The 57,671-nt window shown below is 64.0% G+C and carries 50 protein-coding genes (1 of these 50 running past the window's edge); 11 read left to right on the top strand and 39 right to left on the bottom strand.

What is annotated here, in order from left to right:
- Positions 1-1,029, top strand: partial view of an acyltransferase family protein gene (locus F6X42_RS16755; protein WP_187635289.1) — the 3' portion only. It extends 219 nt beyond the left edge of the window; the window shows 1,029 of its 1,248 coding nt (coding positions 220-1,248); its start codon lies beyond the left edge, outside the window; its stop codon occupies positions 1,027-1,029.
- 123 nt (positions 1,030-1,152) lie between these two features.
- Here F6X42_RS16755 and F6X42_RS16750 read toward each other — a convergent pair whose 3' ends face one another.
- The 8 genes from F6X42_RS16750 to F6X42_RS16715 all read right to left on the bottom strand — a co-directional run bounded on the left by F6X42_RS16750 (position 1,153) and on the right by F6X42_RS16715 (position 11,476).
- A complete protein-coding gene (locus F6X42_RS16750; protein WP_246530109.1) occupies positions 1,153-1,947 on the bottom strand; it encodes a hypothetical protein in 795 nt (264 codons plus the stop codon).
- Positions 1,948-2,412: 465 nt separating this feature from the next.
- Positions 2,413-3,144 (bottom strand): hypothetical protein, encoded by a 732-nt coding sequence (locus F6X42_RS16745; RefSeq protein WP_187635288.1) that lies wholly within the window; start codon positions 3,142-3,144, stop codon positions 2,413-2,415.
- Positions 3,145-3,162: 18 nt separating this feature from the next.
- On the bottom strand, positions 3,163-3,657 hold the full coding sequence (locus tag F6X42_RS16740) for an OmpA family protein (RefSeq protein ID WP_187635287.1): 495 nt from the start codon (positions 3,655-3,657) through the stop codon (positions 3,163-3,165).
- A gap of 132 nt (positions 3,658-3,789) precedes the next feature.
- Positions 3,790-4,302: a M35 family metalloendopeptidase gene (locus tag F6X42_RS16735; protein WP_246530108.1), complete on the bottom strand. Its 513-nt coding sequence runs from the start codon at positions 4,300-4,302 to the stop codon at positions 3,790-3,792.
- Positions 4,303-4,341: 39 nt separating this feature from the next.
- Positions 4,342-4,752 (bottom strand): hypothetical protein, encoded by a 411-nt coding sequence (locus tag F6X42_RS16730; protein ID WP_187635286.1) that lies wholly within the window; start codon positions 4,750-4,752, stop codon positions 4,342-4,344.
- Between the two features lie 543 nt (positions 4,753-5,295).
- The gene (locus F6X42_RS16725; protein WP_187635285.1) at positions 5,296-7,749 is read right to left on the bottom strand and encodes a glycosyltransferase family 4 protein; all 2,454 of its coding nucleotides are present in this window, start codon (positions 7,747-7,749) and stop codon (positions 5,296-5,298) included.
- Positions 7,746-9,212, bottom strand: coding sequence for a flippase (locus tag F6X42_RS16720; protein WP_187635284.1), 1,467 nt, complete (start codon positions 9,210-9,212; stop codon positions 7,746-7,748). Before F6X42_RS16720 ends, F6X42_RS16725 begins: the two co-directional genes overlap by 4 nt.
- 62 nt (positions 9,213-9,274) lie before the next feature.
- A complete protein-coding gene (locus tag F6X42_RS16715) occupies positions 9,275-11,476 on the bottom strand; it encodes an NHL repeat-containing protein (RefSeq protein WP_187635283.1) in 2,202 nt (733 codons plus the stop codon).
- A gap of 561 nt (positions 11,477-12,037) precedes the next feature.
- Here F6X42_RS16715 and F6X42_RS16710 point away from each other — a divergent pair.
- Genes F6X42_RS16710 through gmd form a run of 3 tightly spaced genes read left to right on the top strand, consistent with a single transcriptional unit; the run spans position 12,038 to position 14,965 of the window.
- A complete protein-coding gene (locus tag F6X42_RS16710; RefSeq protein WP_187635282.1) occupies positions 12,038-13,120 on the top strand; it encodes an acyltransferase family protein in 1,083 nt (360 codons plus the stop codon).
- Entirely contained in the window at positions 13,117-13,866 is a 750-nt protein-coding gene (locus F6X42_RS16705; protein WP_187635281.1) for an SGNH/GDSL hydrolase family protein, read from the top strand. The genes F6X42_RS16710 and F6X42_RS16705 overlap by 4 nt, the downstream gene beginning before the upstream one ends.
- Before the next feature lie 55 nt (positions 13,867-13,921).
- Entirely contained in the window at positions 13,922-14,965 is a 1,044-nt protein-coding gene (gene gmd / locus F6X42_RS16700) for a GDP-mannose 4,6-dehydratase (RefSeq protein ID WP_187635280.1), read from the top strand.
- A gap of 42 nt (positions 14,966-15,007) precedes the next feature.
- On the opposite strand, the gene F6X42_RS16695 is transcribed toward gmd, so the two are convergent.
- The 14 genes from F6X42_RS16695 to F6X42_RS16630 form a co-directional block, all read right to left on the bottom strand.
- Positions 15,008-15,373, bottom strand: coding sequence for a response regulator (locus F6X42_RS16695; RefSeq protein ID WP_187635279.1), 366 nt, complete (start codon positions 15,371-15,373; stop codon positions 15,008-15,010).
- A 69-nt stretch (positions 15,374-15,442) separates the two neighbouring features.
- Positions 15,443-15,982, bottom strand: coding sequence for a hypothetical protein (locus F6X42_RS16690; RefSeq protein WP_187635278.1), 540 nt, complete (start codon positions 15,980-15,982; stop codon positions 15,443-15,445).
- Positions 15,979-16,710, bottom strand: coding sequence for a methyl-accepting chemotaxis protein (locus F6X42_RS16685; RefSeq protein WP_187635277.1), 732 nt, complete (start codon positions 16,708-16,710; stop codon positions 15,979-15,981). The genes F6X42_RS16690 and F6X42_RS16685 overlap by 4 nt, the downstream gene beginning before the upstream one ends.
- Positions 16,711-16,747: 37 nt before the next feature.
- Entirely contained in the window at positions 16,748-19,138 is a 2,391-nt protein-coding gene (locus F6X42_RS16680; RefSeq protein ID WP_187635276.1) for an ATP-binding protein, read from the bottom strand.
- Positions 19,139-19,466: 328 nt separating this feature from the next.
- Positions 19,467-20,633: a glycosyltransferase family 4 protein gene (locus F6X42_RS16675; protein ID WP_187635275.1), complete on the bottom strand. Its 1,167-nt coding sequence runs from the start codon at positions 20,631-20,633 to the stop codon at positions 19,467-19,469.
- 71 nt (positions 20,634-20,704) lie between these two features.
- Positions 20,705-21,934, bottom strand: a complete 1,230-nt coding sequence (locus F6X42_RS16670) for a glycosyltransferase family 4 protein (RefSeq protein WP_187635274.1) — start codon at positions 21,932-21,934, stop codon at positions 20,705-20,707.
- Positions 21,931-23,433, bottom strand: a complete 1,503-nt coding sequence (locus F6X42_RS16665; RefSeq protein ID WP_187635273.1) for a glucose-6-phosphate isomerase — start codon at positions 23,431-23,433, stop codon at positions 21,931-21,933. The genes F6X42_RS16670 and F6X42_RS16665 overlap by 4 nt, the downstream gene beginning before the upstream one ends.
- A gap of 3 nt (positions 23,434-23,436) precedes the next feature.
- A complete protein-coding gene (locus F6X42_RS16660; protein ID WP_187635272.1) occupies positions 23,437-24,594 on the bottom strand; it encodes a glycosyltransferase family 4 protein in 1,158 nt (385 codons plus the stop codon).
- Complete coding sequence (locus F6X42_RS16655) at positions 24,591-25,532, bottom strand: glycosyltransferase family 2 protein (RefSeq protein WP_187635271.1); 942 nt, start codon at positions 25,530-25,532, stop codon at positions 24,591-24,593. Before F6X42_RS16655 ends, F6X42_RS16660 begins: the two co-directional genes overlap by 4 nt.
- Before the next feature lie 46 nt (positions 25,533-25,578).
- Positions 25,579-27,777, bottom strand: a complete 2,199-nt coding sequence (locus tag F6X42_RS16650) for a polysaccharide biosynthesis tyrosine autokinase (protein WP_187635331.1) — start codon at positions 27,775-27,777, stop codon at positions 25,579-25,581.
- A gap of 136 nt (positions 27,778-27,913) precedes the next feature.
- Positions 27,914-29,119: a polysaccharide biosynthesis/export family protein gene (locus F6X42_RS16645; protein ID WP_187635270.1), complete on the bottom strand. Its 1,206-nt coding sequence runs from the start codon at positions 29,117-29,119 to the stop codon at positions 27,914-27,916.
- Positions 29,113-29,568 (bottom strand): arsenate reductase/protein-tyrosine-phosphatase family protein, encoded by a 456-nt coding sequence (locus F6X42_RS16640; RefSeq protein ID WP_187635269.1) that lies wholly within the window; start codon positions 29,566-29,568, stop codon positions 29,113-29,115. Before F6X42_RS16640 ends, F6X42_RS16645 begins: the two co-directional genes overlap by 7 nt.
- Positions 29,569-29,600: 32 nt before the next feature.
- Positions 29,601-31,058, bottom strand: coding sequence for a UDP-glucose dehydrogenase family protein (locus tag F6X42_RS16635; protein ID WP_187635268.1), 1,458 nt, complete (start codon positions 31,056-31,058; stop codon positions 29,601-29,603).
- Positions 31,059-31,139: 81 nt separating this feature from the next.
- Positions 31,140-32,537, bottom strand: coding sequence for an undecaprenyl-phosphate glucose phosphotransferase (locus tag F6X42_RS16630; protein WP_187635267.1), 1,398 nt, complete (start codon positions 32,535-32,537; stop codon positions 31,140-31,142).
- Positions 32,538-33,100: 563 nt separating this feature from the next.
- On the opposite strand from F6X42_RS16630, the gene F6X42_RS16625 reads away from it, so the two are divergent.
- On the top strand, positions 33,101-34,672 hold the full coding sequence (locus F6X42_RS16625) for a mannose-1-phosphate guanylyltransferase/mannose-6-phosphate isomerase (protein WP_376776373.1): 1,572 nt from the start codon (positions 33,101-33,103) through the stop codon (positions 34,670-34,672).
- A gap of 69 nt (positions 34,673-34,741) precedes the next feature.
- On the opposite strand, the gene F6X42_RS16620 is transcribed toward F6X42_RS16625, so the two are convergent.
- Both F6X42_RS16620 and F6X42_RS16615 read right to left on the bottom strand, forming a co-directional pair.
- Complete coding sequence (locus tag F6X42_RS16620) at positions 34,742-35,941, bottom strand: DUF6566 family protein (protein WP_187635266.1); 1,200 nt, start codon at positions 35,939-35,941, stop codon at positions 34,742-34,744.
- A gap of 547 nt (positions 35,942-36,488) precedes the next feature.
- A complete protein-coding gene (locus F6X42_RS16615) occupies positions 36,489-36,788 on the bottom strand; it encodes a YciI-like protein (protein ID WP_187635265.1) in 300 nt (99 codons plus the stop codon).
- A gap of 447 nt (positions 36,789-37,235) precedes the next feature.
- Between F6X42_RS16615 and F6X42_RS16610 the strand changes: the two genes are divergently transcribed.
- From F6X42_RS16610 to F6X42_RS16600, 3 genes are all read left to right on the top strand, one after another.
- Entirely contained in the window at positions 37,236-37,532 is a 297-nt protein-coding gene (locus F6X42_RS16610) for a PsiF family protein (RefSeq protein WP_187635264.1), read from the top strand.
- Between the two features lie 234 nt (positions 37,533-37,766).
- Positions 37,767-38,216, top strand: coding sequence for a hypothetical protein (locus F6X42_RS16605; protein WP_187635263.1), 450 nt, complete (start codon positions 37,767-37,769; stop codon positions 38,214-38,216).
- 385 nt (positions 38,217-38,601) lie between these two features.
- Complete coding sequence (locus tag F6X42_RS16600) at positions 38,602-39,189, top strand: BPSL1445 family SYLF domain-containing lipoprotein (protein ID WP_187635262.1); 588 nt, start codon at positions 38,602-38,604, stop codon at positions 39,187-39,189.
- Positions 39,190-39,436: 247 nt separating this feature from the next.
- Here the strand turns inward: F6X42_RS16600 and F6X42_RS16595 are convergent, their stop codons facing one another.
- The 10 genes from F6X42_RS16595 to mltG all read right to left on the bottom strand — a co-directional run bounded on the left by F6X42_RS16595 (position 39,437) and on the right by mltG (position 49,232).
- A complete protein-coding gene (locus tag F6X42_RS16595) occupies positions 39,437-40,504 on the bottom strand; it encodes a glycosyltransferase family 4 protein (protein ID WP_187635261.1) in 1,068 nt (355 codons plus the stop codon).
- Between the two features lie 235 nt (positions 40,505-40,739).
- The gene (otsA, locus tag F6X42_RS16590) at positions 40,740-42,152 is read right to left on the bottom strand and encodes an alpha,alpha-trehalose-phosphate synthase (UDP-forming) (RefSeq protein WP_187635260.1); all 1,413 of its coding nucleotides are present in this window, start codon (positions 42,150-42,152) and stop codon (positions 40,740-40,742) included.
- Positions 42,153-42,323: 171 nt separating this feature from the next.
- Entirely contained in the window at positions 42,324-43,544 is a 1,221-nt protein-coding gene (locus F6X42_RS16585) for a mechanosensitive ion channel family protein (RefSeq protein WP_187635259.1), read from the bottom strand.
- Positions 43,545-43,702: 158 nt separating this feature from the next.
- Complete coding sequence (locus tag F6X42_RS16580; protein WP_187635258.1) at positions 43,703-44,059, bottom strand: Rap1a/Tai family immunity protein; 357 nt, start codon at positions 44,057-44,059, stop codon at positions 43,703-43,705.
- 218 nt (positions 44,060-44,277) lie between these two features.
- Complete coding sequence (locus F6X42_RS16575) at positions 44,278-45,000, bottom strand: ankyrin repeat domain-containing protein (RefSeq protein ID WP_187635257.1); 723 nt, start codon at positions 44,998-45,000, stop codon at positions 44,278-44,280.
- A 53-nt stretch (positions 45,001-45,053) separates the two neighbouring features.
- Positions 45,054-45,845 carry a TatD family hydrolase gene (locus F6X42_RS16570; RefSeq protein ID WP_187635256.1) on the bottom strand — a complete coding sequence of 264 codons (792 nt, stop codon included), beginning with the start codon at positions 45,843-45,845 and terminating at the stop codon, positions 45,054-45,056.
- A gap of 30 nt (positions 45,846-45,875) precedes the next feature.
- Positions 45,876-46,403: a GNAT family N-acetyltransferase gene (locus F6X42_RS16565; RefSeq protein WP_187635255.1), complete on the bottom strand. Its 528-nt coding sequence runs from the start codon at positions 46,401-46,403 to the stop codon at positions 45,876-45,878.
- A 50-nt stretch (positions 46,404-46,453) separates the two neighbouring features.
- Positions 46,454-47,506, bottom strand: a complete 1,053-nt coding sequence (locus F6X42_RS16560) for a DNA polymerase III subunit delta' (RefSeq protein ID WP_187635254.1) — start codon at positions 47,504-47,506, stop codon at positions 46,454-46,456.
- A gap of 95 nt (positions 47,507-47,601) precedes the next feature.
- On the bottom strand, positions 47,602-48,222 hold the full coding sequence (gene tmk / locus F6X42_RS16555; protein ID WP_187635253.1) for a dTMP kinase: 621 nt from the start codon (positions 48,220-48,222) through the stop codon (positions 47,602-47,604).
- Complete coding sequence (gene mltG / locus F6X42_RS16550; protein WP_187635252.1) at positions 48,222-49,232, bottom strand: endolytic transglycosylase MltG; 1,011 nt, start codon at positions 49,230-49,232, stop codon at positions 48,222-48,224. Before mltG ends, tmk begins: the two co-directional genes overlap by 1 nt.
- 638 nt (positions 49,233-49,870) lie before the next feature.
- Between mltG and ygfZ the strand changes: the two genes are divergently transcribed.
- Together ygfZ and F6X42_RS16540 are read left to right on the top strand one after the other, a co-directional pair.
- Positions 49,871-50,923 carry a CAF17-like 4Fe-4S cluster assembly/insertion protein YgfZ gene (gene ygfZ, locus F6X42_RS16545; protein ID WP_187635251.1) on the top strand — a complete coding sequence of 351 codons (1,053 nt, stop codon included), beginning with the start codon at positions 49,871-49,873 and terminating at the stop codon, positions 50,921-50,923.
- A gap of 153 nt (positions 50,924-51,076) precedes the next feature.
- Positions 51,077-51,943, top strand: a complete 867-nt coding sequence (locus tag F6X42_RS16540) for an NRDE family protein (RefSeq protein WP_187635250.1) — start codon at positions 51,077-51,079, stop codon at positions 51,941-51,943.
- 69 nt (positions 51,944-52,012) lie between these two features.
- Here the strand turns inward: F6X42_RS16540 and F6X42_RS16535 are convergent, their stop codons facing one another.
- The 5 genes from F6X42_RS16535 to F6X42_RS16515 form a co-directional block, all read right to left on the bottom strand.
- Positions 52,013-52,972 carry an alpha/beta hydrolase gene (locus F6X42_RS16535; protein WP_187635329.1) on the bottom strand — a complete coding sequence of 320 codons (960 nt, stop codon included), beginning with the start codon at positions 52,970-52,972 and terminating at the stop codon, positions 52,013-52,015.
- A gap of 91 nt (positions 52,973-53,063) precedes the next feature.
- A complete protein-coding gene (locus F6X42_RS16530) occupies positions 53,064-53,945 on the bottom strand; it encodes an SDR family oxidoreductase (RefSeq protein ID WP_187635249.1) in 882 nt (293 codons plus the stop codon).
- A gap of 52 nt (positions 53,946-53,997) precedes the next feature.
- Positions 53,998-54,996 (bottom strand): NADP-dependent oxidoreductase, encoded by a 999-nt coding sequence (locus tag F6X42_RS16525; RefSeq protein ID WP_187635248.1) that lies wholly within the window; start codon positions 54,994-54,996, stop codon positions 53,998-54,000.
- Positions 54,997-55,024: 28 nt separating this feature from the next.
- On the bottom strand, positions 55,025-55,510 hold the full coding sequence (locus tag F6X42_RS16520) for a PaaI family thioesterase (RefSeq protein WP_187635247.1): 486 nt from the start codon (positions 55,508-55,510) through the stop codon (positions 55,025-55,027).
- 64 nt (positions 55,511-55,574) lie between these two features.
- A complete protein-coding gene (locus tag F6X42_RS16515; RefSeq protein ID WP_187635246.1) occupies positions 55,575-57,080 on the bottom strand; it encodes an aminotransferase-like domain-containing protein in 1,506 nt (501 codons plus the stop codon).
- Positions 57,081-57,258: 178 nt separating this feature from the next.
- On the opposite strand from F6X42_RS16515, the gene F6X42_RS16510 reads away from it, so the two are divergent.
- On the top strand, positions 57,259-57,651 hold the full coding sequence (locus F6X42_RS16510) for a hypothetical protein (protein WP_187635245.1): 393 nt from the start codon (positions 57,259-57,261) through the stop codon (positions 57,649-57,651).
- The last annotated feature ends 20 nt before the right edge of the window (positions 57,652-57,671 follow it).

The following is a 57,671-nucleotide window of genomic DNA, read 5'->3' as shown; positions in this document are numbered from 1 at the left end:
CAGAGCGCCGGACATACGCTGAATCCCGGTACGTTTGCCGCGTATCTGACGTTTCCGATCGCGTGGGGCTCGGCCGGTGTGCCGATGTTCTTCGTGATCAGCGGCTATTGCATCCATCGCGGCGGCGCGCTGCGGCTCGCGGACAATCCCGCTTACCGGCTCGATGCGGGTAACTTCTGGCTGCGGCGCTTCGCGCGCATCTATCCAGTGCTGCTCGCGGCGCTCGCGCTGACCTTCGCGCTCGACTCATTGAGCCTGCAATTTCCGCCCGTCAGCCACAAGATTCGCGACATCGGTCTGCACGCGTTTCTGGTCAATCTGTTTTCGCTGCAGGGCGTGGCCGGCAAAACGTATGGCTCGAACGGTGCGTTGTGGACGCTGTCGCTCGAAGTGCAGTTCTATGCGATCTATCCGCTGCTGTTCGTGCTACGCAGACGCATCGGCATGAACGCCGTGCTCGCGCTCGTCGGCGCGATCAACGTTGCGTCCGCATACGGGTTGGAGCGCCACGATTTGCAGTTCTTCACGTCGTACTGGTTTTCATGGACGCTCGGCGCGTGGATCGCCGACGCCAAAGCGCGCAGCGCGCGAGAGGCGCGTGCGCCCGCATCGCTGTACGTGCTCGCGGCGGCCTTGGTCGCGGCCGGCTGCGTCGCGTTTCATTTCGGTCAGTACGGCGCGTTCCAGATATGGGCGCTCGGCTTCGCGTGCTATCTGTACAAGGCGCTCGATGCGCGCAATGACGCGCAACGCGAAGCGAGCGGCGTGCTCGCGCTGCTTCGCGCAGCGTCGCACGCGCTGTCGCGCCTGCTGTCCCGCGTCGGTGACTTCAGCTTCTCGCTGTATCTGATCCATCTGCCGATCTTCGTGCTGCTGTCGGCGTGGCTGTTTCGTTCGTCGCTGCAGATGTCCATCTGGCCGTCGTTCGGCTATATGCTGGTCGCGGTGCCGTCCGCTTATGTGTTCTTTCGGCTGGTTGAGTTGCCTGCGATGAAGTGGTCGGCGAGTTTTAAGGCTGGAAGGCGCTAGCAGAGTCTGGACGCCGGGTCATGGCCGCCGTATTCATGGCGGCCTTTAAATGGCCCCGCCGAGGCGGGGCGTCAGTTCAAGCTATCACTTCGCGTCAAAAGAAAGACTGACCATAGTTGTCAATCAGTCATCGTCGCTCACGGGATACCGGTCCACCTCGACCTTCATTTCGATCTTCGTGCGTTCGGGACCAAGCAACTGCATACGCTCGGTACGACCCTGATCGTCAGTCACCCCAATGTACTCCTGCGCGCTGGTTGTCACGCGGTAGCAAATGTCGGCTAGAGGTTTCCGATTGCCGGAGCCGTCGTTTCCGATCAGAGTCAATTTTTTTTCCTCAGTTCGCGCGGTCCACACCTCGGTTTCGAGAATACGGACTTTCGCGGGTTCGCGATTGTCTCCACACGCAAAGCGGTTGCTTCCGGGTGCTGGACCCGGTGTATCAGCCGTTACCGCATAGCTGGCGACTCCTTGTAGCTTTGGGCTATTACACAGGTTCTGACATCCCGAAGGCGGACAAATTGGAACGAACTTGACACCAATCTGCCATTTGTTATCTGGATCGACCTTGCCCCCGCTCAGTTCGATGACTCGTTCATAGACGTGTATTTTTTCCTTGTCCAAACCTAGTTGAACCAGGAACGCCTTGACATTCTTTCCTCGTAAGGCAGCAAGCTCTTTCGGATTCCGCTCGGTTTCAAAAGCTGCCGCATCAACCTCTGCGCTCGCGCCTTCTGTTGTCCATTCCCTTGCTGTCAGGTAGTGGCGAGTCAGAGAAAGACGGTCGCTATTGCCTACATCAGCAGTGTTAAGCGGCAATTGCATGTTGTCCCGAAGAAAGACTGAGCAGGCATGCGATTGCAACGATATCGCCACGGCGATTGCGCCCAAGGCGTAACGGATAGATTTCATGTCCATGTTGTTAGTAGCGTGCCAAAACGTACCGGGCAATACTGTCTGCATTGGTTATTGCACGATCAGCGTGATCACGGGCGAGCCACGATAGGGGTGTCACCATGCGGACTGTGCCAGATCGCCCGGAATCTGTATGGTCCCATTCGCGCGCCGCCCATATGCCGCATGGTCGGACTGTCCATTCGGACTCCCCATCCGGCATCTGCAACGGAAAACGATTGCAATATAGATTCCTTGAATAGCGGGCGATCCTTCAGCATCGGCACGATGTTATCGTTGAAGCTAATCGACCCTTCTGCGTAAGCAGTCGGAACAAGCAACGTGCAGAACAACCCGGCGCCGACTCTCTGTGCTAAACGTTGTTTACTCCGCCGCCGTATTCAGGGCCGCCAACGCGCTATCTCTGCAACTCAGCTTTCTATTCATGAGAGCCCGCTCTCCGCGGCGATGACGTAGCACCGCCGATACTTAGTCCTTGTCCTGAATGGAAAATTGAAAGGGTATTTCCGGATGCGCAAATCTGAGCCGGAGTTGCTTTAAAGCTGGGACCGGGACAAAGCGCTGATTCTCAAACGTGTAGTACGACACTAGCAGGCCCAGGCGGGATGCCTGTGCATCGTCGAAAACGTAACTGTTCTTCGGAAACGCAAGCTTGCCGTCCTTCGTCGCCACTACGGCCCGACATGAAGAAAGTAGACTTGGCAGATGCAGAAACGTCGGGTTGCGCGCAAGAGGGTTTACCAGGAGTGAGATCTGCTGGTATCGACTTGCAGCTTCGCCCGAACCGCTGCCGTGCCCTTCCATGCAGAGTAGGGGCGGATGAGTATCGGTTCGCGCGGCAATGAATACATTGGCTGATTGCGGAAAGATTTCGGACACATGCTCTCCGGGAAACGTTGTAGCGTCCGCAAAGCGATAAGATTTGCCGTTGACTGCCAGGCGATTTCCCCAGAGTTCAATATTTAGCGTATTCCGTTCCAGTTTGGCTTGTAGCTTCGCAAAGATGCCTGGCTCGCCTGGGTAGGAATAGACTACGCCGGCGTTTTGCTCGGTCGGGTCACCGCTCCGTTTGATCGGGTCGCCAAACACTGCCCCCGGTTGGGCAACGTAGAAGGCTTCGTAGCTGTCGTAAGACTGAGCAGCATGTGCGTTGCTAGATAGGGCGGCCAAAGCCGCCACCAGTATCACCGCGGATTTCATCGGTGTGCCGTTGCTCGGTTACGGGTTGATAAGCTTGGTTCGTGGCGTAACTCTTGGATCGTCACACATCCACGCGCAGCTACCCTTACAGATTGGCTTGAATTCTACGAAAACCTGACGGTAACTCGGTTTGCCATCAGCGCCCTTTACTACCATCTCGTCTGTAAAAGTATGTTTCTCGATCAGAATATTTTCACTCCTGACACCAAGCTGCTCCAAATACGATTTCACGTTCCTCGCACGGCTTTCTTTCAATCGGTCCATATTGCGCTCGGCAGTATATGCGCCAGCCATTATCACCGCCTGAATCTGAACGTCTGGCCATTTTTTCGCCTCAACTGTGGCATTCTTGATTGCGAGCCTGTTTGCGTTAGTAAGCACAGTTGTATTGAATGGCAACTCTACCTCTGCTTCTTCCCCGATCGTGCATGCGCCAGCCGATCCATAAAGACAAGGCAAAATGGCAAGCGCTACGATCACAACACTGCCCCTCACTTTCACCTTCTTACTCATCTGATATTTCGCCCATCGAATGTTGCAATATAGCCGGTTATGTTGTCTGCATTCCTGATTGCGATATCACGATGATTTTTTGCAAAGTACTTCGCCCCTGACTCGGTGTCTGCATATACCTCATCGATCGAATTAAAAGTATCCGTATAATGAAAACTTCGAGTAGATAGCGATAACGCGCTTTGCGGAATCGGGTTTGCACACTGCGGCGTGATTGTCGCCGCTATCTAGCGCGACTGTGCATGCAAGGCTCCTGTTCAATTCGCTATCCCATCGAACAATCTTTTCCGGTACAAGCTCCTGCATCGCAGCGAGCAGGCGCGGCAGGCCAGCAGCCAAAGTGCTTCGGATTTCTTCATCTGCGCGAGCGAAATAAATTTCGGCACGGTCCCGCTCTTTTGCGTCCCAACGTGCCACTGCTGCAATGCGCTCCTTAATCAACAAAACGCCAGCATCGCGTGCCCGCATGACCTCTTTTCTGAATTCCTTGTTGCTCATGTTTGGACAAATAGGCGTCGTATTGATGACGACATTGGATATTGACCCCAGAGTTGTATTGGTAATGGCTGTTCCGACCTCGGTCCATTCTTCATTCTCGTCGGTCTTGAGATATTGGCTATTTTTGTTGAAAAATTCATTTGTCATCTGCTTTCTCGTAATAAAAGACTTACCTGCTCTCCGCCCCTATGACCCGGCAACATCGATAAAAACCTGCTTTGCGTCACCTGTTGAAACACGCTGGGTGCGCCCCTGGGCATCCGTGACGCCTTTCGCAACGACCCTCGAACCCGCGCGTACGCGGTAACGCACCCCTGCCTGTCGCTTGCCAGTGAAGTCTCTTAGCTCGAACTGCTCATTGAACCGTTTGGGGGCACGCCCGCGACAATCGCACGCCCATGCGTAACCGAGGGCTTCCGCCATCTCGTAACCGCTTGAATACGACTTCAGCCTATCGAACGGAAACCATTCGCCGGTTTCGGCGTTCAGCGCCATTGCGGACGGCATTGGCGGGAAATTTGAGTAGACTGAATAGGTGATACGGCAAAGCAGACACTCTTCCTTGCCCCCGGTTTCATCCTGTTTCTGTTGTTCCATTTGACCTTCGCTGATTTTCCAGAGCACACACGGGGAATTAACCATCTAAAACATGACACAGTCAACGACTTTAAATTGAGATAGAACTGTTTTGACAGATATTAACGATGTTTCGCGAAACGCATGCTCATACGCATCTTTCCGGTATCGCGGCTCAACAAAAAGACTCCATGCTGCATTTGTGTTGTCTCTAGCCGTTGAAACCATGCGCCAACAAGTGGTTACCATAACTAACGTCAATGTTTGTCAAAACCGGTGTGTTTCGTATTAACTCTATTGACTGCGATCCTTTTAGATGATCAATTGGTTTGATCCATCTTGATAGCTTAGGAAACGTCCAATCGAGCCACAAGAACGCGAAAGTATTGGGACGCCTGTGGCGAGCCGGGAGACCTGGCTGCTTACGGGATCTCATATTCGATTTTTTATGACTTTCTGGCCGCCATAAAAAAAACGGAGCGAAAGTCCATCAAGACTTTCGCTCCGCTACGCCAAGCAAGGACTGGCCAAGCCCTCGTCTACCCTCGCGTAAAAATCACCTCATCACCGCGCTGCCACGCCCGTCAGAATCTGCGCGACCCCATCCACATAGCTGCGCGTGCCGAAACGCTCCTGCGCGGTCCGATAGCCGTTCCTGACCAGTTTGTCGCGCAAGTCGCCGTTCGAGCGCAATTCGGCGAGCGTATCGGCGAGCGCATGCGCGTCGCCCGGCGTACACAGCACGCCGTTCTCGTAGTCGTCGATGATTTCGAGCACGCCGCCCGCGCGCGATGCCACGACGGGCCGCTGCGCGAGCATGCCCTCGACGATCACGCGCCCGAACGGCTCGGGCGTGATCGACGTATGCACGACCGCGTCGACCGCGCACATGCACGCGGCGATATCGTGCTGGAAGCCAAGAAAATGCACCCGTCCGCCAAGCTTGTGCGCGGCGACGAACGACCGCAGCTCGATCTCGTACTGGTCCTCGCCGAACAGCGCCGCGCCGACCAGCACCGCATGCATCTGCGGATTGAGCACCATCGCTTCGAGCAGCACATGCTGCCCCTTCCAACGCGCAAGCCTGCTGAACGAGCCGACGAGAAACGCGTCGCGCGGCAGATTCAGCCGTTCGCGCAGCACGGCTTGCGGCACCGTGCGCAACGCGTCGAACGGCTCCGCGGCAATCCCGTTGAATACGACGTCGATGCGACCGCTGTCGAATCGCGTGAGCTTCGCGAACGCCTGCGCCGACGCGGCCGAATTGGCGATCACATGCGTGAGGCCGAGCCGCGCGCACCACTTGATGATCGCGAGCTGCTTGCCGCCGAAATGCTCGGCGCTGACGATGTCGCGCAGATGCCACACCACCGGCCGTCTCGCGAGCTTGCCGGCCACTGCGCCGATCACCATCGCGCGCTGCGTGTTCGCGTAGATCACGTCAACCTTGCGCGCGCGTTTCGCAGTGGCGCGCACAAGCGATATGAGCCCTTTCAGCGCCTGTCCTTTCGGCAGCGAACCACCCTGCTTGCGCACATTTTTCAGCGCGCCGGCATCGAGTACGGTGACCTCGACACCGGTCTTCGCGAGCGCGGCGTTGAACGGACCGTCGTCGAACAGCACGACTTCGACGTGCGAACGCAGCGCCTTGACGATTTCGAGTAGTGACAGCTCGGCGCCGCCGAGCACGCCGCTCTGATCGACGGCGAGAATGCGCGGCACGTTCGCCGCGCGTAGCGCGCCCGGCCGATACGGCACATAGGCCGGCAACGTCGCCGTGCCCAACGCGGGCACCGACGCGCGCACATGCGAGAAAAAGCGCTCGCGGAAATGCGCGGCCGAAAACTGCTCGGCGTTGCCGCGGCAATTCTCGGGCAGCAACCGGTGCGCGACTTCGTCGAAACGATTGACCGCCGCGATGATCGAGTCGGTATCCTGCTCATCGAAGAACATGCCAGTGGGCTTCGGTTCGGACAGTTCGCGCACGGTTTCGAGCGCCCCGCCCTTGCCGTATGCGATCACCGGCGTGCCGCAAGCCTGCGCCTCGACCACCGAAATGCCGAAGTCCTCTTCGGCGGCGAACACGAATGCCTTCGCGCGGCTCATGCGGTCCTTCAGCACCTCGAACGGCTGATAGCCCATGATCTCGACGTTCGGCCCGGCCTTCGCGCGGATCTTCGCCATGTCGGGTCCGTCGCCGATCACGACGAGCTTGCGCTCGGGCATCTGCGCGAACGCCTCGACGATCAGATCGATTTTCTTGTACGGCACCATCCGCGACGCGGTCAGATAAAAGTCTTCCTTCTGCGTACACAGCGTGAACGCGTCGACGTCGACTGGCGGGAAGATCACCTGCGCGTCGCGCTGATACACCTTCCTGATGCGTCGCGCGATGAACGCCGAGTTCGCCACGAAGCCGTCCACCGAGTTCGACGTGCGGATGTCCCAGTTGCGCATGTAATGCAGAATCAGCCGCGCCAGCGCCGACTTCGGACCGTTGGTCAGCTTCGACTGCTGCAGATACTGATGCTGCAAATCCCACGCATAGCGGATCGGCGAATGCACGTAGCTGATATGCACCTGGTCGGGACCGGTCAGAATGCCCTTGGCGACCGCGTGGCTGCTCGAAATCACGACGTCGTACGCCGACACGTCGAGCTGTTCGATCGCAAGCGGCATCAGCGGCAGATACGAGCGGTACTTGGTGCGCGCGAGCGGCAGCTTCTGGATGAACGACGTCGTCACCGGCTTGCCGCGCAGGAAGCTGCGATCGTCGAGAAAGTCCACGAGGCTGAACAGATCCGCATCGGGAAAGCACGCGATGATCTGCTCGAGCACTTTCTCCGCGCCCGCGTAGGTGACCAGCCAGTCGTGCACGATCGCGATGCGCACGTCTTTGCTCGCGCGTCGCGCGGTGCGGCGCGGTGCCGGCTGCATGCCGGGTACGCTCGTCAGTTCGTCGAGCGCGCTGCGCGTCGGAGGCCTCAACAGGTCTTTTTCAAGGACGTCTTGGTTCATGCGCTTTTCCTCGGATTCAGTCGCAACAGCAGTGAACGCGCAAGATTGCGCAAGGCGGGCGTCATCGTGATCGACCACGCGACGTTCGCGCCGACCATCAGCAGCCCAGCGGCGATCGCGAGCGCGAGGCTCGGCAGGAAGCTCGCGAGCCACAGGCTGGCGAGCAGGAAGGCGAGATGGGCGAGCATGTCGAGGACGATCTGGCGCGCGCGGATCGCGGCGAAGTGCAGCAGCACCGCGTAGTCGAATAGCGCGCGAGCAGCGACGGCGACCGCCGCGCCCGTCAGCCCGAAATGCGTGATGCCGAACCACAACGCGCCGGCGAAAAGCGGCAACTCGACGAGGCCGACGCGCGCGGCGGTGGCGGGATTGACCTGCGACTGGATCAGGATGCGCGTCACGTTCGCCTGGCCGACGAGCCACACGGCAACGATCATGATGCGGCCCACCGGCGCCGCGACTGTCGCGATCTCGTTGCCGACCCACAGGTGCAGGAACGGTTCGAGCACCAGCATCGCGACGAGCGCGACTGGCGTGAACACGCCGTTGAGAAATTCGAGCGACTGCTGCGTGATCGTGTCGGCATCCGCGCGGCCGACCGCGGACAAGCGCGGAAACAGCGTGCGCACCAGCGCGGTCGGCACGATGTTCAGACGCGTGACGAGGTTCTGCGGCACCGTGTAGTACGTGACGAAACGCGCGCCGAGTCGTGAACCGAGCATCACGCGATCGAGCGAATCGGCGACCATCGTCGTCACGCTCGCGATCAGCATCCAGCCGCCGAAGTTGAACAGCCCCTTCGCGACGCCGAGCCGCGGCGGTTCAATGCTGCGTATTTCAAGCACTTTGAGCGCGTAGCGGCCGAGCAGCAACGCCGCGAGAATCCGCGCGACCACCGCCGCCGCGAGCACATTCTGCAAGGTGGCGCCGAGCCACAGCGCGGCGCCGAGCGGCAACAGCTGGAACAGGAACGTGCCGATCGTCTGGTTCGTGTTGTAGACGCCGAAACGTTCCGCGCCATTGATCGCGCCCGCGAACACCCACGACACGTTCGCGATCGGAATCGCGACCGCGAGCCACGGCAGCGCCATATAGACTTCGTGCTGCAGCTCGGGCGATACCTTCGTGAAATAGGCGGTGTACAGGAACGCACCGAAGTAGATGATCAAACCGCCGATCACGCCGGTCGCCAGATTGAGCCACGTCGCGCTCCAGAACACGCGCGCGCTTTCCTGCTGATCGCCCGACGCGCGCGCTTTCGAAATATGGTTCTGCGCCGCCATGCTCATGCCGAGATCGAGAATCCCGAAGTAGCCGATCAGCGTCCACACAAGACTGATCACGCCGTAGCGCTCGACGCCGAGCAGCCGGATATACGACGGCACGGTGACGAGCGACACGAACGTTGGCAGCACGAGCCCGAAAAAATTGATCGCCACGTTCCTGAGAATGCCTTTGTCCATCGAGTCCCTTGAGTTTTACGGTTAGGTTGGGCGCCGGGCTGCGTCAGCGAGGCCAACGCACATCAAGGCTTCCAGCGATACATCAGCACCTTGCCGCGCGCGTCTTCCTCGACGAACACCAGGTACTCGCCATCGCCACGCCTAGCCGCGCTGATACCGTTCGGCACGTCGACCCAGCCCGACGCGCGGCCCACTTCGGGGCCCGGCCGGATCACGCCGAGTTCCTTGCCGCTGTCCTTGTCCCACACGTGCACCGCGCCGACCGGCTCGACGCCGAACACGTATCGACCCTCGACGGTGAAGCCGATGATCGTCGCGATGGGCTTGCTCTGCGTCTGCCACGGCAGCGCAATCGCATAGCGCTGCACCGGCTTGCCGCTCGACCACTTGTCGTAGCGCACCAGCACGCGCCCCACTTCTTTCCAGAAGCCCTGCGCGGTTGGCATATCGGCCGTATAGCCGCTCACGTACATCGTGTCGGTGTCCGGTTCATAGATCGCGCGATGCAGTTCGGTGAACGGCGGCGGCACCGGGTACTGCGTCAGGTTCGAGTACGAGTAGACCGGATTGCCCTTCGCATCGAGTCCGCCGAAGCGGAAGCGGTAAATGCCCTTCGTATCCCGGGTGCGCCAGATGTCGCCTGCGGTATCGACCCACCAGCCCCAGCCGCCCGCGAGCTTCGTGCCGCTCGTGTTCAGCGTGTATTCGTCGCGCTCGAAGCGCCCGTCGCCATTCGTATCGCGCCAGATCCAGTCACCGCCCGGCGGCGCATTCGGCACCTTCGCGACCGCGCGCTGGCGGCCCGCGATAAAGCCGGAAGGAATCGCGCTTTCGCCGTCGTGCTGCGGATCGAAGCGATAGATCTTCAGATGGTCCGCGTACATGTCGGTCAGATAGAGGAACGTGTGCCCCTTCAGCCGCCGCGCGATCGGCAGGCCCGGATACTGGTCGGTATGGAACACCGGATCGTCCGGATATCTGAACCGATTCGACAGGAATCCCGCATATTTCCAGTCCTGCCCCGACGGCTTCGACAGATCGAGTTCGAAGCGCTTGTTGCCGGTATAGACGCTGTCGGGCCTGGCCGGATCGATCCACGCGCCGTCGACGAACAGCAGCCCCTCGACCTGCCAGTTGCGTTTGCCATCCGCCGCATAGCTTTCGAGCGTCGCGCCGAGGCCCGCGCCGATCGGCTCGTAACGCGGACCGATGCCATTGGTCGACACGTACACGTTGCCGCGCGCGTCGACACCCACGCCAGTCAACCCGTTGAATCGCAACGGTCCGGGCTTTCCCGCGACGCCGCTGAAAATGCCGCCGCGTTCGCCGAGCGTGTCCGACTCGGTGTAGCGGCCGTCGCGCTTTGACAAGAACAACACCTGCTGGCGCGGACCGTTGTCGGCGATCAGAATGCGGCCTTGCGCATCGACGGCGAGGTCGACCGCAACCGTATCGGCCGACAGCGTGATCGTCTCGTCGATGCGCTGACCGCTCGCCGTGTAGTGCTCGATACCCGGTGCGCGATCGCCGCGTGTGCCGCTCAGCACCCACAGCGTGCCGTCGGGCGCGAGCGCGAGCCGTCCGGGCTCATGCACGTTCCACATCGCTTTCTGCTGCATCGACTCGGCATCGTAGACTTCGATGCGATTGCGCGCGGTATTGGCCGCGAACAGCGTCGTGTCGTTCGCGGCGAGCCCGCCGATCTCCGCGTTCGTGCCGGTCGCCACTTCGTTCATCATCAGAAAACCGGCCGCGAGCTGCGCATGCGGGTCCGTGTTCTTCGCGGCGGGCTGAAACGGCGCGACGCGCTTCGGATCGTTGATCAGACGCCGCGAAATGCCGAACCATTGCTTGCCCTTGTCCGGCCACACGCCCGGTTCGACCAGCCGCCCCTTCTCATTGCCGACCGCGATCGCGACGAACGCATACTTCCGGTTGAGCGCGATCGCATTACCGCCGGCGTTGCCCCAGCCATGCGTGCCGCCCGCGAAGCCGAGCATCTTGCCATCCTGGTACACGCTCGCTTCGGCGCCGCTTTCGTCCCACGGCGCGTTCGTGTACACCTTGCCATCGGGCGTAACCGCGATCGCGGTGATGTTGATCTGCGTCCATCCGCCATCGCCGAAGCCGAAGCTGTTGCCGATCCATGAGGTCTTCGCGTTCAACGCGGTTTCGGCGCAAGCCGGCAGACTGGCCGATGCCGCGACGACTCCGGCAACGCAAACGGTCAGCATGAGCCAGCTTTTGAACGTGAAACGAAGCAAGGCGGTTCCCCCAGTCGATGTCCGTTCAACGCAATGCACGCGGACCTGTGCCCGCTCGGGGCGAAATTCAGTGAGGCGGTAACGCGAATCGAAGCGCAACCGATTGAAGCGCGGCGTCTGAAGACAGACATCCACACGGCTACGTTACGCGGAAAAAATGCGGCGACGAAAATCGAAAATAATTCAAAAATATTCGCCGGGCTAATCCATCAGGAAATAGTTGATTTTAAAAAATCGATAGAAACACAGATGCCACGGCGCTTGCGTTACGGCGTGACAATTCGACCCGCCTGTCGAGGCTATATCATGCAATCGGCATCTATTGCGGACTACCATATTCTGACGATACAAACATATTATTCTGCACAGAATGTGCTAAAGAAATTCCCTGTTTCAATTTGGTTCATTTATCTAATTCCTGCGGGTTTTTTCTCGACTTTCTTTTCCCTAGAATCGATTGCACTTCCGTTGCGACGCGAAGCGCTCGCCTGTTCGCCGGCCATTCGATGCGAACCGCGCGGCCCTTCGCCCGGCCCATCCGCTTTACACCATGGACGGTTCATGACAGCCAGCGCATTGCCCCTCGCGCCCTCCCATTCCCGCATCGTGCAGCTCGACGGCCTGCGCGCGATCGCCGTGCTCGCGGTGTTCGCCCAGCACGCGTTGAAGGCGCCGCTATGGATGGGCGTCGATCTGTTTTTCGTTCTGAGCGGCTTCCTGATCAGCGGCATCCTGCTCGATCGCAAGTCGCGTCAGCAGTCGTATTTCCGCTATTTCTATACGCGGCGCGCGCGCCGCATCCTGCCGCCGTACCTGCTGCTGATGGCCGTGTCGTCGGTGCTGTTCGGCCTCGCGTGGGCGCAGCACTGGTACTGGTACGCGTTTTTCGCGACCAATATCGGCGATGCGCTGAATCAAAGCGGTCACGACAGCCTCAACGTGCTGTGGTCGCTCGCGGTCGAAGAGCAGTTCTATATCTTCTGGCCGTTCGTGATCCTGCTCGTCCCCGAGCGCTTACTCGGCTACGTGGCGGCCGCGCTGATCGTGCTGGTGCCCCTGTTGCGCGCGCTCGCGACGCCGTGGTTCGATTCGTTCTGGCCGATCTATTACCTGACGCCGTTTCGCATGGATCTGCTCGCGGCCGGCGCGCTGCTCGCGGTTGCCGTGCGGCGCGATCGCAATGCGCTCGAATCGTTCAAGGGACTCGCGGTGCTCGGCGCTCTGGCCGCGCTCGCGGTGCTGGCCTGGCTGCATCTGCACTTCCCGCGTTTTCGCGCGGCCAATACGCCGTTGTCGAATGCGGGGCTTTATAGCGTGTCGCTGGTGCTGTGCACGTCGATCGTCGTGATCGCGCTGCAGAGCAAGGGCATCGTGAAGCGGCTGTTATGCAATCGCGTGCTCGTTTATGTCGGCACCATCAGCTACACGATCTATCTGATCCATCTGAGCGTGCTCTACATGGTGTGGCCGCTGCATTTGAATCGCTATCTGAGCGCCGCGATCGCGCTCGCGATCACGCTCGTGTACGCGAGCATCACATGGTTCGCATTCGAGAAGCGGTTGATTTTCGGCGCGCGCGGTGCGCGAACGACGACCGCCACGGGCGCCAACGTTGCGCGGCAAACACCGCAAAGCCGCGCATGAACCGCCGGGCTGCGATTGCCGCTGGCGTGCTGGGCGTCGTGTCGGCGCTGACGCTGCTCGCGCCGACCACGAGCGCGGCCACGGCCGAGCCGCCAACGCCATCACCGACGCAAGTGCTGATCGACGCCTACGGCGATTCGACCACGCTGGGTATCACCTGTAGCGATGGCCATTGCGCCGCGCAAGCGCGCAACGCGGTGACGTATCTGCAGCAAGCGTTGTACGAGCATGACGGCGAGCGCGTGCGCGTCACGAACTATGGCGTTGGCGGCACGATGGCCACACAGTTGCGCGACGGCACCGGCAACCGTCGCGCTGGACCGACGGCAGGCCTGCCGTGGCGCGAACGCCTCGGCGCATCGCACGCGCGCATCGTGCTGATCAACTACGGCATCAACGAAGTGATGCAGAACCAGACGCCCGAGCAGTTCTACGCGGCCGAAACGACGCTCGTGCAAACCGCGCGAGCGCTCGGCAAGGAGCCGGTTTTGCAAACCTCGAACCCGATGCCCGACAACCGGCTCAACACGCGGCTCGCCGCGATGGTCGCGATGACGCGACGCGTGGCCGCCGAACAGCAGGTGCCGCTCGTCGATCAATACGCGTATGTGAGCAGCCTGCCCGACTGGAAAACACTGATGTCGGACGGCGCGCATCCGAAGCCGGAGTTGTACCGGCTGAAGGCCGAACAGGATTATCGGGTCGTCGAACCGTTGGTGCGGCTGCTGCTGGACCACACACATTGAGCCACGTTTTTAGGCGCGCTCCGTTCTTTTCCATTCACAAACCAGAAGGCAAGCTATGAGCCAACCACGCAAAGCGATCATCACCGGCGTCTCCGGACAGGACGGCGCCTATCTGACCCGGCTGCTGCTCGACAAGGGCTATCACGTGACCGGCACCTACCGGCGCACGAGTTCTGTCAACTTCTGGCGCATGCGTGAGCTTGGCGTGCTCGACCATCCGAATCTGCGTCTGGTCGAACACGACCTCACCGACCTTGGCTCGACGCTGCGTCTGCTCGACAGCACGCAGGCAGACGAGTTGTACAACCTCGCCGCGCAGAGTTTCGTCGGCGTGTCGTTCGACCAGCCCGTGACCACCGCCGAAGTGACCGGCATCGGCGCGCTGAATCTGCTCGAAGGCCTGCGTATCCTGAGCCCGAAGACGCGCTTTTACCAGGCGTCGACCTCCGAGATGTTCGGTCTCGTGCAGGCGGTGCCGCAACGCGAGAGCACGCCGTTCTATCCGCGCAGCCCGTATGGTGTCGCGAAGCTGTTCGCGCACTGGTCGACGATCAACTATCGCGAGTCGTACAACCTGTTCGCGAGCAGCGGCATTCTGTTCAATCACGAATCGCCGCTACGCGGCCGCGAATTCGTCACGCGCAAGATCACCGACACGGTCGCGAAGATCAAGCTCGGCAAACTGGACGTGCTCGAACTCGGCAATCTGAGCGCGCGGCGCGACTGGGGTTTCGCGCTCGAATACGTCGAGGGCATGTGGCGCATGCTGCAGGCCGACGCGCCCGACACCTTCGTGCTCGCGACGGGCCGCACCGAAACGGTTCGCGACTTCGTGCGCATGGCGTTCACGGCGGCCGGCTATCAGCTCGAATGGTCGGGCAAGGATGAGCGCGAGACCGGCATCGACGTCGCGACCGGCAAGACGCTCGTGCGTGTGAATCCGAAGTTCTATCGGCCGGCCGAAGTGGACCTGCTGATCGGCTGCGCGGACAAGGCGCGCGACACGCTCGGCTGGCAGCCCCAAACCCCGCTCGAACAGCTGTGCCAGATGATGGTGCAGGCGGACATTGGGCGCAACGAGCATCACGAAACGTTCTGACGCGGCACCCGTGTGCGGCGGCGCTCGCCGCACACTGCCCCGTCAACCCGCCAGTTTCCTGAACGTCTCCAGCACCGCATCGCCCTTGAACGGCTTGACGATCCAGCCCTTCACGCCGGCGGCCTTGCCGCGCTCCTTCATCGCGGGGCTGCTTTCGGTCGTCAGCATGATCACGTTGACGGTCTTGTTCGCGAGCTCGCCGCGGATTTTTTCGACCATCGTCAGGCCGTCCATGTTCGGCATGTTCACGTCACTGACGATCAGGCGAATACTCGAATCCGTCTTCAGCTTGACAAGGCCATCCTTGCCGTCGATGGCCGTCGCGACATCGAGGCCGTTTTTCGCCAGAAAGCCCGCAACTTCATCGCGTACCGTGCTCGAATCGTCCACCACCAGAATCTTTGCCATAACATTTCCTTGCGTCACTGACGCGTCGTATCAATACAGATCGAGTTCGCCGGACTCGACGATGTGTTGCTAGAAGAGTTCGAGTTCGCCTTCGGCCTCGTCGGCCGTGGCCAGCTCAGCCTTGAAATCGAGTGGCGCCTGCGCGCATAGACATAGCGTGACGCCCAGTCGGACCGCACCGCCGATCGTCAGCTCGTACGCCCACACGTGATCGGGCCGCAACTCGTCCAGATACTCAACACAGGCGCTGTTCAATTCATACGGCGTCGACATGCCCAGATCGGGGAAATGATTGACCAGTTGCTGGTTCATGTAGCCGCAACACAGGTTGCCGAGTTCCATCAGCGTTTCCGACAGCGAACGCGTCGTATCGCTGCTGGCGTAGTATTCGCGCGTCGCGTCGTCCTGGCCGAAGTGCAGCACGAACAGCAGACGAAAACCGATCGACGAGATCGTTAGCGCCATCGCGCAGGGTCCGGCCGGATGATCGCGATCCCACCTCGGCACCGCGGTGATCTCGCACGCGTCGCCCGGCGTGGCGGGCAATCTTGCGCGAGCCGCGTGACAGAAGATGTCCGCGATGCTTTGCTTTGCCTGATCGGTAATCACGCTGCGGCCTGCTCGAGGCGGGATTGAAACTGGGTCGCCAGCAGTTCGACGCCGCCGAGCGATGCGGTGATCATCTTGCCGCCGGCCTGGATGTCCTGGAACGTCGCGGCCGTCGTCAGGTCGTTGCGATGCAGGCTCTCGCGATAGCTCTTCGACAACTCCTGCGAGCGCGACGCCAAAGAACGCACTTCGCCCGCGACGATCGAAAAGCCGCGACCCGCGGTGCCGGCGCGCGCCGCTTCGATCGAAGCATTCAGCGAAACGATCAGCACGTGCTGCACGATCGACGACAGATCCTGGTTCTTCTTGTGCATGTCGCGATTCTGCGACATCAGCGAGATCATCTGCTCGTGCCAACGCTCGAACGTGATGGTCAGCGTCTTCAGACGAGACGCCTCCTGCGCGATGCGCGTCGCATGCTGCAGCCATTCGTCGCTTCGCGCGCTCGCAGCGTCGAGCACCGCCTGCAACGCTTCGCGATCCTGCGCGCACTGCTCGGCCTGCGCGCGCAAATCCGCGAGCATCGCCTCCAGCGCGGCGCGCTCGCTGTTCGCCTGCTCGGCGAGCCGGACCGCCGCATCGAGTTGCTGTTCGAGGGCCTGCCGCGCGAGCGCGTCGAGACGCTGCGCTTGCGCGCCAGCGCGAAGCTTCCGACGATAAATCATTCGCGTGGCGAGTGCGCAGACGATACCGCCAAGGCCTGCCGCCAGAAGATAACTTTCAAACACAACCTGCTCCCATCGCTTCGTTCAATCCATCAGGCCGTTAGCCTGCCACCGCATCCGCATCCGCATCCGCATCACGCTGCCGCGCTTGATCGGCGGACGCGTCGAGACTGTCCACCGCCCAGTCTTCGGGAAACGACACGACGGTCTGAAAGCGGCGATAGTCCGCGCCGCGACGATCGTCGGTGAAGCGCAATTCGATGCGACCCTGCTCGCGCCGCACGAAATCGCGCACCGCATCCATGCCGACGCCTCGGCCCGAAATCTCGCTGACGGTCTGCGCGGTCGAAAAACCGGAACGGAAGATCAACTCGGCAATCGCTTCGTCGCTCAGCGCGGCGTCGGCGTCGATCCAGCCGCGTTCGATCGCGGCCGCACGAATTTTCGCGAGCGCGAGGCCGCGGCCGTCGTCGCTGATGGTGATCTGCAGCGCGTGATGGTCGACGCCCACTTCCAGCTCGATGACGCCCGCCGCGTCCTTGCCGTTCGCAACACGCTCGGCGGCGGGCTCGATACCGTGGTCGACCGAATTGCGCAGCAGATGCGTGAACACATTGCGCAGCGTATGGCTGACCTCGTTGCGCACGCGGTAGCCGTTGTTGTCGATGCTGACGACCGGCGCTTCCTTGCCGAGTTCGGCCGCCAGAGACGGCAGCGATTCGAGCAGGCCCGCGAGCGCTTCGTAGATCGATTCGGTGCCCAACAGACGCAGCTCACGCTGCAACGATTCGCGCATCGACACGAGTGCGTCGCGGTCGGCCGGATCGGCGCTTTCGAGCAGTTCCAACTGCTTCTGGATCGATTCGCGATCCACGATCAGATAGCCCTCCCCCGCGCCGCTCTGGCCCGGGCCCTTGCGGCCGAGACTCACTTCGTTGATGGTCGCGTAGGTCTCGAGCGCCGCCTTCACGCGCTGCAGGTCCTCGATCAGCAACTGCTGGTCCCACGCCTCGCTGCTGTCCGCGCGGCGCAGCGCGTCGTAGCGCTGTTCGGTTTCGTGGACGATGCCGGTCAGATGCTGAAGACTGTACGTGCGCGCATTGCCCTTGACGGTATGCATGTTGCGGAACAGTTCGGCGACGGCTTCGTGACTCGGCTCGTGATGCTGGCGGATGATCCGTTCGTTCTCGCTGATAAAGTCCGTCGCGCTTTCGACGAAGTGATGGAACTTCTCCTGGCTCACCGCGAGAATCTCGCCGATCATCTCCAGCCGGCGCTTCTGTTCGCCGGCCTCGGCGGCGAGCGCGCGCAGTTCGGTCACGTCGCGCACGCACAGCATCAAACGCAGTACCACGTCGTTTTCGTCGGTGATGGCCGACCAGCTCAGATCGAGCGTCTTCACGCGGCCATCGGCCATCGGCTTCGCGATCTCGTTGACGAGCAGGTGCTGATTGAACTCGAAGTTCATGCTGTCTTCACCGATGCATGCCTGCAGCGCCGCTTCGATCTGCGCGAGCGCATCGCTGTTGATATCGGTGCCGCCGAACACGAGATCGAGCAACGGACGGCCCGCAATCTCGCGAGTCTCGAAGATCGCCTCGAGATAGGCGGAGTACTCCGGATGCACGATCACGCCTTCGACCACCGTCAGAATCCCCTGCTGCATGTTTTGCAGCATCGCCTGGATATCGGCGGTCTTCTGCTTCAACTGCAGCGAGCTTTGCTGGATCTTCTCGATCATGCCGTTGAACGCGACGATCGAATGACCGATCTCGTCCATGCGGCCGACCGGCACGCGGCGGGTGAAGTCCTGGCTCGCCGCGATCTCGCTCATCTCCACTTGCATGCGGCTCAGCGGACGGGTGATCTGGCGATACAGCAGCGCGCTGATCAGCACCAGCACGACGATGGCCGCGCCGGTGGCGGCGGCGATCGCCGTCGTCGTGGTGGCAAGCGCGCTGTTCAGTTCGTCGATCGCGGCGTCCTTCTGGCGGTTTTTCTCGATCCGCAGCGTCTCGACGATGCCTTCGAGTTCATCGCGGTATTGGGCGACGTTCGCGAACAGATAGGCTTGCGCCAGTTCGGTCTTGCCGTCGGCCTTCATCTTCGCGGTGTCGTTGACCGCGCTGAAATAATTCGCGAGGCTCTCGCGCGCCTGGCTCACGAGCCCGGTTTGGGCCTGACCTTGCGCGGCCCTCGCCTGCACGTCGAGCGCCGCCTGCAACGAGGCTTCCTTGCTCTTCAGAAGGTCTTGCGCCTGCGAGACCATGTTCGCGTCAGGCGCATAGACGAGGGTCATCATCGCGAGCTGAACGTCCTTGACCTGCGACACGAGGTCTGCCGACGCGAGCGCGCTCGGCACGACGCCCTGGGTAACCTGCCTGACGTTGACGGCGCTGGTGCGGGTCTGAAGCACAGCGTATCCACCAATGGCGGATAGCGCGACGAGCATCAGAATGACGAGAAGCGTGATGCGGTGACGGATGGTCATTTGAGAATCCCCGAAGTCTGGAAATACAACGTCCCCCGCTTTTAGCGGGACGCCCCTATGTTTTTGTGCTTTCGGGCGCGGGGATTATCGTCGCGAATGTGTGACGTCAACGTGACGGAATGGACGCCAGGCGCGACGTTTCAGGGATTTGCGAAATAGCGCCGAAAAATCTCGGCTAAGGGCTGATCCGGGCTCAAGTTCGAGCGAAAAGTGCCGTTATTGTTGGCCCATTTTTTTCGCTGGCCCGCGGCGGCATGAACGCGAGGCCCGGACGCAACGATCCGTGCGTCGCTTTTTTTTCATTCGATCGAACCGCCGCCGCGCCGCTTCAATGCAGCGCGTCCGCCGCAATCGCCTCGGCATAGACCGCGGCGACGCGCTTCGCGATCACCGCATTATCGAAGTGCTCGCGCGCATAGCGGCGGCACGCATCGGCATCGGGCAGCTTCAGGGTGCCTTTCAGCGCGCCAGAGAGACCCGTGGCGATCGCCTGCGCGCCGGTCTCGGGCAACACCAGATCGGGCGACAATCCCGCCACCGCCTCGGGCAATCCGCCGACCGGCGTCACCAGCACCGGCGTGCCCGACGCAAGCGATTCGACGGTGATGAGCCCGAAGCCTTCCAGCGCGACGGTCGGCACGACGCTGAGATTGGCCGCGCGATACAGCGCCGCCAGATGCTGGTCGGGCACGAAGCCGAGCAGCTTGACGTTGTGCTCGAGCCCGGCGTCGCCGATGCGCGCCTGAAGCTCGCCTTCGAGCCGGCCCTTTCCGGCGATCAGCAGCAGCACATCGGGCGCACTGCGTTTGAGCAGCTTGACCGCGTCGATCAGATCTTCGAGGCCCATGCGCCGCACCAGGCGGCGCACCGCGAGCACGATCGGCCGGTCCTGCGGCAGTTGCAGCCGCAGACGCGCGTCGGCCCGCGTGATCGGCAGATTGAACTGCTCGACGTCGACGCAGCCCGGCACCACGCGCACGCGTTCCGGCGAGATGCCGTAGCGCGTCGTCAGGATCTTGCCGAACGCTTCGGACAGCACGATCAGCCGCGACGAACGCGCGTACACCGACTGTTCCAGATAGCGCTTCGCGCGCTGGCCGAGCGAATCGGCGCCTTCGACGTGGCTCTCGTCGGCCCACGGTCCCTGAAAATGCGACACCTGCGGAATGCCGCGCGTCACGTCGAGACCCGGAAACGTATAGAGCGCGAAATGCGACGAAATCACGTCGGGCCGCGACGTACGGATTTCATGGCGCAGCGCGCGGCGTGCCGCCATCAGCCGCAGCGGCAGCGATTGCGCGGCGGAGCCGAAGCCGTTGATCGCGCCACCGGTATCGGTCGCGACTTTCGGCGAGCCGGCGACGACGCCGCGCACCGCGACGCCCGCGCCCGGCAGCGCGCCGACCAGCGAGTAGTACATGCGGTCGAGGCCGCCCGCGCGTTCGGGAAACCAGTGCATCCCGATCTGCAGTGATTTGATTGAGCCAGTCGTCATGAAGGTGTGCCCCTGTGTATTGCTTGCGGTGGGTTGCTATGTCGATAGCGTGGCTTGCGCGGTCCGCGCGTTCATTCCACGCTCTTCTGTCCGGCGAGATGGTTCAGCGTCAGCGCATCGTTCTGCGCGACCACCGTTGCTTCGGTCTGGCTGCGCCGGCGGTTTTCCTGCTGTCCGGCCAGTTGCCGGTACAGCGCGATGTATTGCGCGGCCATGCGCGCCCAGCCGAAGCCGGTCGCGAGTTCGCTCGCGGCTGCGCCCATCGCGCGGCGCGCGGTGTCGTCGCCGGCGAGTTGCGCGACCGCGCGAGCGAGAGCTTGCGGGTCGTCGGGATCGCCCAGCACGATGCCGCACTCGGGCGTGATGATCTCGGCGCCGCCCGCGGTGCGAGCGGTCACGACGGGCAGCCCCGCCGCCATCGCTTCGAGCAGCGACAGGCTCATCGCTTCGTAGCGCGACGGAAACACGAACGCGTCGACCGAATGCATCAGCACCGGCATCTCCTTCACGAGCCCGAGAAAATGCACGCGATGCGCGATGCCGAGCGCCTTTGCCTCGTCCGGATACGGACTGCCCGGCAGAAAGCCGGCCACCGCGATCTGCACGTGCTCGGGCAGATGCTTCAACGCGGCGAGCACGGTGCCGAGATTCTTGCGCGGCGTGCGCAGATCGCCGACGAACAGCAACAGGAACGCATCGCCCGGCAATCCGAACTTCGCGCGATCACCGCTCGCCGCCGCGAAGCCCTGGGTGTCGACGCCGTTGTAGATGACATCCACGCGGTTGCCCGGCGTGAGGCCGATCGCGCGGATTTCGTCGGCGACCTTCTGCGACACCGCGGTGATCACCTTCGAGCGCCGGTACGCCCAGCGCTCGAGCAGCGCGTTGCAGCGCGTATAAACCGACTGGTACGCGGACCACACGCCCTTCGTGAGGCCGAACGGATAGTACTTGCTCGCGAACCAGCCGCTATGGACGAAATGCGAGGTATTGACGTCGGCGCGCATCCACGTGATGAAGCCGTTCACGTGCAGCACGTCGTAGTCGCGGCGATGCGCGCGCAGCCACAGCGCGCTCTTCGCCGCGAAAACCTGCTGGCGCAACAGATTGGTCGGCCACCAGCGGCCGATCTTCATCGGCGCCCAGCGCACGTTCGGATGCGCGAGCAGTTCGGGCGCCACGTGCGACGCAACCAGCGTCACGCGGATGTTCTCGTCGAGCGCCGCGCGCGCGATCTCGTGATTGACGCGCCCCTGGCCGTCGTTATGGCGCACTACGTGCGTGACAATGGCGACTCTCAATCCGTGCCTCCGTGGAGAAATAACGTGCGTCCGCGGTTCATTTTTTCGTAGTGGACCGCGGAAAGAATCGAAAAAGCGCTGATGAAAAGCAGCAGGCCGCCGGTGCCGACCAGCGAGTTCGTGAACACGAGCATCGCGAAGGTCGCAAGACACAGGCTCAGGCACGCCGAGACGAACTTGTCGTCGCGCAGCCTGAACGACGCGAGCACCGCGCGGGTCAGCAGCCACACGATGCCGGACATGTACAGCAAGGTGCCGGGCCAGCCGAGCACGAACGGAATGTTCATCACGCCGCTGTCGAAGTTGCCGTACTGGCCGAGCTGGCCGCCGTCGTTGGAGAGCTTGGTCGAGGTGCCGGTCGCGCCCAGGCCTTCGCCCGAGACGTCGGTAAACGCGGTCTTCGCGAAGTTCGCGTAGAACTCGTTACGCGCCGCGTAGCTCTGGTCGTCGTGGAGATTGACGATCGTGCCGAGCCGCGCCTGCATCCGTTCGGCCACCGGACCCACCGCAAGCAGCGGCACGCAGAAGCCGGCGAGCAGCACCGCGCTACCGACGATGCGCACGCGCACCTTGTTGTTCGATTTCACGAGCTGGATCAACAGCGCGATGACCCAGCCGCCCCACGTCGAGCGCACGAGGCTCAGCGCGAACGAAAAGAAGCCGAGCCCGGCCGCGATCCAGCGCACGCGGTGCTGCGCGGCCATCACGAAGACCATCGCGCCCATCATCGCGAACGCGAACGGTCCTGACGAATTCATCGTGCTGAACACGCGCACGCCCATCGGCACCGGGTCGCCCTGCGAGTTCATCTGCGAGCCGAGCATCCACAGCGCGTCCCACGGCGGCATGATGAAAAACTGGATCAGGCCGTAGCCGCCCATCACCAGCATGCCCCAGATGAACGTGTTGATGATCGTGTCGCGATAGCGCGGGTACTGGCGCGTGTGCGCCATGATGTGAAAACCGATCAGGATCGGATAGAGCCAGTTCGCGAGGTCGTAGGTGGCCGCGAGCGGGCCGCTCGACATCACGCCGATCAGGAACGCGTAGACGAGGCCGAGCAGGATCAGCAGCACCGGCAAGCCGCGGCGCTGCGCGAGCAGCCGGTAGTAGCGCAGCAGCGACAGGCCGCTGATCATGGTCACCGCGAGCGGCGCGACCTGGATCAGGCTCGTCGGCGTGAACGCGCCCTTCGACCAGTCGGCGAGACGCCGCACTTCGGGACTCAGGAACCACAGCCACCACATGAAGCCGATATAGCGCGCCGGGCTCCTGAAGTAGAGCCACAGGCCCGTCAGGATCGCGAGCACCGGAAACGCGAGCGTGAGCACCGTGCCCTGGTGCGCGACGATCAGCACCGCGGTGATCAGCCACAGCAATAGCGGCGGCAGCCATTCCCGCGGGCCGCCGGACAGCAGCCCGCTCGCGGCGTTTTTGACGGGGCCGGCGTTGGCGGCGGCTGGCGGCGGCAACGGGTTCGCGCGCGGAATCGTCGACATCGCTTATAGGCCTCCGCGCGATTCGCGCGCCGGTGCGGCGCGTTGCTTTTGCGTGGCCGCGGCGGGCGCGTTCGCCTGCCCGCGCGCGCTCAGCATTTCGCGCGTGATCCGCACATGCTGCATCGCATAGTGCTGCGTGGTCAGATCGCGCGCGAGCAGACCGGCCGCCGCTGCCTGTGCCTGGCGCAGCGCCTCGACTGGCTCGGCGGCGAGCCGGTCGAGCGCATCGCGCAGTGCCTGCGGATTGAACGGCGGCACGTAGGCGGCTTCGTCGGCGGGAAAATAATCGCGCAGTGCGCCGACGTCGGTCGCGACCATCGGCTTGCCCACCGCTGCCGCTTCGAGCATCACGGTAATGCCCGACGCGTGCGAGTTAGGCCGCAGCGGCACGACGATTACGTCGGCCCAGTCGTATAGCTCGTGTTGCTTTTTGATGCCCGAGAACAGCGCGATTTCGACGTTCGACGCGCGCAGCGACGCGGGAATGCGCCGCCGCGTCGCGAGCTTCACCGTGTAGCGCGGATCGTTGCCGACCGCCTTGATCAGCGTCTCCCAGTCGCGGTCGCGATCGTTGCCGATCGCCGCGATGCGCAGCGGCGTGCGCGGCGTCCACTGGGTCGGCGGGGTGACTGGGAAGTCGCGCGTGTTCAGGCCGTACAGCAGCGGCGTCGCGTCGCGATTGAAATAGCGTTGGCACAACCCGGCGTTTTCGCTCGCGAGCGTGGTCAAGCGATCCGCGCGCGTCATCAGCTTGCGATACAACCAGCGGCGCGCGATGCCGTACGAAGGCCACTTGTCGAGCAGCCAGACGCTTTGCGCAAGCAGCAGCGGCGACGCGCCGCGCCGTGGTTTGCGCTCGCACAGCAGCAGCATCAGCGCGGCGGACAGCCACTCCTGCTCGGTATGCGTCCAGATCACGTCAGAGCGCAGCATCTCCGCGCGATTGCGCCACGTATGAATGAAATCGAAGCCGAGCGCGGCCTTCAGCGCGCGCCGCACGAGCCGCACGGGACGGCTTTCGCGCGCGTCCTTCGAATAGGTCAGCGCGAATGCTTCGGACTGCGCATGGTGATAACCATACAGGCAGCCGATGTCGTCGCCCTTGCGATAAAAGCGCGGATCGGCGCCGTAAAACAGATGGACATGAACCTTCGTACTCATGCGGACACTCCGCTCTTCGACAGTGCGCGCCGCGCCTCGTGGGCGCCAGCACGAACCTCGCGCCAGCGCGACAGCGTCAACTGCGCGCGTTTCGACAGCAGCGCGAGCGCCGCATGCGTGAGGCCCGGATAAAGCCGTGTGCCGACCAGCGTCCACCACCACCACGCGGTTTCGCGGCGCAGCGGCGGCAACTGGTCGCGCAGGATCAGATGGAAGTTGAACGCGGCGTTGCGCAGCGCGGCCATCGTCTGCGCGTCGCGTCTATCGTCGTCGAAACGTTCGGCCGGGAAATGATCGACCGCGACCTGCGGGTCGTAGACGAGCTTCCAGCCCGCGTTTTTTACCGCGAGGCTGAACGCCATGTCGTTGTGCACCTGCGCGCCCGCGCCGCGCAGACGCGCGTCGAAGCGGATCGTGCGCACCGCGTCGCGCCGGTAGCTCATGTTGGCGCCCTTCAGAATGTCGACTTCGCGCGCGCCACCGACGCCCAGATGATGGTTGCCGATGATCTTGCCGTGCGCGGTCACCTTGCCGACTAGCGGCCGCTCGCCGTCGAGCACGCGGCCTTTTTCGTGCACCCAGTCGCGCCCGCCCAGCGCGCCGAGGCGCGCATCGGCTTCGAACCCGGCCGCGATGCGCTCGACCCAGTCGCGGCGCGGCGCGGCGTCGTCGTCGGTGATCGCGATGACGTCGCCGCTCGCGGCATCGAGCCCGCGATTGAGCGCCGCGACCTGGCCGGGTACGTCCACCGGCGCGATCACGAGCGGCAGGCGGCCGCCGGTGGACCGATCGCGCAGGCACGCGTGCGTCGCGTCGTCGTCGACGCGTGCGACCACGATCACTTCGTCGGGCGCGCGCGATTGCCGCTCGAGCGCCGCGAGGCAGCGCGTGAGATCGGCCGGGCGGCGATAGGTCGGTACCAGTACCGTCACTTTCATCGTGATGTCCTCTCTGTTCGTCTCGAGCTGGGATCCGTCGCTCGCGTCACGTGCTCAGGTATTCCTGGGCCGCCGCGTAGCCGCGGTCGTAGCCGATCCGCGAGCGCGCCGGCATGCCGTTGAAGATGCCGCCCTGCACGTGGACGCCCGCCGCGCGCAACCGCTTCAGCGCATCGGCAAGCTCGACCTCGCTGTGCATGCCCGAGCGCATCACGAAGAACGTCGAGCCCGCATACGCGCCGATGATCGACGCATCGGTCACGGCGAGCACCGGCGGCGTGTCGACGAGGATCACGTCATAGCGTTTCGCGAGGCCGTCGAGGTACTGCGGCAGACGCGGCGACATCAGCAGCTCGGACGGATTCGGCGGACGGCGGCCGCATGAGATGAAGCTGAGGCCCTCGATGCTCGACCCGCGAATCGCTTCCTCCAGCGAGATCTGGCCGCTCAGCAGCTCGGACAGGCCGTTCTCCTGCAGACCGCCGATCTGACGTTCGAGCGCGCCGCGCCGCATGTCGCCGTCGATCAGCAGCACGCGCTTGCCCGAATGCGCGAGCAGCATCGCGAGATTCACGCTGAGGAAGCTCTTGCCGACGCCCGCCATCGGGCCCGTCAGCATGACGATGCGGTTGCGCGCGTCCAGCAGCGTGAACTGCATCGCGGTGCGCAGGCTGCGCAGGCTTTCGATCGTCACGTCCTTCGGCCGCGCATTCGCGAGCACCGGACGCAGCCGTTCGCCGCCGCGCACGTAGCTGCTTTCGAGCTGCGCCTGTTCGACGCTTTGCGGCACGAGTCCGAACACCGGCAGATGGAACGCGCGCTCGACGTGATCGGGGTCGTCGATGCCCTTGAACAGATTGCGGCGCAGGAACACGAAACCGGTGCCCGCGATCAGCCCGAGAATCACTGCCGCCGAGATGATCAGCATCTTCTTCGGCTTGACCGGCGCGCCGGGGCGCAGCGCGGCGTCGACGATATGCACGCTGCCGCCCGTGCCGGCCTTCTGCACTGACAGTTCCTGCACTCGATTGAGCAGCAGCACGTAAATGTCTTCGGCGACCTTCGCGTCGCGCTGCAACTGCACGGCCTTCACTTCGGTGGCCGGCAGATTGCGGAAACGGTCCGCGTATTTCGTGCGCTGCGCTTGCAGCTCGGCCATCTGCTGACGCGCGGCGACGAGCGTCGGATGATCGTCGCCGTAGCGCTCGGCGAGCTGCGTCATCTGCAGACGCAACGCGGCGATCTGCTGCTCGTATTGCACGCTGCCTTCGAGGTAGACCTTCGCTTCGTCGCTCGCGTTGATCGAGCCGGACTCACGTTGATAGGCGGTCAGCGCGGCTTCCGCGCGTTCGAGATCGGCCTTCAGGCGCGGCTCCTCGCTCTTCAGGAAGTCGAGCATCTTGCTCGCGTCGGCCTGCTTGTTCGACACGTGCTGCCGCAAATACGACTGCGCCAGCGCATTGGCGACGAGCGCCGCATGTTCCGGGCTCTTGTCCTCCAGCGAGATCTGGATCACGCCGGTCTGCTTGCCCTGCTCCTGCACCGAGATCGCCGACTGGAACGCGGTGATCGCGTCGAGATCGTTGGAGCGCACGATGGTGAACTCCTGGCCGGGCCGCGCGACCAGCGTGTTGACGAGCATCGTCACGCCGCCGCCCTGCGCCTGCTGGCCCACCTGGCCGCGCAGCAGCGGCGAGCCGTTCGGCGCCAACAGTTCATAGTGCTGCGCGTCGATCACTCGCAGCAGCAGCTTCTCGCCTTCGAGCGATGGCGTGACGTCGATCGAATCGACCTCGATGTTCTCCCCGCCCCATGCGTACGACGTGAGCCCCAGCCAGGCACGCGCGGGCTGGCCCGGCGTCGCGAGGCGCGCGGCGATGTTGCCGAGCAGCGGGATCGTCTTCGGCGTGATGCTGAAGTTCAGCTTCAGCTGCTGCACGACCGGGCCGACCACGCCGCGGCTCTTGATGATTTCGATCTCGGCGTCGGTCGGCAGCGAGGTCGAACCGCTGGTGATCGCGGCGCCCGTCTGCGTCTGCGTCAGCGCCTGCGACGTGTTATCGGACTGCTCGACGCGCACGTGTGCATCGGCCGAGTAGATCGGCTTGGCAAGGTAGCAGTACGCGACCGCCATCGCGACGATGATCGCGGTGATCGCGAGCAGCCACCAGATGTCGTCGAGGATCACCTGCACCAGTTGTCCGAGGACGACGTCTTCTTCTTCGGTCTTGATCGGACCAGCCATGTGTGGAGAGAGTTGATTGCTCACAGTTCGATCCCGTGTCGTTGGCTTCGGCTTTCGCGTCAGCGGTACTTCTGCATTCGTTGCGTGTGCCGCGCCGCCCGGACGACAGCGGCGCGGCACGCTACCGTCCAAACGTTCAGCGCGTCAGCTGCTTCAGATAGAACAGCGTCTGCACGCTCGGCAGCACCTGCTGCAACACACGGTTGAACGTGGTCGACGCGGCGGTGCCCACGTACACGACGTCGAGCGGCTGCAACTGGAACTGCGAGGACAGCATGATCGAGTCCGGCTGCGTCATGTCGAGGCGGAACACCTCAGGCGTGGTCGGATGCTCCCGCATGCCGCGCATCACGAAGATCTGGCGCGGATTGGCATCGGTGTTGAGGATGCCGCCGCCCTGCGTGAGCGCGTCGGCGATCGTCATGCGGCCACGCACGATCGGCACCTGGATCGGCGTCTTCACTTCGCCCATCACGAAGATGCGGCTGTCGGTACGGTCCGGCACGTTGACCACGTCGCCGTTCTGCAGCATCACGTCCTGCGTGGTATCGCCCTGATCGAGCATGCGATCGGCGTCGAGCACGTAGAGCTTGTGGTTGCGCGTGAGGCGCACGCGCTGGATGTCGGCGGCCGGGTTGGTGCCGCCCGAGCGCGTGATCGCGTCGACCAGCGTGAGCGGCACGTCGCTGACCGCGAGCGGTCCCGGCTGCTTCACTTCGCCCGTGACCTGCACCTTCTGGCCGCGATACGACAGCACGCGCACGTCGACCTGCGGATTGCGGATGAAGCGCACGAGGCCGGCGGCGAGTTGGTCGCGCAGCTGGGTCGTGGTTTTGCCCGCGGCCTGGATGCGGCCGACGAACGGGAAAAAGATCGTGCCGTCAGCGGCGATGGTCTGGCCGTATGGATCGGCCTGGCCCGGCAGCGCGGCCGTATATGGCTGCTGCAACGCGCCCGCGATCGTCTGCGTGGTGTTGCCGCCCGAGGACAACGTACTGCCCTGCGGCGTGGTCAGCTCGGGGTGATCCCACACGGTGATGCCGAGAATGTCCTGCGGCGCGAGGTGGTACACATACCGCGACGGATCGGGCAGCGTCGACGGCGGCAACGGCTGGATTTTTTCGGCGGCGGCCTGCGCCTGCGCCATGATCAGCTTGCCGTCGATCAGATGGACCGGATAGGTTTCGCTCGGCGCCTGATCGTTGTCTTTGAGCCGCGACGTGTCGAGATAATTGCCTGGGGCGGTCGCGCAGGCCGACAGAAAGGACGTCAGCGCAAGCACGGCCGCGAGCTTCGTGCGCAAGCTCGCGAATGCGTTTTCGATGCGGGGTTTCTTCAGCATATTTTTTTCAGCCATCCCATGACCAGATGTTCGATGAGCACGAGACTCTCCCTGTATTCGTCTTCCGCGCCGCCGTGCGGATCGGCGACGTCCGAATCGGCTTCCCACTTGCCGAGCGGATAGACCTTGCCGCGCGCGGCCGGATCGAGCGATTCGACATCGCTGAGCTGCGCGCGCTCGGTCACCAGCACGAGATCGGCCGCGCGTACCAGCGAACGGTCGAGGCGCCGCGCGTGGTGGATGCCAGCGGCGACGCCGCGCTCTTCGAGCAGGCGCCGCATCACCGGATCCATGCCGTGACCGTTCACCGCGCGAATGCCCGCCGAATGAAACGCGATCGGCGCGGTGCCGGCGCGCGGCGCGCGCGCGAGGCGCGCCTTGAACAGCATCTCGGCGGCGGGCGAGCGGCATACGTTGGCGTGGCAGACGATCAGTACGTTGTCGAACATGGCGGACTCCTCGCGCGGCGATCGCAGTGGTCTCAGCGGCCGGCCGGTGCGACGGCCGGTGCCGTCGCGGCAAGTTCCGCCGCCTGCATCGAACCGTTCGCGCCGACACGCGCCGGCGCATTGCGTAACGCATGCCGCCGGCCGATCGCGTGATACTCGATGCCGAGTTCAAGCAGCGCGTCCGGCTCGTACAGATTGCGGCCATCGAAAATCAGCGGCGTCTTCAGCACGCGCTTGAGCGCATCGAAATCAGGACTTTTGAAGACTTTCCATTCGGTCAGGATCACGAGCGCATCGACGCCGCTCGCCGCCTCCATCTCTTCGTTCACGAATGCCAGGCGCGCATGCTGTTGCGGCACGTGCTGCAGATCGAGCGCGAACACGCGCTTCGCTTCGTCGATCGAGACCGGGTCGTAGGCCTTCACGCGTGCACCGCGGCGCAGCAGCCCTGCGATCAGCTCGCGGCTCGGCGCCGCGCGCATGTCGTCGGTGTTCGGCTTGAACGCAAGGCCCCACACGCCGAACGTGCGGTCCGACAGATCTTCGCCGAGACGCGCGGCGATCTTCTGCGCGAGGACCTGTTTCTGCGCGTCGTTGACCGCTTCCACCGCTTCGAGAATGCGCAGGTTCGCGTGGTGATCGGCCGCGGTGCGGATCAGCGCCTGCACGTCCTTCGGAAAACACGAGCCGCCATAGCCGCAGCCCGCGTACAGGAAGTCGTAGCCGATACGCGGATCGGAACCGATACCGCGGCGCACCGCCTCGATGTCCGCGCCGACGCGATCGGCCAGATTCGCGAGCTCGTTCATGTACGAAATCCGCGTCGCGAGCATCGCGTTGGCCGCGTACTTGGTGAACTCGGCCGAACGCACGTCCATATACAGCGTGCGCTCGCGATTGCGATTGAACGGCGCATACAGGCGCTTCATCAGTTCGCGCGCCTTTTCGCCGGGCACGTCCTCGTCGCAGCCGAGCACGATGCGATCGGGCCGCGTGAAATCGTCGACGGCAGCGCCCTCCTTCAGGAACTCCGGATTCGACACGACCGAGAACATCTGCTCGACGCCGCGCGCGGCCAGTTCGGCGGCCACCACTTCGCGCACGCGCGAGGCGGTGCCGACCGGCACCGTCGATTTATCGACGATCACCTTGAAGCCGTTCATATGGCGGCCGATGTTGCGCGCGGCCGCGAGCACGTATTGCAGATCGGCGGAACCGTCCTCGTCGGCCGGCGTGCCGACCGCGATGAACTGGATGTCGCCGTGCGCGACCGCCGCCTCGACGTCGGTGGAAAACGTCAGGCGCTTCGCGCGACGATTGCGCGCGATGATCTCCTGCAGACCCGGCTCGTGGATCGGCACGCCGCCGTTGTTGAGCACGTCGATCTTGCGCGCGTCGACGTCGAGACAGAACACGTCGTGGCCGATGTCGGCCAGACACGCGCCGGTCACGAGGCCGACATAGCCGCTACCGATGATCGTCAGGTTCATGGATTGCACCTCGATAAATGGAGTTGATTCAGGAATGCCCTCGTGCGATGCGTGGCATCGGCACGGCCCGGCGCTCCACGTTCAATAGGCGTTGCTGCCCGCGAAGCCCTTCCACAGCGTCAGCACGACGATCTTGATGTCGAGCCAGAAGGTCCAGTGCTGCATGTAGTACAGATCGAGCTTCACGCGGCCCATCATCTTTTCGATGCGATCGGTTTCGCCGCGATAACCGTTGATCTGCGCCCAGCCGGTGATGCCCGGCCTGATCCGGTAGCGGTGCATGTAGCCCTTCACCAGATCCTTGTAGATGTCGTCGTGCTCGAGCGCATGCGGACGGGGACCTACCACCGACATCTCGCCGCGCAGCACGTTGATGAATTGCGGCAACTCGTCGAGGCTGGTACGGCGCAGGAACGCGCCGACCGCGGTGATGCGCGGATCGCGCCGCGTCGCCTGGGTGATCTTGCCGGCCGTTTCCTGGTGGACTTTCATCGAGCGGAACTTGTAGATCTCGAACTCGCGGCCGTCGATGCCCTTGCGGCGCTGGCGAAAAAACACCGGCCCCGGCGAGCTGAGCTTGACCATCAGCGCGATCGCGAGCATCAGCGGCGCCAGCGCGAGCAATGCGCCGAGCGCGAACAGGCTGTCGAAGACGCGCTTGGGCAGCACGCGCAGATCGGTGATCGGCGAGGCGGCCAGATTGATCGCGGGCACGCCGAGCAACTCGACCATCGGCTGATTGAACAGCGTCAGGCTGCCCACGTCCGGGATGAAGCGGATGTTCACGAAGTCGTTGCGCAGGTCCATCACGAAGCGATGGATCGCCTTCTCCTTCGAGATCGGCAGCGCGAGCCACAGCTCGCGGATCGCGCGCTGGCGCACCAGTTCGAGCATGCGCTGATAGTCGCGCTCGACCGGCACGCCCGCGACCGCGCGGGCCGCGTCCGGGTCTTCATACGGATTGATCGTGCCGTCCTCGTCGAACACGACGACGGGCGTGAAGCCGGCTTCGGGACGGCCGCGCATCTGTTCGATCAGAAAGCGGCCGTACGGCGCGCCGCCGACGATCGCGACCGCCCGCTGATTGAAGCCCTCGCGGCGCAGCCCGCGCAGAATCGAATGGACGATGAGCTTGGTGACGACCAGCAGCACGATCGACGCGAGCGCCCAGTACACGAGCCACAGCCGCGACAGGCTGTCCGAGCGGTGCACGCTGAAGCTGATCAGCACGCCGGTCACTTCGACCATCAGCCAACCGCCCGCGACGCGCGACAGCAGGTCGTAGAGCGGCTTGCCGCGCCACGACTGATAGATGCCGAGCGCCGGGAAGAACACCACCACCAGCAGGCAGCCGAACGCGAGCGACACGCTTTGCATATCGTCGAGCCATGCCACTGTGCCGCTGTGCACGGCCGCCGCCAGCACCGCGGCGAGCGCGACCATGGCGATGTCGATGATTCTCGCTAGAACGCTCAGCATGCGCCGCCCCTCTGTTTGTCGGTCAAGTGCGATCCGTCGGTTGGTTGAAATGGATGCTGCATGCGGGTTTCAGCATTGCACTTTTTATTTCCCGGAATGGAAAAGCCGAGTTCAATGAGTGAATACCCCTGTACATACCTCAATAAAGCGGTATTAAAATTCGCACGACAAGACCGCAAAAAATCTCAAATTGTATCGGTCAAAATTCCGGTATTTTTATGCATTTTGTGCGGTACTTTTTGCCGCATCGCGGATCGACGTCGCCTTCAGGACGATCGATTCGAGCCTTTTGCATAGGAGAGATTTCGCATTCGCGCCATGCTCACCCGCGAAGCGTGGGCGCGATCCGTGCCCCCATTCTTGCGCATCATTAAGCGCAAAAAAATCCCGGCCGATTTTTTTCAGGTATTTTTTATTTTTGAATAATTCGATTTGGCATTTTTTCGTGCTTTTCGAATAAGTTCGGCGCGCTCTTTATCGGCATTGTATTTAACGCGCTTTTATTGATTCGCGACTTCGTGATAAAACTCGACGCATTCATCCAGCCTCGAGGAGAGTTCACCATGACAGCTCCGGCCCCGGTCACGCCCGCCGGCACCCGGCCCACAGCCGCCCATTCGCCCATGTCCTCAACCGCAACCGGTGTCAAGCTCAAGGTTCACCCCGTGATACTCGCGGGCGGCTCGGGCACCCGTCTGTGGCCGATGTCGCGCGAGCAGCATCCGAAGCAACTGATCGGCCTGCTCGGCGAAGAGTCGCTGCTGCAATCGACGACCCGCCGGCTCGACCGGCTCGAAGCCGGTTATCCGCTCGCCGGCCAGCTCGTGGTCGTCGCCAACGAAGAACAGCGCTTCACGACGGCCGAACAGTTGCGCACGAGCGGCAAGCCGAGCCGGCTGATACTCGAACCGGTGGGCCGTGACACCGCGCCCGCGTTGACGGTGGCGGCGTTGTCCGTCGCCGCGCAGGACGAAGACGGCATCATGGTCGTGATGCCCGCCGATCACGCGGTCACCGACAGCGAAGGCTTTCACGCGGCGATCGCCGCCGGCGTTCAGCACGCGGCGGCCGGCCATATCGTCACGATGGGTATCGTGCCGACGCGTGCCGAAACCGGTTACGGCTATATCCGCATCGGCGCGCCGCTCGGTTCCGATGATGCGCAGGATGCTCCGGATACCGAAGCACCGGATCGCCTCAACGCGCACCGCCTCGACCGATTCGTCGAAAAGCCGCATCTGGAGCTCGCGCAGCGCTATGTCGAATCACGCGAATACTGGTGGAACAGCGGCATCTTCATCATGCGCGCATCGACGTGGCTCAAAGCGATCCGCCATTTTCAACCGGCCATTTGCGAAGCATGCGAGGCGGCCTTCGCGGGCAGCAGCACGGACGGCGACTTCTTGCGCCTGCAGCGCGATGCGTTCAGCGCGTCGCCGTCGAATTCGATCGACTACGCGGTGATGGAAAAACTCGGCGGCGATCAGGGCGTCGCGTCCGGCGTGGTCGTGCCACTGGCGGCCGGCTGGTCCGACGTCGGTTGCTGGGACGCGATCTGGGACATCTCCGAGAAGGACGCCGATCGCAACGTGAGCCGCGGCCGCGTGATGTTCGAAGGCGCGAACTCGACCTTCGCGCATTCCGAAGGACGACTGATTGCCTGCGTCGGCACACAGGATCTGGTCGTCGTCGAGACCGCCGATGCGATTCTCGTCGCCGACAAATCCTGCGTGCAGGACGTGAAGAAGATCGTCAACCGGATTCGCGAGGACGGCGGGCTCGAAGCGGCCAATCATCGCAAGGTGCATCGGCCGTGGGGCAACTACGATTCCGTCGACACCGGCGAGCGCTTCCAGGTCAAGCGTATCGTCGTGAAGCCGGGCGCGCGGCTGTCGTTGCAGATGCATCATCATCGCGCGGAGCACTGGATCGTCGTGCGCGGCACGGCACTCGTCACGCGCGGCGACGAGCGCTTTATCGTGTCCGAAAACGAGTCGGCTTATATTCCGCTCGGCGTCAAGCATCGCCTGGAAAACCCGGGCAAGATGCCGCTCGAAATGATCGAGGTGCAGTCGGGTTCGTACCTGGGCGAAGACGATATCGTGCGCTTCGACGATACGTACGGGCGGCAATGACCCGCGTCCGGTCGCAATGATGAAGCGGGAACCTGCGGCGGCGTAACGCGGCCGCGGGGACCGCCGGGCTCATCCCACGTGCGAGATGAGTTCCATGTAGGTCGCCGAAAAGCGCTCCGTGGTGCCGCTGTCGGTCGTCACGGTGGGTGCGCTTGTCACGCCCACGGTCGCGGAGTCGGACGGATAGCGACGCAGCGGCCCGCGTAATGCATTCAGTGATGGCTTCAGCGGCCCGTGCAATGGTGCACCATGACTTGCCGCCTGATTTGCGCTGCCATTGATCGACGCCGCATCCGGCACATGACGCAGGCCCGACAACGGTCGGCCCACGGACCGCTGCGCGGGGTCGGCCGACGCGGGTGCCGACGCAGGTTCGAATGTGGCATCGGCCATCGCGTTGGCCGCCGCATCGGTTGCGCATTCGCGATCGATCCACTGACGCGCCCAGTCGAGCGCGAACTGTTGCGCGTGTTCCGGATGCAAGAAGCGCGGACCGACAAGGCCGGAACGCTCGACGCGCCTGCCGTCCCTGATGATCTCCGCCCACGCGCGGTACATCGCATTCGGCACTTCCTCGACCACCACGTAGATCAGATAACCGCGCGAATCGGCGACTTGCGTGCCGCGCGGAGCGAGCGTCATCGTCAGCGACGGGCGCGGCTCGTCGGCCGCCACGGGCTCGAACGCGCCGAATGCGGCCGGTTCGACGTGCATCCGCGCCGCCGTCACGGCAGTCGCGAACGCGGTTGTCGTCGCCGGATCAGCCGGCGCCGCCGCTGACGGAAGCCCGGACAATTGCCGCGTGATGTCGCCGATCGGATCGGCCGTGCGCCATGGGCTCAACGTGCTCGCGACGCCGGGCGCCTGCCACGACTCGGGACTCTTCCACGACACGCCGCGCAGCGTGTTGTCGTCGCGCGGACTCGGGGTTTGCGCAACCGGTGCCTCGGGTCTGGCCGTAACGGGCGCCGCCGGTTGGGGAATGTACGCGAAGGTGCGCCCGTTCTGCGACAGCAGGCGGACCATCTCTAGCAGGGTGCCGTTAAGCTGCCACTCTTCGAAGCGGCGGCGGCACGTGGGACCGGACGGATAGCGGCCCGGCAGCTTCGACCACGGCTCGCCGGTGGTCAGAATCCACAGTACGGCATTCGTCACGATGCGTGGTTCGGCGCGCGGCCGGCCGCGCCGGTTCAGACGGACGGCCGGCTCGTCGGAGACGAGTGGTGCGAGCAGCGCCCATTCGTCGTTGTTTAGCTCATCGAAAAACATGGATTTTCTCCACGCGGCCTGGCCTGGCCGCGGCTTTGGGCCTGCCACGGATTCTCAGCGTTCACGATCCGTATGCGACCCTCGGTTGCACAAATCTGTTTTGTCCGTTTACCTCGCTGGAGCAGTCCGCCCGTAATTGGTGCGGCTCTTCCTTATTGCGAGGCACAGGAGGTGGTCTCACTCGTGCATGGGAGAATGTGTGCACGAAGCATACCATCGCATTCTTTGCATGAGTATGGCTGAGACAAGTGTTACGGAAAGAAACAATCTTTTCCGTTTCGCTGCATCGATTCACGCATTGCCGTAACAGAAGCCGCTGCTTATCCGGCATCGGATCTGCCTATTGCAGAGCACAATACCGCAACAACGAACCGAATGGGATTTAGAAATGCAATTGCCGATCCAGCATGCATTTCCATGCCTTTTGATGGTTGTTGGGAGCGTCGGTCTCGCCCGTCGGCGGAAGGACGGCGACGCGCATGCCGGCCACTGCGCATGCGCGGAGGTTCAAGGCGTTACACAGACGACGACGTCACATCGAGCGACGTTACGCGCGCACCGGTTTCGATGCGTGCTCGCCGACTACCGTGGTCCATTCGCGCACGCGCCAGCGCGTGACGAGTCCGGAGAGCACATACGGATCGGCCTTGGCAAAGGCTTCGGCGACCGCCGGCGAGGCGCCGGCAAACAGCAGCACCGCACCGTCGGTCGGCTCGGCGAGCGCGCCGGCCAGTAGCAGTTCGCCCCGCTCGGCGGCGGCCCATGCGAGTTTCAGATGCGCGTCGCGGTACTCGCCGCGCCGCTCCAGATAGTCAGGTACAAGCTCGTACATCAACAGGTAATGCATGGTCAGACTCCTCGCAAGGATGAGCGTTGCCATCAAGTGGCATGCATCGGGTCGCGGTTCGGCATAACGGCAGTGACCTGATTTCATGCCTATTTTTTATTCAGGTGCATTTGCAGCAATGAAGAAATGCAAATTGCGTGATGGGAATAGCTTAAATACCTGGCGCCGTAATTTAATTTCAATATGCTTGAAATAATCCAGTCAACTAATCTGCATCGCATAACAGGATTCCCGCTACCTTTGATTCGATCGTTTCAAACGCCGCATCGCCCGTCGCGGCGCGCCACTCAGGGAAAACGAGCGCCGGGCGCTGTCAACCAGAATGCATTTCGGGCCGTTCTGGCAGACGGCATTTGCCATAATGGATGCGCCGATGGGCTGCCGGACGCCGTCGTCGCCCGCGCGCATGAACGACCATAAACGTTTTCACCACCGATGGAGTGTCCCATGAGAATCCAATCCGCTATCGCTACGCTGGTGCTGGGCGCGGTACTCGTATCGCCGGCGTTCGCGCAGAACAGCCAGCAAACCAAAATGGCCGACTGCAACAAGCAGGCCGGCGACAAGAAAGGCGACGAGCGCAAGGCGTTCATGAAAACCTGTCTGGCCGCGAAGCCGGCCGCCGCCGCGCCGATGAGCCAGCAGGACAAGATGAAGGCCTGCAACAAGCAGGCGGCCGACAAGAAGGGCGATGACCGCAAGGCGTTCATGAAGACCTGTCTGTCGTCTGCGCCGGCCAACTGAGCGACAGGCGTAGCCATCCCCCACGCCGGCGCCCGCCGCTCGACGCGGCGCCGGCGCATCGTCTCACCCACGATGCGCATCGATCGAATCCCCCCGCTTCGCAGCCCACCCGCCGCAACGCGCCGTTTTCTTCTATGATGGCTGCGGAGACGGCCCACCCTCATATATAGAACAGTCAACTACGCGGGCCGCCATCTTGTCGTTGGTGCTACTGAGCATCGATTGGAGGCAAAGATGGTATCGAAGCATAAAAACCGCTGGTTAAGGCGGTGGTTGCTGGTCATCATATTTTGGGCCGTACCCGTGGCGATCGTCGCGGTCAACGAGATCCGCGAGGAAGTGTCGTACAACGCGGTCGATCTCGACCGCGCGCTGACCACCTGGACTTTCACCGACGCGCAGCGCGCCGCCGGCGCGCCCGCGCATTGCCACGGCAAGCCCGACGAGGCAAAAGCCGCCGGCTGCCCGGCCGACGTGCTGGCCGCCAACGCGCCGCGCCAGCAGGACGCCATCAACGAATACAGCGTGCGCCGCTCGACGCTGGTCTCTTATCTGTGGCACGCGTTCGTCGGCTATTGGGTCGTGCCGGCGGCGATCCTGTTCGCGATCGGCATGATCATCGGCATGGTGCGGCGCGCGCTGCGGCGCCCGCCCGCGATCAAGAGTCCGGCGAATCACGGTTGAACGGCCACTGTGCCGCTTGCACTCTGCTGCGATTCGACGCGTCGAAACAACATTTCCGTCTCCACGTGGAAGGCCCGCCGCGCGACGCGAAAATCGGTAAAAACCGGCGCGTCGCATGGCCGCGTCGAAGCGTCCCCTAAATCGCCGCGTCCGGGCGCCGGTCGGCTTCGCTCCCGTCCAATCATCGCTCGACGCATGTTCCGACGTCACGCGCACGGCCGGTCAAAATTACTGACGAAGCTGTTGCGATCAGCCTTAAACCCTTGTCACATAAGGCTTTTAGCGTCGCCATGCAATACGCCTTTTAAACCGCCGTGTGTTATAACTTAAAGGCAACCAGGCGACACCACACGGTTGCGCCCCGGATCCATGACGGAGAAAAACGATGCAAAGACGACACTTCATGTTGAAGACGACCGCTGCGCTTGCTTTCGGAGGCCTCGCACTCGCCGGGTGCACGACCACGGGCAACACGCCGGACAATGCTCATGTCGACGCCTCGAAACGACAGTCGATCGACGCCAGCGTCGACGGCACGCTGTCCAAGCTGTTCACGACCGTGCCGGGCTCGCGCGAGCTGGTGTCGAAGGCGCGCGGCGTGCTGGTGTTCCCGTCGGTGCTGCAGGCGGGCTTGATCGTCGGCGGCCAGTATGGCGAAGGCGCCTTGCGGGTGGGCGGCGCGACGGTCGGCTACTACAGCACCGCGTCGGGCTCGTTCGGCTTGCAGGCGGGTGCGCAGTCGAAGGCGATCATCTTCCTGTTCATGACGCAGGATTCGCTCGACAAATTCCGCAACGCGAACGGCTGGTCGGCCGGCGTCGATGCATCGGTCGCGCTCGTGAAGATCGGCGCGAACGGCGCCGTCGACACCACCACGGCCACCGCGCCGGTGCAGGTTTTCGTGATGACCAACGCGGGCCTGATGGGCGACGTGTCGCTGCAAGGCACGAAGGTCTCGCGGCTGAAGATCTGAGCTCGTTCATCGGCACGCCTGGCTGAACCCGTGCGCGCGCACCCCGACGCGCGCGCAGGTGTTGCATCCGGATCGCATCGCGGCGAAGGCTGCGCGGAGGACCCTGTGCGGGTCGTCGCGCGGTCTTTTAGTTGTGTGATGCCGATGCCGCCGGCCAGGCGCGAAATAAATCTCAAGCGCGAAAAAAAACGGCGCTGCGCGTCACGCACCGCCGTCCTATGCTTCGACACGTCCCAACGATCCCGCGTCAACCGCCCGACGAATCGACCACCGTGAACCTCGAGCGCTTCTGCGCGCGAATCACCGACTGATACGCCTCCACATACTGACGCGCCATCCGGTGCGACGTGAAGCGTTCCTCGAAGCGCCGCCGCACGCCCGCGCGCGGCACCTTGTGCAGCCGGTTCACGGCCGCCACCGCGCCGATCTCGTCCTCGACGATAAAGCCGGTCACGCCCTCTTCGAGCACTTCGGGCACCGAGCCGCGATTGAACGCGATCACCGGCGTGCCGCACGCCATCGCCTCGATCATCACGAGACCGAATGGCTCCGGCCAGTCGATCGGAAACAGCAGCGCATGCGCGCCTGACAAGAACTCGGCCTTCTGATGATCGGCAATCTCGCCGATGTACTCGACGTACGGCAGGTCGAGCAACGGCCGGATATCGCGCTCGAAGTATTCGCTGTCGGCCGCATCGACCTTGGCGGCGATGCGGATCGGCAAGCCGCACCGGCCCGCGATGCGGATCGCCGTATCGACGCGCTTTTCCGGCGAAATCCGGCCGAGAAACGCGAGGTACTTCTGCTCGACCGGTTGCGGCGTATAGAGCTGTTCCGGCAGGCCGTGATAGACCGTGGTGAGCCAGCGCGCCTGCGGCAGCGGATGACGCTGCGCATTCGAAATCGAGATCACGGGCGCGGTGTTGAACGTGTCGAACACCGGCTGCTGCTCGGGCAGATCGAGCCGGCCGTGCATCGTCGTGACGAACGGCGTGTCCTGCCGCTTGAATACCGAGAACGAGTAGTAGTCGAGGTGGAAATGCAGCACGTCGAACTCTTCGGCCTGGCGGCGCACGAGTTCCATCAGCAGCATATGCGGCGCGATGCGGTCGCGAATGCCCGGATCGAGGCGCAGCGCGCGCGGCCACACCGCTTCGAGCTTCGCGCTGGTGACGGAGTCGCCGCTCGCGAACAGCGTGACGTCGTGGCCCTGCTCGACCAGCGCCTCGGTGATGTACGACACGACACGCTCGGTGCCGCCGTAAAGTTTCGGTGGCACCGATTCGGTCAGCGGGGCGATCTGCGCAATTTTCATATTGTGTCTCCATGGACCGACGACTGGCGCGCGAAAAGCGATGCCGTCGGCGACGACGAGTATGACAGTGCCATGACTTTGGATCAATGCACGCGGCGCATCGGCATCGGATGCATCGTCGCTAGGGTCATTATTCCCTGGCATCGGCGCGAAGGCCGCAGGTCTTGCAATTGCTCGGTGCTGTTACACGCGGCTTACATCCGGTGACGCCGGGCTTTGGACCCTCCCCGCGCCGTCACGTGTGGCCGCTGCCCTCGCCAGACGGGCGCACCGGCATGCTGCGCAGATCATCGAGGAAGGTGTCGCGCCACACGCCGAGATCGTTCTTGCGCAGCGCGGCCATGTTGACCTCGTGACGCCGCTGGCGCGCATCGAGCGGCATCTGCAGCGCGCGTTGCAAGGCTTCGCACATGCCGATCGCGTCGTGCGGATTGACGAGCAGCGCGCCGGACAGCTCGGCCGCGGCGCCCGCGAAAATCGACAGCACGAGCACGCCGGGATCGTCGGGATTCTGCGCGGCGACGTACTCCTTCGCGACGAGGTTCATGCCGTCGTGCAGCGGTGTGACGAAGCCGATCTGCGACTCGCGGAACAGCGACATCAGCTTCCAGCGGTCGTACTGCTGGTTCAGATAGCGGATCGGCGTGTAATCGAGCCCCGAGTAGCGGCCGTTGATCCGCCCCGCCTCGTATTCGAGATCGTGGCGGATCTTCTGATAGGTCGCGACGTCCGAGCGCGTCGGCGGCGCGATCTGCACGAGCGTGACGTTGCCGCGCCATTCGGGCGAGCGTTCGAGCAGCAGCTCGAACGCGCGAAAACGCTCGACGAGTCCCTTCGAATAATCGAGCCGGTCGACGCTCATGACCAGCTTGCGCCCTTCGAGGCTTTGCTTCAGGTCGAGCACGTGCTGGCGGCTTTCGTAGCGCTTGGCCTGCTCGGCGATTTCGTCGGGGAACACGCCGATCCGGTAGACGCCGGTGCGCAGCTTGCGCCCGAACGCCTCGACGATGCCGTCCGCGCCGACCGTGCCGCGCGCGTGACGCGTCACGTAGTCGTGGAACGCCTGCTGGTCGGTAGCGGTCTGGAACCCGAGCAGGTCGTAGCACGACAGCGACTTCGCGAGCTCCTCGTGCGGCGGAATGTTGAGCAGGATCTGCGGCGCGGGAAACGGAATGTGCAGGAAGAAGCCGATGCGGTTCGTCACCCCCTCGCTGCGCAGCGCCTCGGCGAACGGAATCAGATGGTAGTCGTGAATCCAGATGATGTCGTCGGGTTCGAGCAGCTTAACCAGCTTGTGCGCGAGCCACGCATTGACGCGCCGGTAGCCCGCGTACTCGTCGCGCTCGTAGCGCGCGAGGTCGTTGCGGTAGTGAAATACCGGCCACAGCGTCGCGTTCGAGAAGCCACGGTAGTACTGGTCGTAGTCCTTGCGCGTGAGGCCGACGGTCGCGAAGGTCACCGCGCCGTCCTGTTCGAGCGTCGGCCCCGCGTTGGCGATCGTCTCGCTGACCACGTCGCCGCTCCAGCCGAACCAGACGCCGCCGGCATCCTTCAGCGCGCCGAATACGCCGACTGCGAGCCCGCCCGCCGATCCCTTGGTCTCCGTCGGCGTCGCGACCCGATTCGACACGACGATCAGTCGGCCCATAGTCGATGTCCTCCGTAGTTCTTGTGCTCCGGTGCACCGCGCTGTCTGAGCGAGCATAACGCTCCCCATAGTAGCAATCGGCGTGCCCCGCATCGCATCGCATCGCGCGAGCGCGCCCGCCGCTTGCGGCTCGCCCTACTCCCTACGCCCGATGCGATGCGCGATGCGCGGCTAAGCCTGCTCTTTCGCCTTCCGCGCGACCCCGGCATCGCCAGTGCGGCCGATGCGGCTCGCCACTGGATCCGCTTCGGTGTGCGCGGCGGTGCTGCCGGCCGGCGCCTGCCGGCTGCGCGGCAGCCAGTCGCTCGGGCCAGCGCCGCTGGTCTCCAGTTCCGCCGACACCTCGGCGCGCGCGCGCGGCAAATATTCCGGGTAATGCCGATGAACGAAATCGAGCAGCCCTTCGCGCACGCGGCAGCGCAGGTCCCACGCGAGGCCGGAATCGGGCGCGCTGACGAGGGCGCGCAACTGCATCGCGCGCTCGGTGCAGTCCGTCACCTGCAACACCTGCACGCGGCGGTCCCACTCGGGCGCGTTCTCGACGATGCGCGCGAGCTCCTCGCGCAGTGGTGCGAGCGGCATCCGGTAATCGACGAACAGGAACACGGTGCCGATGATCTGCGAACTGCTGCGCGTCCAGTTCGAAAACGGATTTTCGATAAACCATTGGAGCGGCACGATCAGCCGGCGCTGGTCCCACAGCCGCACCGACACGTAAGTGCCGGTGATCTCCTCGATGCGCCCCCACTCGTTCTGGATCACGACGACGTCGTCGAGGCGGATCGGCTGCGACAGCGCAATCTGCAAACCGGCGATCAGGTTGCCAAGCACCGGCCGCGCCGCGATACCGGCGACCAGACCGGCGACACCCGCCGACGCCAGCAGGCTCGCGCCGATCTGCCGCACATTGGGCAAGGTCATCAGCGCGCCGCCCACGCCGATGATCACGATCACGATCATCACCGAGCGCGCGAGCACGCGCGCCTGCGTATGGATGCGGCGCGCCTGCAGGTTATCGGCGGAATCGAGCGGATGGGCGCGGATGATCGCTTCGCCGATCGCCGCGGCCGAGCGGACCGACAGCCACGTGAGCGCGGCGATCAGTGCGATGCCGGTGACGTCGCGCACCGGTTCGATGAAGTTGAGGGTATTGGGCGCCTCGGACCAGACCCACGCGAACACGAGGATCACGAGAGCGAACAGCGACGGCTTGTCGATATAGCGCAGCACGACGCTCGTCACCGCATGCGGCTGCGCGAGACGCATCACGATCCGCGCGCCCAAGCGGTGAATGGCGATGGTCACGATCGTCACGATGGCCGTCACGATCAGCGTGCCCAACCACGTATGCAGCGGCGCGGCGGCCATGCGGTAGAAGTCGATAGTAGGCATAACGGGCATCTTCCTCCGGGCTCGATCAGCGGCGGCGCGCCTGCGGGACTACTGACATCCGGGGGCAGGCCCCCGGCGGGAGCGATGACCTCGACACCCGGGGCGCACGACGGCGCCTGGGCGTTACAACGGGTTCTTCGATGCGCGGCGGTGATCGATCAGCCGCCGCTCTTGCACGGAAACGCCTTGCCGAGTCCCAGCGATATCGCGGTGCTCGCGTTGTAGCCCGCGGCGGTCGGGTTCTCGGCGATGTACTTGCGCACCGCGTCGGTCAACTGCGCCGAGCGCGCATCCGGCGGCAGGCAGAAATACTGGCCGACACGCGGACCGGTAGTGCCGCCGATCGCATCGATCGTGTTGAAGATGCCATCGGCCGCGCCTTCGATGTAGGCCGCGCAGGCGCTACGCGAAGCCACATCCGTCTTGGTGCACAGCTTGTTGAGGTCGCCTCCCGTAAACGCGGCTGCCGAAAGCGGCAAGGCAAACGCGCCGGCGAAAATCAAAGCCCGCAGCATGGTGTTCCTTTCCAGGGTTGTTTATCACGCGGTCTTCTGCCGCGTCCGGACGGCGCGCCGCGCGGCGCGCCGAAGTCGTCATTCTGCACTGTTTTATGCGGCGGCAGCAGGCCGGCTGCCGCGCGGGTCGGACAAAACGGCCGCAACACGACCCGACCGCGCGACGCGCGTGACGCGTCGCGGGCGTCACGGGCGCATCCGGCCGCCTGCCGTCAGCGTCATTGCTTCTGCTGCTGCATGCGCGCCGTGAGCCCCTCGACGACGTCCGGCTCCTTGTAGGTCTTCGCGAAATCAAGCGCCGTCATGCCGATCTGGTTTTTCACCGACAGATCCGCGCCGTTGTCGAGCAACAGCTTGACGGTCGACACGTGGCCGCCGCGCGCGGCCATCATCAGCGGCGTGGTGCCGTTGGGCGAGCCCGCGTCGACGTAGGCCGAGTGGTCGAGCAGCACCTTGACGATGTCGTCGTGGCCGTTCGCGGCCGCGTAGTGCAGCGGCGCCCAGCCCTTCTTGTTGACCTCGGCGTCCTTCGCGATCAGCAGGTTCACCAGGCTCAGGTCGCCGGCCAGCGAGGCCATCATCAGCGCGTTTTCGCCGGCCTTGTCCTGCATCTCGATATCGGTCTTCGGATTCGCGAGCAGCGCGGCCGCGACCTTGTCCGATTTCTCGCGCGCGGCGATCACGAGCAGCGGCATGCCCTGATTGTCGACGCTGTTCGGGTCCATGCCCTTCGCGAGCAGCTTGTTGACACCGTCCACGTCGTCGAACTTGACCGACTTGATCAGCGAGTCGATCGGCGCCGCGTGCACCGGCACCGCGACCAGCGCCGCGCATGCGAGCGCGGCGGCACACGCGAGACGGCGCGCGGGCGCGAGAGCCCGGGCGGTCGGCCCGGCGGACAGCGGTTGGAAAGCAGCGGACGACGTCGAAATATTTTTCATATGGTACTTTAGGAAGTCTTCCTATCTCTTTGATGTTATTGCGCTTTTTTTGTTCAGATTGCGAGCGGCGCGGCGCTTCTGAACAGCCTGAAAAAGTTTTGCGTGGTGGCGGCGGCCAGCGCCTCGTCCGACATCTCGCGTTGCTGCGCGATGAAGCGTCCGACATAACTGACGTACGCAGGTTCATTCGGTTTGCCGCGATACGGCACCGGCGCCAGATACGGCGAGTCGGTTTCGATCAGCAAACGGTCGAGCGGCACGCGGCGCGCGACCTCCTGCACGTCGGTCGCGTTCTTGAACGTGACGATGCCCGACAGCGAAATGTAAAAATTCTGCGCGAGCGCCTGCTCGGCGATGGCCCACGGTTCGGTGAAGCAATGCATGACGCCGCCCGGCTCGCCCGCGCGCTCCTCGGCCATGATGCGCAACGTATCTTCCGACGACGAACGCGTGTGGATGATCAGCGGCTTGTTCGTTGCGTGCGCGGCGCGGATGTGCGTGCGAAAGCGCTCGCGCTGCCACTCCATGTCGGCGATCGAGCGGCCTTCGAGGCGGTAGTAGTCGAGCCCGGTTTCGCCGATCGCGACGACCTTCGGGTGCGCGGCCAGTTCGACCAGCTCGGCCACGCTCGGCTCGCGCATGTGCTCATGATCGGGATGCACACCGACCGACGCGTACACGTTGTCATAGCGGCTGGCGATGTCCAGCACCGACGGCAGCGTCTCGAGATCCACCGACACGCACAGCGCGTGCGAGACCGAATGGCTGCGCATGTTGTCGAGCAGTTGCGGCAGACGGTCCGCGAGTCCTTCGAAGTTGATATGGCAGTGCGAATCGACAAACATGGTCAGGTCCTGCGAAAAATGGGCTTGCGCTCAGTTGGCGTGCGAGTTTGCGTGCGCAAGGCGCTTGCCAAGAATTACCAGATCGCGCTCGACGCCGTCCAGCACCGCGACGCGCGGCAGCGTGCCCCATGCGTCGAAGCCGAAGCCGCGGAACAACCGCACGCTCGCTTCATTGTGACCGAAGACGAAGCCGAGCACCGTGTCGATGCCGAGACCCGGTGCCGCGTCGAGCGACGCGGCCAGCAGTTGCTTGCCGAGCCCTTGGCCGCGGGCGCTTTCGTCGAGATAGATGCTGACTTCGGCGGTGCGCTGATAGGCCGGCCGGCCATAAAAATCGGAAAAGCTGAGCCACGCGATCACGCGGCCCGCCTGTTTCGGATCCTCGACCACCCACAGCGGCCGCTTGTGCGGGGCGTGCGCGTTAAACCACGCTTGCCGGCTCTCGACGCTGACCGGTTCGAGGTCCGCGGTGACCTGGCGCGACGGGATCGTCGAATTGTAGATGGCGACGATCGCGGGCAGATCGTCGAGCGTGGCGTCGCGGTAGCAAAGGCTCATGTCAGTTGGCTTGAATCAAAAAAGACCGAAAGGCTTCCCCGGCTGCGGGTTCACGCAAACAGCGCCCGATAGCCGATGAACAGTTCCTCGAACACGAGCCGTGCGTTCAGCGGATGGTTTTCGACGGCGCGCTGGCGCGTGACCGTGCGCAGAAAACGCGCGAATGCATTGGCGTCGGCTGCCGCGGCGCAACGCGCGAGCGCGGCCGACGCCTGCGGGAAATATCGCGGCGCGCCGGCGGTGCGCTGCGCGAGCAGATCGTACATCCAGCGCTGCAGCCAGCCGAGCACGACCGGCACCGGCAGCTTCTGCAGCGTCTCGCCGCACGCGAATGCGTCACATCCGGCGCCGGCCGCGAGCTGCTTGAGCGTCCAGTCGCGCAGCGGACGGTTTTCGTCGCTGGCGAGCGCGAGCGCGGCGAGCGGCGCGCCGCCCGCTTCGGCAAGCAGCGCCGCGGCGGCGTCGATGCCTTGCGCGGCGAGCCATTGCGCTGCGGTGTCCGGCGCGGGCACGCTCATCGGCCACTGACGGCAGCGGCTGACGATGGTGGGCAGCAAACGGTCGATACGCGCCGACACCATCAGGAACACGACGCCCGCGGGCGGCTCTTCGAGCGTCTTCAATAACGCATTGGCGGCCGCGACATTGAGCGCCTCGGCCGGATACAGCACGACCACGCGCGCGCCGCCGCGATGCGAACCGACGCCGACGAAGTCGAGCAGACCGCGGATCTGTTCGATCTTGATTTCCTTGCTCGCCGCGCGGGTTTTCCTGGTTTCGTCGCCATCGGCCTTGTCGGACTTTTCGGCTTTGTCGTCGACGCCGTTGGCGGCGTTCGCGAGACCGGCTTCGGCGGCGAGCGCCTCCGGCACGACGATGCGGTAGTCGGGATGATTGCCCTGCGCGAACCAGTTGCAGGCCACGCACGCGCCGCACGGCTCGCCGTTTGGCTGCGGCGCCTCGCACAGCAGACCCTGCGCGACGTGCTGCGCGAAGCGCAGCTTGCCGATGCCAGCCTGGCCGTGCAGCAACAACGCGTGCGGCCAGTGGCCGCGCAGCTGCCGCAGGCGGTCCCAGTCATCGGCTTGCCACGGATAGATCATCGTTTATCTTTTTGAATCAATAGGATCAGAACGTTATTTCAGAGGTTGCACGAACATCGAGCAGGAGTATAAGGGAAACTTATATTACTTTGAAATCAGACGGTTACAATCAATTCCTCAAGCTGCTTCTGAATTCGCACGATGCTCTGCGAAGAGTCGATGATAGCGAATCGATACGGCGCTTCTTCGGCACGGCGCATGTACTCGGCACGCGTGCGCTCGAAAAACGCCGCCGACTCGCTCTCGAAACGATCCGGATTGCGCGCCGCGCTGCGTCGCTGGCTGGCGACGGCCGGCGGCAGGTCGAACAGCACGGTCAAATCCGGCTGGAAACCGCCCTGCACCCAGCGCTCGAGCGCCTCCAGCTTGTCGCGCGGCAAGCCGCGGCCGCCGCCCTGGTACGCAAAAGTGGCGTCGGTGAAACGGTCGGACAGCACCCAGTCGCCGCGCGCGAGAGCCGGCTCGATCACCTCGGCCAGATGCTGGCGGCGCAGCGCGAACATCAACAGCGCCTCGGTTTCGAGGTCCATCTTCTGGTGCAGCACGATCTCGCGGATCTGCTCGCCGAGCGGCGTGCCGCCCGGCTCGCGCGTCATCACGACCGAGCGACCGCTCGGCGCGAGCCTGGCCTCGAGCCGTTCGCGGAACCAGCCCAGATGAGTGGTCTTGCCCGCGCCGTCGATGCCTTCAAACGTAATGAATTTGCCGCGCGCCATCATTGCCCTCGAATGTATTTGTCCACGGCCTTGTTGTGTTCGCCGAGGGTGTCAGAAAAGATGCTGCTGCCGTCGCCGCGCGACACGAAGTACAGCGCGTTGCTCTGCGCCGGGTTCATCGCCGCCTGCAGCGACGCGACGCTCGGCAGCGAGATCGGCGTCGGCGGCAAGCCCATGCGGGTGTAGGTATTGTAGGGAGTGTCGGTCTGCAGGTCTTTCTTCCTGATGTGGCCGGCGAAGCTGTCGCCCATCCCGTAGATCACGGTCGGGTCGGTCTGTAGCGGCATGCCGGCGCGCAGACGGTTGGCGAACACCGCGGCGACGAGCGCCCGGTCGGACGCCTTGCCGGTTTCCTTTTCGACGATCGACGCCATCGTCAGCGCGTCGTACGGCGTTTTGTATGGCAGGTTCGGTGCGCGCGCGAGCCACGCCTCATCGAGACGCACGCGCATCAGCCGGTACGCGCGGCGGTAGATGTCGAGGTCGCTCGTGCCCTTGTCGAACAGGTAGGTATCGGGGAAGAACAGCCCTTCGCCGTTGCCGATCGACGCCTCCGGCGCGCCGATTGCGCTCATCAGATCGGCGTCGCTCATGCCGAGCGTGTCGTGCTTGAGCGCGGGATTCGCGTCGAGTTCGGCGCGCATATGCTTGAAGGTCCAGCCTTCGATGACCGTCGCCACGTATTCGTTGACGTCGCCGCGGGCGATTTTCTGCAGCACCTCGTAGGGCGTGATGCCGCTCTTGAACTCGTAATTGCCGGACTTCAGTTCGCTTTGCAGCCCGAGCAGCCGCGTCATCGCGATGAACAGCTCGGGTTCGACCGGCACGCCGCCGCGATTGAGCTGCAGCGCGACGCTGCGCAGGCTGCTGTGCGGCTTGACGGTGACGTCGAGTTGCGCCGGGGTCAATTCGAGCGGGCGGGTGGCCCAGTAGTATCCAGCGGCGATGGCCGCCGCGGCCAGCACAACGACGAGCGCGCCGGCGACGAAACATTTCTTCAGAAGGGACACGACAGGAGAGAATTAGCGTTTAGATGGCAACGAACTGATTTTTAACGGGAAAGTCTTGCGTCGGTCAACATGGGGACGGTGCCGTTTTGCAGCCCTTTCGGCCTTTTGCGACCTGTATTGTATAGATGCGGGCACCAGATGGTCACGGTCAGTATGAAATCCGCTGGCGTCGGTCCGATGGTACTCGAGTCGTACGCTGTCACGACGGAGGTCAGAGTTTCAAAGTTTCGGACAATTCCCGAGCAAAATAATTTCCAGGCATGCAGGGGATATTGAGATGACTAAACCGGTCGGGCTAGCGTCATTTTTTATGACGCCGATATTCAGCAGTTAAAGATGAGCACAGTTTCACGGGTTCACGTGCAAGCGGCGATTGATCGAGCGCTGGCAATCACGATCCCGGCACCGGCCAAGCCGCCCACGGAATGACAGCCGCGCATCCGCCCATCTTGCGCTCCACTCTCTGGCAGACCACGCCAACATGGGCACAGCCGGAGGGTGATAACGTGCAAACCCCTGCTGCGTAAGGCTGTCGGAAAGCCTTCATTCGCGAGGGACATGCGAAACGCGACAGGGCTGGACTGAATATAATGACTGTTTGCCCTAGCCCAAGTCAGAACTGACTGTTCCCGGAATCCATGAACACACCGCTCGTTAGTGCATCGGGTAACGCTTCAGCTCACGCTCCCGCCACCCTGCCCATCCTGCCGCGCCCGTCGGCCGAAGATTTCGCCGCCGTGCTCCAGCATGGCGCCTACATGCCGCTGCCGCAGTTCGGCGTGATCGACACGACCGGCGACGACGCGGCGAGCTTCCTGCACGCCCAGTTGACCAACGACGTCCAGCATCTCGATGCCGCGAACGCGCGCCTCGCCGGCTACTGCTCGGCCAAGGGCCGGCTGCTCGCGTCGTTCCTCAGCTGGCGCAGCGGCGACACGATCCACCTGCTGGTGTCGAAAGACGTGCAGGCCGCGGCGCAAAAGCGTCTGTCGATGTTCGTGCTGCGCGCAAAGGCCAAGCTCGTGGACGTCAGCGGCGAGCTCGCCGTGATCGGCCTCGCGGGCGACGTGCGCGGCGCACTGTCCGGCGTGTTCGACGCGCTGCCCGACGGTGTGCACGTGCAGGTCGACGGCGCGGCCGGCACGCTGATCCGCGTGCCGGATGCGTTGGAGCGGCTGCGCTATCTGTGGATCGGGCCGAAGGCGCCGGTCGAAGCGCTGCTGCCGTCGCTCGATGGCAAGCTCAAGCGCGTGTCGCCGGCGGTTTGGGACTGGCTCGACATCCGCGCGGGCGAACCGCGCATCACACAGCCGGTCGTCGAGCAGTTCGTGCCGCAAATGGTCAACTTCGACGTGCTCGGCGCGGTCAATTTCCGCAAGGGCTGCTATCCGGGTCAGGAAGTGGTCGCGCGCAGCCAGTATCGCGGCACGATCAAGCGACGCACATCGCTCGCCAACGTCGCCGGCGAACTTGACACGGTGCGCCCCGGCATCGAGCTGTTCCAATCGGATGATCCGGGCCAGCCGTGCGGGATGATCGTCAACGCGGCGTCGGCACAAGGCGGCGGCGTCGATCTGCTGGTCGAGATCAAGCTGACGGCGCTGGACAGCGGCAGCGTGCATGTCGGCGCGGCCGACGGCCCCGCGCTGCGCTTCCTGACGCTACCCTACGGGCTGCCGGCCGAAGTCTGATCGTTGGAGAGGGTAAAAAGCGGCGCAATCGGGCGCCGTTTTTATTGGCTGCTTGATTCGCGTCCGATTTTTGCCGCTTTCTTTTGCTTCTTTAGCCGCCTGCGTTGCTGCATCGGGCGGCCGGCCCATGCTCTGACCGGGAGATGCTCCCCGATGTGCCTGATCGTTTTCGACTGGCGACCTGATGCGCTCGATGGTCCGCTGTTCACGCTCGCCGCCAATCGCGACGAGTTCTTCCGCCGCACGGCCGAGCCGATCGGCTGGTGGCGCGACGCGCCGGCCGTGCTGGCGGGCCGTGATCTGGTGGGCGGTGGCACGTGGCTCGGGCTGTCTCGCGACGGCCGCTTCGCCGCGCTGACCAATTACCGCGCGCCGGGCGAAATGCGTGCCGATGCGCCGACCCGCGGCACGCTCGTCAGCAACTGGCTGACTAGCACCGCGCGCGACGCCGACGGCAATCCGCACGAGACGCCGCTCGCGTATCTGCAGCACGTCGCGCAGACCGGCGACATCTACAACGGCTTCAATCTGCTGGTCGGCGACTGGACGCGTCGCGAGCTCGCGTGGTTCTGCAATCGCGGCAGCGTCGACGGCAACAGCGGGCCCACGCTGCTCGCGCCGGGCACGCACGGCATCTCGAACGCGGTGCTCGATACCGCGTGGCCGAAGCTCGTCACCAAGCGCGGCGAGCTCGGCACGTTGCTCGCGCGCGATGCGATGCCGCCGCTCGAACGGTTGATCGATCTGATGCGCGATCCGCGACTCGCGCGCGACGACGAATTGCCGTCGACCGGGATTCCGCTCGAGCGCGAGCGCGTGCTGTCGGCGGCGTTCATCGAATCGCCGGACTATGGCACCCGCAGCACCACCGCGCTGCGCGTCGCCGCCCATGGCGACGTGATCGGCGTCGCGGTAGCCGAACGCAGCGACGACAACGGCTCGCACCGCATCGTGCGGCCCGGCGATTTCGAGCGCAGCTTTGCGTTTAACGTCGAGCGCGACCGGATCAGCATGGCGTGATCGCTTGATCTCCGCTTGGCCGGCGCGCTCGCCGCCGGCCGCTCACCGCTTCGCGAGAACCGCCCCCCTTCAGCCGATGCCGAATGCCGCGCGCAACGCCGCCGCGGCATCCGCGTGCGCCTGCGCGACTTCGGGCACGAAGCCGCCCATCTTGAAGAACTCGTGGATCATGCCGGCGTAGCGTTTGAGCGTCACCGGATTGCCGAGCGCGCGCAGTTTCCGCGCATACGCATCGCCCTCATCGCTGAGCGGATCGTATTCGGCGGTCGCGATCCACGCGGGCGCGACGCCGCGAAAATCGGGCGCGCCGCGCTCGCCGTCGAGCGGCGCGAAACGCCAGTCGTCACGATCGCCACTGCCGCGCAGGTAGTGCTCGAAAAACCACTGGATCGTGTCGCCCGACAGCAGAAAGCCGTCGGCGAGACGGGAGTGCGAGTCGGTCTGTTGATGGCCGGTCGTGCCCGGATAGATCAGCAATTGCAGCGCGAGTGCGATGCCGGCTTCGCGCGCGAGCACCGCGCAGACCGTCGCGAGCGTGCCGCCCGCGCTATCGCCGCCCACCGCGAGCCGCGTGCCGTCGATGCCGAATTCCGCCGCGTGCGCGTGCAGCCAGCTGAGGGCGTCGAAGGCATCGTCGACAGCGATCGGAAACTTGTGCTCGGGCGCGAGCCGGTAATCGACCGACAGCACCGCGCACTGGCCGTCGCGCGCGAACATCCGGCACAGCGCATCGTGCGTATCGACGCTGCCGACCGTGAAGCCGCCGCCGTGGTAGTACACGAACGCCGGCATCGGCTCGGCCCAGTTGGGCTCGACCGGGAAGTAGAGACGCGCGCGGATCGTCGCGCCGTCGCGCGTCGGCACGCGCAGGTCTTCAACGGAAAACATCGGCGCGCTCGCGATCTCGAGGATCGGCGCGCTTTTCTCGTACGACGCGCGTGCCGATTGCGCGCTCATCTGGTGATACTGCGGGCGTTTGGCCCGCGCGATCATGTCGAGCACCTGCTCGATCGTTGGATTCAGCGGCATGGTTTCGGCAACGTGATGCGCGTCGCGCATTGGGCGGCGCAAGTGCGCCGAAGATTCACAGGTGCCGGCGCGCCGGCCAAGCTGCCTCCCGCTACTGCGCGTTGTTCACCTCGGGCTTCAGCGACATCGGATCGGACGGCTCGCGCAACTGCTCGATGTCCTCGTGACGCAGCTTCACGGTCGCCATGATGCCCGGATGCGTGATGATATAGAAACGCCGTGCCGCGATCGCCTCGAACGCGAGGTCGGCGACATCATCGGCGGTGAGCTTGCCCGACTGCACCGCACGCTGCAACTGCTTGCCGGCCGCGATCTGCGAGCGCGTCGGCCGGCTCGCGTTGCGCAGCGCGTCGGGCCGCGCGCGCTCGGCGTCCGCGATGCCGGTCGGCACGAACGCGGGACACAGCAGCGAACAGCCGACCTCGCCGCCCGTGCCGGCCTGCGCGAGCTTCAGGTCGTGATAGAGCGTCTCGGTCAGCGCCACCACCGCATGCTTGGACGCGTTGTAGATGCCCATCGCCGGCGGCGCCAGCAGCCCCGCCACCGATGCCGTGTTGACGATATGCGCCGGCTCGTTCTGCGCCAGCATGATCGGCGCGAACACACGCACACCGTGCGCGACACCCATCACGTTGACGCCGAACACCCACGACCAGTCGTTCGCCGAGTTCTCCCACAGGAAGCCCCCGGTGCCGACGCCCGCGTTGTTGAACAGCACGTGCACCTTGCCGAACGCGGCGAGCGCGGCCCCCGCGAGCGCCTCGACCTGTGCGGGGTTCGATACGTCGGTCGGCACGCCGATCGCGTCGGCGCCGGCTTCGCGCAATGCGTCGACGGTCTGCGCGAGCTCGTCGGCGTTGACGTCGGCGACCACGAGCTTCATGCCGAGCGCCGCGCCCTTGTGCGCGAACGCGCGGCCGAAGCCGCTGCCCGCGCCGGTGATCACCGCCACCTTGCCTGCGAATTCGAACATCCTGTGACTCCCTCGTTGAGCGGCGGCTTGCCGTTGCGTGATGTCGTCGCGCTCAGATCAGCTTGACCAGTTGCTTGCCGAAGTTCTTGCCCTTCAGCAAGCCGATGAACGCCTCGGGCGCGGCTTCCAGTCCTTGCGCGATCGTCTCGCGATACTGCAGCTTTTTCTGCGCGACGAGCGTGCCGAGCTGCTTGAGCGCCTCGGGCCACACGTCCATATGTTCGCTGACGATAAAGCCCTGCACCAGCAGCCGTTGCGTCAGCATCAGCGACGGATGCCTGAGTGGCAGCGGCTGGCCGTCATAGCCCGCGATGAAGCCGCACAGCGCGATGCGCCCGAACGCGTTCATGCGCGCGAGCGTCGCGTCGAGCACCTCGCCGCCGACATTCTCGAAATAGCCGTCGACACCGTCGGGCGTCACGGCCTTCAGGTCCTTGTACAGGTTGCCGGCCTTGTAGTCGACGCACGCGTCGAAGCCGAGCGTGTCGACCACATAGCGGCACTTGTCCGCGCCGCCCGCGATGCCGACCGCGCGCGCGCCCGCCGCCTTCGCGAGTTGGCCGACCACGCTGCCCACCGCGCCGCTCGCCGCGCTGACGACCACCGTCTCGCCAGCCTTCGGCGCGATGATGCGGTTCAGCCCGTACCACGCGGTGACGCCCGGCATGCCGACCGGGCCGAGATACGCCGACAGCGGCACATGCGTGTCGTCGACCTTCTGCATGCCCGCGCCGTTCGACGTGCCGTACTCCTGCCAGCCGAACATCGCGACGACCTTGTCGCCGACCGCGAACTTCGGATTCCTCGACTCGACGACCTCGCCGACCGTGCCGCCGATCATCACTTCGTTCAACGGCTGTGGCGGCGCGTACGACTTGCTGTCGTTCATGCGTCCGCGCATATACGGATCGAGCGACAGGTAGTGGTTGCGCACCCGCACTTCGCCGTCGGCGAGCGGCGCGAGCGGCGTTTCGACGAGCTTGAAGTTATCGGGTGTGGCCTCGCCTTGCGGGCGCGAAACCAGCAGCAATTGGCGGTTGATCTGGGCCATGCGGTCGTCTCCTTGGGTTGTTGGGGGCTCAGTCGCTCGGACCGGGCTTCGCCGCGGGGTCACTGCGCAGACGCTGTTGCCTGACGTCGCGGCCCACCGCGAGGCGGCGCATGTACTTGAAGGTGCCGAGCGCTTTGGCGACGAAGTGGCCTTCGCTGTCGCGGATCTCGCCTTCGCAATAGGCCATCGTCGTCGAGCGATGCAACACGCGGCCGGTCGCGCGCAACTCGCCGCGGCCCGGCTGCATGAAGTTGACCTTCATCTCCACGGTGACGACGCCGACACCGTCGCCCGCGAGACTGCGCGCGGCCATCGCGAGCGCGACGTCGGCCAGCGTCATCGTGACGCCGCCGTGCGCGACGTCCCATGTGTTCATATGATCGCGCTGCAACGGCAGCACGACTTCGCTGACGCCATCGGCAGCGGACAGCAACTGCGCGCCGAGACGGTCGATGAAGGGGCTTTCGGGCAACGATGCATGGCCCGTTCTGGATGAGGTGGATGGATCGGTCATTGCTCAGGTATCAGATTTCGTAGCCGACGGCGCATGTGTCGCCTTCGGCAGGAAATGATACCCGCTATCGCGTTGGCGCATGGACCGCCATCCGTGCCGCGAGGCGCCCCAGCCGGCGCACCGCTTCATCGGTCAGATCCAGATCCGCACTCGGACAGCTGAGCCGGATGAAGTGGTCGAAACGCCCCGCGTTCGAAAACACCGTGCCGGGCATGATGCGAATCCCGTCATCCAACGCGGCATCGAAAAAAGCCGACGACGATACCTCACGCGGCAATTCGATCCAGAAAAACATCCCGCCGCGCGGCGGCGTGAATCGCGTGCCGTCGGGAAACGATGCAGCCACCGCCGCGGCCATCCGCTCACGCTGCAGCTGCAAGCTCTCGCGCAAACGCCGCAAATGACGCTCGTGCGCGCTTGTCTCCAGGAACCCGGCAAGCACGACTTGCGACAACTGCTCGTTGTGGCGCGACTGCGCGAACTTCAGCATGCCGATGCGCGGATGCCACCGGCCGCCGTTGATCCAGCCGACGCGCATGCCAGGCGCCAGCGTCTTGTTGAACGAGGTGCAATGGATCACGGTGCCATCGGTGTCCCACGCCTTCAGCGAGCGGGGCGGCTGCGCGGCCTCCACCAGCTCGCGGTAGGGATCGTCCTCGATCAGCGCGATGCCGGCGCGCGCGCAAAGTTCGACGAGGCTCGCCTTGTGCGCGTCGGGCATCACGCTGCCGAGCGGGTTTTGCAGGTTCGGCACCACCACGACCGCCTTGATGTCGGGATGCGTGTGCAGCGCGAACGCCAGCGCCTCGATCGCGAGGCCGGTGCTCGGGCTGGTCGGAATTTCGAGCGCGCGCAGACCGAGACTTTCGAGCGCCTGCAGCAAACCGAAGAAGCACGGTGATTCGACCGCGACGGTGTCGCCCGGCTGTGTTACCGCGCGCAGCGCGAGATTCATCGCTTCGACGCCGCCGTGCGTCATGATGATGTCGTCCGCGCCGATCTGGCTGCCGGCCTCGAGTGCGCGCCGGGCGATGATCGCGCGCAACGCCGGATCACCCTGATCGGGCCCGACGGCGGTCAGCAAGGTAGGCCGCCGGCGCAACGCGCGCACTGCGGCTTTTTGCAACGCATCGGTCGGATAAAGATCGGGCGACGCGGTCGCGCCGCCGAGATTCAGCGCGTGCGGATTGCGCTGGAATTTCGACACCAGCGCGGATATCTCCGAGTGAATGCCGACGAACTGCGCGGCGGCGCCAGGCTGCATCGCGAGATCGGGCTCGGCGGCGCAGGGCAGCGCAGCCGTCGACGGCATGCGTACGAAATAACCGGCGCGCGGCCGGGCGTCGATCAGCGCGGCGCGCTCCAGTTCGCGATAACTCTCGGTCGCGGTCGCGAGGCTCACGCCGTGGCGCTGCATGAACACGCGCATCGACGGCATGCGGTCGCCCGGGCGCAGCACGCCGTTGCCGATCGCGCGGCGGTATTGATCGGCCAGTTGCCGGTAAAGCGGCTGGCGCTCGGTTGGCCGGTCCGTCGACGGAGCGTGCGGGGTGAAGAGGGGTTCGCTCATGAGCCGATGGTGCGGATAGTTCGCGCGCGGCGACAGATACACATCGACGTGATTCGGACCGATACAGCGTGACGAAACGCACCGCTGTACCGGTTCGGATTGTCGATACCTGCGGCTGTTTTCATCTGGACGGATTCCCTAAGCTGTGTGACACGAAGACGGTTTAAAGGAATCGGTCATGCCTGTGCGTCCATACCACGATCGCTGTTTACCCGGTGCAGAACTCGATTACACCGCGGCGTCGCATCTTGCCGCCGGACAGATGGCCCTGCACGACTTGCGCGCCCGCAGTTCGATCATCGCGGTCGAAGGTGCATTGCAACTCGTCTTCCGCGATCATTCGCTGGCCTGGCTCGGCAACGACGCCCCGCTCACGTCGCTCACATTGCACGAAGGCGAGCGGTTTATGACATCGCAACGTGGCGTCGTGTCGATCCGCGCGACGCTGGCCGATCGCGCCGCGTTCATCGTGATGCCTGCACGCGCAGAATGGCGCGCGCGCGGTTTCATTCTGCAAGCGGTTCGGCGTCTCGCAGTCGCCGTGCACACACGGTGGCGGCGCGCTGCCTGAAACGTCGCTGCGCACGCCAC

The organism is Paraburkholderia podalyriae (assembly GCF_014397785.1).
Lineage (GTDB): Bacteria > Pseudomonadota > Gammaproteobacteria > Burkholderiales > Burkholderiaceae > Paraburkholderia > Paraburkholderia podalyriae.
The sequence above is the reverse complement of the archived record's forward strand: the minus strand, read 5'-3'. Positions and strand labels throughout refer to the sequence as shown.

What these genes read in the sequence shown, in the direction of transcription:
- F6X42_RS16750 (WP_246530109.1), bottom strand. Translation starts at nt 1,947, where the DNA reads ATGGACATGAAATCTATCCGTTACGCCTTGGGCGCAATCGCCGTGGCG.
- F6X42_RS16745 (WP_187635288.1), bottom strand. Translation starts at nt 3,144, where the DNA reads ATGAAATCCGCGGTGATACTGGTGGCGGCTTTGGCCGCCCTATCTAGC.
- F6X42_RS16740 (WP_187635287.1), bottom strand. Translation starts at nt 3,657, where the DNA reads ATGAGTAAGAAGGTGAAAGTGAGGGGCAGTGTTGTGATCGTAGCGCTT.
- F6X42_RS16735 (WP_246530108.1), bottom strand. Translation starts at nt 4,302, where the DNA reads ATGACAAATGAATTTTTCAACAAAAATAGCCAATATCTCAAGACCGAC.
- F6X42_RS16730 (WP_187635286.1), bottom strand. Translation starts at nt 4,752, where the DNA reads ATGGAACAACAGAAACAGGATGAAACCGGGGGCAAGGAAGAGTGTCTG.
- F6X42_RS16725 (WP_187635285.1), bottom strand. Translation starts at nt 7,749, where the DNA reads ATGAACCAAGACGTCCTTGAAAAAGACCTGTTGAGGCCTCCGACGCGC.
- F6X42_RS16720 (WP_187635284.1), bottom strand. Translation starts at nt 9,212, where the DNA reads ATGGACAAAGGCATTCTCAGGAACGTGGCGATCAATTTTTTCGGGCTC.
- F6X42_RS16710 (WP_187635282.1), top strand. Translation starts at nt 12,038, where the DNA reads ATGACAGCCAGCGCATTGCCCCTCGCGCCCTCCCATTCCCGCATCGTG.
- F6X42_RS16705 (WP_187635281.1), top strand. Translation starts at nt 13,117, where the DNA reads ATGAACCGCCGGGCTGCGATTGCCGCTGGCGTGCTGGGCGTCGTGTCG.
- gmd (WP_187635280.1), top strand. Translation starts at nt 13,922, where the DNA reads ATGAGCCAACCACGCAAAGCGATCATCACCGGCGTCTCCGGACAGGAC.
- F6X42_RS16695 (WP_187635279.1), bottom strand. Translation starts at nt 15,373, where the DNA reads ATGGCAAAGATTCTGGTGGTGGACGATTCGAGCACGGTACGCGATGAA.
- F6X42_RS16680 (WP_187635276.1), bottom strand. Translation starts at nt 19,138, where the DNA reads ATGACCATCCGTCACCGCATCACGCTTCTCGTCATTCTGATGCTCGTC.
- F6X42_RS16675 (WP_187635275.1), bottom strand. Translation starts at nt 20,633, where the DNA reads ATGACGACTGGCTCAATCAAATCACTGCAGATCGGGATGCACTGGTTT.
- F6X42_RS16665 (WP_187635273.1), bottom strand. Translation starts at nt 23,433, where the DNA reads ATGTCGACGATTCCGCGCGCGAACCCGTTGCCGCCGCCAGCCGCCGCC.
- F6X42_RS16660 (WP_187635272.1), bottom strand. Translation starts at nt 24,594, where the DNA reads ATGAGTACGAAGGTTCATGTCCATCTGTTTTACGGCGCCGATCCGCGC.
- F6X42_RS16655 (WP_187635271.1), bottom strand. Translation starts at nt 25,532, where the DNA reads ATGAAAGTGACGGTACTGGTACCGACCTATCGCCGCCCGGCCGATCTC.
- F6X42_RS16650 (WP_187635331.1), bottom strand. Translation starts at nt 27,777, where the DNA reads ATGGCTGGTCCGATCAAGACCGAAGAAGAAGACGTCGTCCTCGGACAA.
- F6X42_RS16645 (WP_187635270.1), bottom strand. Translation starts at nt 29,119, where the DNA reads ATGCTGAAGAAACCCCGCATCGAAAACGCATTCGCGAGCTTGCGCACG.
- F6X42_RS16640 (WP_187635269.1), bottom strand. Translation starts at nt 29,568, where the DNA reads ATGTTCGACAACGTACTGATCGTCTGCCACGCCAACGTATGCCGCTCG.
- F6X42_RS16635 (WP_187635268.1), bottom strand. Translation starts at nt 31,058, where the DNA reads ATGAACCTGACGATCATCGGTAGCGGCTATGTCGGCCTCGTGACCGGC.
- F6X42_RS16630 (WP_187635267.1), bottom strand. Translation starts at nt 32,537, where the DNA reads ATGCTGAGCGTTCTAGCGAGAATCATCGACATCGCCATGGTCGCGCTC.
- F6X42_RS16625 (WP_376776373.1), top strand. Translation starts at nt 33,101, where the DNA reads ATGACAGCTCCGGCCCCGGTCACGCCCGCCGGCACCCGGCCCACAGCC.
- F6X42_RS16620 (WP_187635266.1), bottom strand. Translation starts at nt 35,941, where the DNA reads ATGTTTTTCGATGAGCTAAACAACGACGAATGGGCGCTGCTCGCACCA.
- F6X42_RS16615 (WP_187635265.1), bottom strand. Translation starts at nt 36,788, where the DNA reads ATGCATTACCTGTTGATGTACGAGCTTGTACCTGACTATCTGGAGCGG.
- F6X42_RS16610 (WP_187635264.1), top strand. Translation starts at nt 37,236, where the DNA reads ATGAGAATCCAATCCGCTATCGCTACGCTGGTGCTGGGCGCGGTACTC.
- F6X42_RS16605 (WP_187635263.1), top strand. Translation starts at nt 37,767, where the DNA reads ATGGTATCGAAGCATAAAAACCGCTGGTTAAGGCGGTGGTTGCTGGTC.
- F6X42_RS16600 (WP_187635262.1), top strand. Translation starts at nt 38,602, where the DNA reads ATGCAAAGACGACACTTCATGTTGAAGACGACCGCTGCGCTTGCTTTC.
- F6X42_RS16595 (WP_187635261.1), bottom strand. Translation starts at nt 40,504, where the DNA reads ATGAAAATTGCGCAGATCGCCCCGCTGACCGAATCGGTGCCACCGAAA.
- otsA (WP_187635260.1), bottom strand. Translation starts at nt 42,152, where the DNA reads ATGGGCCGACTGATCGTCGTGTCGAATCGGGTCGCGACGCCGACGGAG.
- F6X42_RS16585 (WP_187635259.1), bottom strand. Translation starts at nt 43,544, where the DNA reads ATGCCTACTATCGACTTCTACCGCATGGCCGCCGCGCCGCTGCATACG.
- F6X42_RS16580 (WP_187635258.1), bottom strand. Translation starts at nt 44,059, where the DNA reads ATGCTGCGGGCTTTGATTTTCGCCGGCGCGTTTGCCTTGCCGCTTTCG.
- F6X42_RS16575 (WP_187635257.1), bottom strand. Translation starts at nt 45,000, where the DNA reads ATGAAAAATATTTCGACGTCGTCCGCTGCTTTCCAACCGCTGTCCGCC.
- F6X42_RS16570 (WP_187635256.1), bottom strand. Translation starts at nt 45,845, where the DNA reads ATGTTTGTCGATTCGCACTGCCATATCAACTTCGAAGGACTCGCGGAC.
- F6X42_RS16565 (WP_187635255.1), bottom strand. Translation starts at nt 46,403, where the DNA reads ATGAGCCTTTGCTACCGCGACGCCACGCTCGACGATCTGCCCGCGATC.
- F6X42_RS16560 (WP_187635254.1), bottom strand. Translation starts at nt 47,506, where the DNA reads ATGATCTATCCGTGGCAAGCCGATGACTGGGACCGCCTGCGGCAGCTG.
- tmk (WP_187635253.1), bottom strand. Translation starts at nt 48,222, where the DNA reads ATGGCGCGCGGCAAATTCATTACGTTTGAAGGCATCGACGGCGCGGGC.
- ygfZ (WP_187635251.1), top strand. Translation starts at nt 49,871, where the DNA reads ATGAACACACCGCTCGTTAGTGCATCGGGTAACGCTTCAGCTCACGCT.
- F6X42_RS16540 (WP_187635250.1), top strand. Translation starts at nt 51,077, where the DNA reads ATGTGCCTGATCGTTTTCGACTGGCGACCTGATGCGCTCGATGGTCCG.
- F6X42_RS16535 (WP_187635329.1), bottom strand. Translation starts at nt 52,972, where the DNA reads ATGCCGCTGAATCCAACGATCGAGCAGGTGCTCGACATGATCGCGCGG.
- F6X42_RS16530 (WP_187635249.1), bottom strand. Translation starts at nt 53,945, where the DNA reads ATGTTCGAATTCGCAGGCAAGGTGGCGGTGATCACCGGCGCGGGCAGC.
- F6X42_RS16525 (WP_187635248.1), bottom strand. Translation starts at nt 54,996, where the DNA reads ATGGCCCAGATCAACCGCCAATTGCTGCTGGTTTCGCGCCCGCAAGGC.
- F6X42_RS16520 (WP_187635247.1), bottom strand. Translation starts at nt 55,510, where the DNA reads ATGACCGATCCATCCACCTCATCCAGAACGGGCCATGCATCGTTGCCC.
- F6X42_RS16515 (WP_187635246.1), bottom strand. Translation starts at nt 57,080, where the DNA reads ATGAGCGAACCCCTCTTCACCCCGCACGCTCCGTCGACGGACCGGCCA.
- F6X42_RS16510 (WP_187635245.1), top strand. Translation starts at nt 57,259, where the DNA reads ATGCCTGTGCGTCCATACCACGATCGCTGTTTACCCGGTGCAGAACTC.